The organism is Lysinibacillus sp. 54212, assembly GCF_036662795.1.
Classification (GTDB): Bacteria; Bacillota; Bacilli; order Bacillales_A; family Planococcaceae; genus Lysinibacillus_B.
On sequence record NZ_JBAFWZ010000027.1, the window covers coordinates 1 to 44,103 of the forward strand.

Genomic DNA, 44,103 nt, shown 5'->3' on the forward strand with positions numbered 1-44,103 from the left:
CCTTTGGTGCGGATAGCCGCCGCTTTTGTTCGGATACGACTTCCTTTTGTGCGGATAGTCTCCGCTTTTGTTCGGATACAACCTCCTTTTGTGCGGATAGTCTCCGCTTTTGTTCGGATACACCCCTCTTTGGTGCGGATACGACCTCCTTTTGTGCGGATAGTCTCCGTTTTTGTTCGGATACACCCCTCTTTGGTTCGGATACGACCTCCTTTTGTGCGGATAGCCGCTTCTTTTGTTCGAATAGAATCTACTTTTACCGAGAATGAACTGCATTATATTTTTAAAGATCAAAAAAAATAAAAGCACGTTTACTCATAAGCTGAGATTACGCGCTTTTTGCTAAATGGGATTTATATTGATATTAATTGCCTCCGTCTCTACCATATTTAGCTACTTTGTTTGAACCAACTTAATTTAGTACACTATTACTTACTCCACCCTCAACTTGATATAGCGAGATAGAATCATTTGTGGAATCGAATCCGATACTCTCTTCCATTACAGTAATAATTTCCGAAAAGTCGTCGATTGTAATATTCCATAGGAGTAGCCATTCAAATAATGCTTCTTTTCTTCTAGTTACTGAAAGTTTATTGTACCTTGTCATATTGAACCCTGCTATTTCTGCATTTTGTTCGAAAATGGATTGAAATAATGACAGTGATTTATTCATACTAATATAATATTCTTCTATAGTTTCTGTTTCAACATGTGCTGAATCTACTTTTTGCCAGTAGGATTCCGCTGCCATATCAATCTCTTCTAGCGCTTGTTCTGCGGAAATTGGGATGCCGTCACCTGACCAATCAAGCTGATAAAACACTAGAGAACCTGTATTCGTTAGGATTCTACCGATATTTTTGCATATATTATTAAAGTTACAAATAAATAATGGTGGATGTGTGTCATCAGGTATGACCATAATTTCTACTTTCGTATCACGGTTTAATTGAGTTTCTGTTGCTTGATCAGTTAGCTTCAACATAGTGATCGGAAAATTTGAATTCACAGAAACACCTGCTCGGCTTATTTCCAACTTTGCAATAAAACTCGTAAATAAAACCATACTCAGCTCAGGCATCGGGATGCTTGGCAGATGAAATAGGGATGCTGTTCGACTAGTCTCACCTCTCTCTACAACGAGCTCCCCCTTTACCTCTAGTCTTTTCGTAACAAACCTTGTTGCAGCTTTACTTGTTAACGTAATACTGCCTATCACAATCAAGTTTTTAAGCTCTACATTGTCTGCGTTGACAATAATATTGCCCAAGTAAATTGTGTTACCACCATCAAGTGTCACCAATGTCCCTGCTTCACTAGAAGTATTCAGCTCGATTACAGTAATGTTTGTAATCTCGCCCCTAACGACATTTGCGTGAAGGGTTGCACCTGCTAAAGCCATGGCGTTCGCTTCGTTCAAGATTGCTTTTACATTCTCACCTATCTTATATTTACTGTCAGCCGTTTTAACTACTCTACTTTCAATCCCCTCCACAACAATTGTAAGCTCTGCGGGTGTCAAATAAACAAGTTCCATACTTTCTCCTCCAATGATACTTTTTAGTAGATTTAAACCTATAATACTGCTTAAAGGTTAAAACTAAGTTAAATAGATTAAATATTTCTAAAATAATTTTTGAATAGAGAAGAAATATTTACATTTAATAAGGAAGTTATTGATCGTGGCGCTTTTGTGCGGATGGCTGCTTCTTTTGTTCGGATGGATCCCGCTTTGGTTCGGATACGACCGGCTTTGATTCGGAGAGTGGGTTCCATTTTTGGGCGGATGGCACTCCTTTTGTTGGAATGCCACTCACTAATTATGCGGATAAGGTTGCCTTTTATTCCAATAGCTTTTATCTACAGATGATAGCATCTTTTTTCATGTACTAGACAGGTTTGGTTTTGTAGCAGCTCAGTTTAGGAAATGGCAACCTATACTTTACTTAGATACTTTTCGAAAATAGTGATAAATTTTATGAAGTTTTTTCTCTTGGGACCCCTTTTGCTTTTCCATATCGCCGAATTCAAAAAACTTTATATTTTTTATGCCGATGAATTGGAAAACGGCCTTTTTCATTAATGCTTTATGGCTATTATTTAATAGGAAAAGTGGATAATGTGTTGGACCCTTCATCGTAGAGATACAAACCACCGATTTTTCTTTTAGTAGCCCCTCGGAAAACCATTTCCCCTTGTCTCGATAGGCAAAATTCGATGCTAACACTTGATCAAAATATCCTAGTAGCATGGCTGGTGGTCTTCCCCACCAAATCGGATATACGAATATAATTTTATCTGCCCATTTCAATTGCTCTCGATATTTTTCGAAGGTTGGATCGGTATGCATATCTCTCCGACGCTTTTGTTCATTGAACTCCAGAACTGGATTAAAGCCCTCCTCATATAAATCCAACAGCTTAATATCTTCAATAACCGGGTTTTCTTCACTTCCTTTTAAAACCCTTTCCAAAAATGCATAATTCAAGCTTTGATGATTCGGATGAGTGTAGACGATTAATACTTTCATAGTATCCCTCCAATTAGTTGTCGTTTGATAACTAAATAATACAACTCTCCTTAATTGTTTGTCAAATGATAACTAATTTGTTATGTTTAGAGGGAGGAGGGACTACTGTATGGATAAAAATAACCTTTTTCAACAATTTGTTTCTTTTTCAGCCGCTGTATACGATGTGACACATGCTATAAAAAAACAAACGATGCCAAAGCATATAACCCCAGTTCAATATAATATTCTAGAATATATTTTTGTAAGTCCGCCTGTAACAGCCAGTGATATTTGCGACTGCTTACATATGTCGATGCCAAATATAAGTCGAGAATTAAAGAAGCTACAGGACAAACAATATATCGAAAAACGAATATCGCCAGCTGATCGGAGAAAACAAACGATTCATCTAACTACTGAGGGGCAAGCCATTATGCAATCGACGTTTGAACGCATCGAAGTTCTTTTTCAACAGCGAATAGGCAACGCTTCTGAAGAGGAATTGAGAAATATGAGGCAAGCAATACAGCTTCTACAAAGTAAATTATTTTATTAAAAGACCCTGCACAAGTTTTGTGCAGGGTTTAGTGTTGTTTTTGTTCGGATGGGACTCTTTTGTTCGGATATGACCACCTTTTGTGCGGATAGCTGCTCCTTTTGTGCGGATAGCCGTCTCTTTTGTTCGCTTACCGACACCTTTTGTGCGAATGGGACCCTTTTGTTCGGATACGACCACCTTTTGTGCGGATGGCCGACTCTTTTGTTCGCTTACGATCAGCTTTTGTTCGGATAGGACCCTTTTGTTCGGATGGCTACCCCTTTTGTGTGGTTACGCGATCTTTTAAAAATACTAGCCGAAATTTTGAAAATACTAGCCACTTTTTTAAAAATACTAGCCGATTTTTTTGAAATACTAGCCACTTTTTGAAATTTACTCGCCAATCTGAACAATCACTGCAAAAATACTAACTATATGTACTTACGGGCACTCTTTTGTTCGCATACGTAGTCCTTTTGTGCGGATAGAAACTGCTTTTGTTCGAACGGGACCTGCTTTTGCTCCGATAGCCGCTGTTTCTGTGCGGATGGGGCTGGCTTTTGTGCAATAACTACTCCTTTTGTTCGGATACGACCACCTTTTGTGCGGATAGCCGACTCTTTTGTTCGGATAGCCCCCCCTTTTGTGCGCATGGCCGTCTATTTTGTTCGCATACGACCACCTTTTGTGCGGATAGCCGTCCCTTTTGTTCGCTTACGGTCTGCTTTAGTGCGGATGGCCGACTCTTTTGTTCGGATACGACCACCTTTTTACTCGCATACGAACAGCTTTTGTGCGGATAGCCCACCTTTTACTCGCATACGAACATCTTTTAAATAAATACGCCATCCTTTTATTAGGATGGCGTGCTTGTTTTATTTCCTTACATCTGTTGGGTACATGGCTTTATATAGAAGCTCTTGTTTTTTTGACAGTTTATTATATGCTACTTGCCATTTTTTGAGTGCAGAATCATCATCTTCGGCTGGAATGGCTTTATATAGCTCCTGAACATCTGCTACTAATTTCAGATCGCTCTCTGCTTCTGTTAATTTAGAATAATTTTTTACTAGGTACTTTTCGTTATTGCTTAGTTCATTATAGGCTGTACGAATATCGGTTACCTTCGTTTGGAGTTGGTCCGTATAAACGCCATCCAAAAGAAGTAGGTTAATGGATTCAATGATTTTTAACACCGTTTCGTTTGGAGTTTGTTGGTCCGTTTCTGCTTGGATGATTTTTTGACGAACTTCCTCACTTACTAAACTCATTTGTTTTGCTGTAAGCCTTCCAAAGGCAGTAACGATTGACGCCGGATTTTTTTCGAATGTTTTTTCGTATTGCTTTAAAAATGACTCTACTCTTCTTACATCTGAATTCGCTGCAATTAAAATAGTTCCGTTAGTAATAAATTTCCGGTCATTTCCATTTAATTTATAATATCGAGTAATTAGGTCTTTAATGCTGTCGATATTAGCGATATATAATCCATTTGAAACGATTGCACCAATCTCTGCATTTAATTTTGATAAATCAGGTGCCACCGTGTCTGCAATCGCTAGTAAACTTTCAAATTGGGCCTTTGCTAAATACTGTTGATTGGCTGGTAATTTTGTATAGCTTGTTTGAACAGATTTAATTTTTTGTATTTGCCTTGTGATGTTTTTCTCTTCCTTTGCAGCCTGAATTCTTTTATGGAAGGCGGTTACCGCTCTAACATCTTGACTCGCCGCTTGTAACACATAATAGTTAGTCACATATTTACGTGCAGAACCCGAAAGTTTTTTATACGTCGCATTTGCCTCATTAATGGCTGCTTCAAATTGGGCAAATGTATATTTTTTTACGTTAGCTAGTGCTGCAATATCTTCTTTTAATGCTACTGCTTGCGCTTTATCCCCTGGTACTTTGCCGTTTTCAACAATCGTTACTTTGGGACTGTTCTCTAAAAATTCATCAGCGTTATAAATGAGCGATTGCTGCAAGCTTGTCAGTCTATTGTATACCGTAAATGCACTTTTGTAGCTTGATACTAATTGACTTTCCTTAGTACTACTTGTTTTAGCAAGCGCATTATATTTGTTGATTTGTTTAATTACATTTTCAGATGCTTTTAAATCTCTCTGTAGGGTTGTGATGCCAGCATAGTCGACAATTTTAGCTGCTGAATTTTTAGTTAACGTTTTATAATCTGCAATAATTCGTTTAATATTTTCTGCATATTCGTCCCATGTAGCCTCTGTCGGTTTGACATTATAACTATCTTTCCCTAGATACGCTGCGATTTCCGCATTCAGCTCATCAATTTGCTTTTGTTCTGCAAGTTCTGCAGCAAGTAGCCTAGATACATACGTAGACGGAACTAATTGCATTTGCTTGTAAGTTAATCTTCCATAAGAATTTCGAATAGATGCTGCCAATGTCACTTGCTTATTTGGAGAAAGATTCGGCAATAATTTGTCGAACATTTTAATAAATCGATTTACTACCGTAATATCTTGATTTGCTCCCCTTAAAATTAATTGATTTTGTACAATTGATTGATAATCCCTAGGAAGCTTTGCAATATCTGCCTCTATTGCTTGAACGGCCGTCTTCAATGACTCAATATTTTCAGGCGTGTATTGAGGTAAAGAATGATCATAATTTAATAATGCGATAATCGCTTCATTTATACGTCGAACTTCTAAAATATAGCCGATATCCCCCGGCTTATCCATAGCCAATTTTATACTGTTATACAAGTTTTCATCGATATCTAGGCTTCGCTGTAAGAAATCTAGCTTGTCATAGGCTGCTTCAAGCTCTTTTAAATATCTTGCTAAGTTTTGTTCCGTAACTTCACCGATTTTGTTCATTTTATCTTCGATTGCTGTGATCGCTGCTACATCTGCAATCGCGCGTTCTAGTACAGAATAATTAGTAACATTCGCCTTAGCGCCCGGTGTTAACGCCTTATATCGATTTTCTAAGTCTGTAACATTCGCTTTGAATGTCATTAAATCTGTTACATTATAGACGAAATGCTTTCCTTGCTTTTTCCGTAAGGCATCAATATCTGTAGATAAAGTTTCTGAAGGCTCTTTAGAAATCGTTAATAATTCAGAAAAACTAGATTCGACCTCTGCTGTTCCAACACTCGCCTTTACTTTGACCATAATTGCTTTTATATTGTGCTCTAGCGCATCTTCTGGAATTTCATAAGAGGCATCCGTTGCACCACTAATAATCGAGAATGCTTCTCCTTCTTTATAATACCATTGATAACTATAAGCAATTTGACTACTTTGGAGCTTGGCACCATTTTTATCCGTCACACTTGGCGCACTAACTTTTACCGTTTCACCCGGTGCTGCAACCGTTCCTGACGTAAAATCTATAAAAGTAGGTGCTTTAATTTCTAGCGATAGAGTATTAACTTCAACTGTTTCACTTTTATATGTATCACCCGTTGTCGATGTTGCTTCAACAGAGATTGCTTTTCCGGCGGCAGTCACTGGCAGTGTATAAGTGGAAGCCGTTGCCCCAGATATCGGTTTTTTTATTGTTGTTTTTTTGTCATCTTCAGTTTCAGCCGTTTCGATAAAGTACCATTGATATTCTTTAATAATAGTATCCGCTGGTATATTTGCGATGGATGCTCGAACAGTTTCATTGACTGCTGGCGTTCCTACTATTATAACGGTGGATTGTTCTACCGCTTCCGTTACTGTTGGTAATATAAAGGCTACTGGAATAGCCGCTGCAGTGAAAAGGTATTTTTTATTCAATGTCTTTTCAATCCCCCTATTTTGGTATCTTTGGTTATATCGGTATAATTCACCTAATTTCTTTCGATTCCCGTTAAACTATACTTTTTACCTAATAGCACTATATCTTTAGGGATTTTTGTGAGGATGGGTGGACTTTTGGGTGGATAGAGTGGATGGGGGGGAGGGGGGCTTTTTTGAGATGAGGGAGGCTTTTGTGCGGATGGGGTTGGCTTTTGTGCGGATAGGACCTGCTTTTGTGCGGATAGGATCGGCTTTTGTTCGGATACGGCCTGCTTTTGTGCGGATAGGGCTGGCTTTTGTGCGGATGACTTCCTTTTGTTGGATGGGACTGGCTTTTGTTCGGATAGCTGCTCCTTTTGTTCGGATGGAGCTGGCTTTTGTGCGGATGGTTACTTCTTTTGTTCGGATGGAGTTGGCTTTTGTCCGGATGGCCACTCTTTTATTCGGATGACTCCCCCTTTTGTTCGGATACGCGATCTATTAAAAATACTAGCCGAAATTTTGAAAATACTAGCCACTTTTTGAAAAATACTAGCCGATTTTTTTGAAATACTAGTCACTTTTTGAAATTTACTCGCCAATCTGAACAATCACTGCAAAACTACTAACTATATGTACTTACGGGCACTCTTTTGTGTGGATGGGGCTGGCTTTTGTGCGGATGACTACTCCTTTTGTGCGGATAGGACCCTTTTGTTCGGATACGACCGGCTTTTGTTCGGATACGGCCGGCTTTTGTTCGGATACGGCCGGCTTTTGTTCGGATACGGCCGGCTTTTGTGCGGATGACTTCCTTTTGTGCGGATAGCCGACTCTTTTGTTCGAATACGACCACCTTTTGTGTGGATGGCTACTCCTTTTGTTCGAATACGACCACCTTTTGTGCGGATGGGACTCTTTGACCGGATGCACACTCCTTTTCTCAAATACGCTCCTCATTTCAGTCATAACTACATTCCAAAAAGCACTCCCTTGAATGTTGATAGAAATGACCTATCTCTAAATTTGCTAGGGGTTCGGTACAATTCTATTAGGAAAAGACAAATTTACTATCTTTCTATAAACCCAACTTTTTCCCAATAAAATATGCTATATTCGGTATAGATTTATAGAATTGGAGTGAAATAATTGATTAAGAAAATAGGTTTTATCGGTGTGATGCTCATACTATTTCAACTAACCTTCCGTGCACCTTTTGGGCATGCTACGGTCTTTGAGAATCAAACTTCTAAAACTCAAACGACTGTCTCTCCTGGTGTTACATATATTCAAGAAAAATATCAATCAAGTAATGTTAGAGAAGTTGTGAATATGCTAGATGTGAATTTAAATAGTACATATACAAGCTTAGAACTCGGTGTTCCGAATCCAATTAATTCATTAAAAACAACGACAGCATTAGCGAAGGCGAATAACTATGCTGGGCATCGTGTCGTGGGGGCAACGAATGCTTCCTTCTTCTTTGGAACAGGCTATCCTGCGAATCTACTTGCACAAAACAATGAGATTATGAATTATGGAGTACTTGGTGAAAAAAATGACAGCCCGACACAGCAGCCGGTTGCTTTTGGTATTTCGAAATCGGGTAAAGCGATTGCTGATTATTATAAAGCAGACCTTTCCTTTACGGTCGATGGTACAAAGTATGCAGTGGACCGCATTAATTCAGATCGAGGCACAAATAAAGTGGTGCTGTACACATCGGATAAAGCAAGAACGGGAACAAATGAGTGGGGCGTTGAAATTATTGTAACGGGTGCTTCTCAAAATACTAAAACGTTACATTTTGGTGATAGTATTACTGGAACAGTATCGGCTGTAACACAGTATGGCCAACAGGGTAATTCAGCCATTCCGGGGGATGGATTTGTTATTTCTATTCAAAATAAAGATTTGGCAACAAAGCTTAGCAAAATTCAGCCGGACACTCCAATACAAATCGACCTTGGTATAGATTCAAAATGGATGGACGCAGAGTTTATTTTAGCTGCGGGACCTTTACTCGTAAAGGATGGCAAAGTGAATATTTCGATGCCGACCAATTCGGGATTTGTTACAACTCGAAGTGACCGTACTGCAGTGGCGGTCGATGCAACAGGTACGCGTGTATTCCTAGTGACGGTCGATGGACGACAAAGTGGCTATAGCAACGGCACAAATTTAAAGGATTTAGCTTCTCTTTTAATTTCAAAAGGGGCAAGTGCAGCGATTAACTTAGATGGCGGAGGTTCAACAACGATGGCGGTTCGTCAGGTTGGTGGGTATGAGCCATTATTAGTGAATCGCCCTTCAGGTGGTGCAGAGCGACGAGTGTCGGCTATACTGCAGGTGATCAATTCGGCACCGGCAGGCAAAGTAAAGGCGATGGCAATTTCGGGTGTGCCGGCTGAAACAGTGGCAAATACCTCTTATGGCTTAAAAATTTCAAAAGCTTATGATGAATATTTAAATCCAATCTCAATTAATCCCGCCAATGTTACATGGAAGGTTGAGGGTGGAATAGGTAAAATTGAAGGTTCAACCTTTACTGCTACGACAGCAGGAAGCGGAAAAATTATCGGTACATATGATGGTCTTAGTACAGCAATTCCAGTGAAGGTGAAAAATCCTCTATCCGGTGCAGTTCTACTAGATTCATTCGATAGTGCTAGCCTATGGAAAGCGGAGGGGGCAAAGGCGAAAGTATCGATTGCCAATGCCTCGTCCTCTGAGCCATTCCGACAAGGTAAGTCTTCTTTAAAGTTAAGCTATGACTTTACAACAACAGACACAGGTACAAAGGCCGCTTATGCAGTAGCGAAAACACCTATTGCCATTTCGGGTCTTCCGAAAGAAATCGGCGTTTGGGTAAACGACAAATCGAGCAAGCATTGGTTACGTGGCATCATTGTTGATGGAGCAGGAAAAAAGCACACGATTGATTTTACAGCTCAGGGTGGCATGAACTGGACAGGCTGGAAGTACGTTACGGCAAAAGTGCCGACAACAGCCACTTTACCAATTAAATTTGAACGGATTTATATTACAGAACCGACTGCCTCACTTCAAAATAAAGGGATTGTTTACTTTGATAAATTACAGGCAGTGTATAGTGATAATTACGTAGAACCGATTTATACAGATGTGAAAGCTGGGCACTGGGCGTATTCGGCCATTATTGCTTTAAATGACAAAAATTTAATTAAAGGTTATCCGAATGGCACATATATGCCGGATAGTTCGATTACACGAGCAGAGGCAGCATCGATTATCGCCCGAGCACTTAATTTAAAAAACACAAAAAATCCACCATTTACCGACGTTCCAAGCTCGCATTTTGCGTATAATGCCATTGCAGCAGTAGCAGAGCATGGAATCATTACTGGTCGTGAGAAAAACAAATTTAGTCCAGAGGGCAAGCTAACACGTGCTGAAATGGCGTCGATTCTAACACGTGCCTATAATTTATCAGGCACAAGCACATTGCCATTTACGGATGTACCTTCTAGTCACTGGGCATACGGCGCTATCCAAAAACTGTATGCTAACAAACTAGCTGGTGGGTATCCGGACAATACATTTAGACCAAATAATCAAATTTCCCGCGCGGAATTTGCTTCGCTTTTAAATAAAGTATTAAAGGATTAATAGAAAGAGGGGGCCGTCTGTATAACTACAGAACGTGCTCGCTCTTTTGCTTTCTACATATTAAAGCTGTGCCCTTAATTCCTCTAAAAACTCTTGGGTTAGACCAGTGTAGCGAATAATCTTTTCGATAGGCTCCTGATCAAGCAACATACTTTTCGCTATTGCGATTTTGCCTTCTTCGCGCACTTTATGATGCATGTAGCGTGCTTGGCTTCTTCGTCGATGATGGCTTTTAGGCGGAAGTGGTACGCCATGATTGTGTCGGGGGTTTGGCTAAGGTTTTCCCAGGCTGTGAATGCTTCTTGTAGGTTGTCGCCTTTCATTGCTAACGCCTCCAATTCTTTGTATATTTCATCATAAACTCTTTGTTTTCTCTCATCTACCATTCCAAGGAGTAATAACCAACGAACTAAAATATCTTCTTGGGGATTGAGTTCGTCTCCTACCAGGCTCTAATAAATTTTTTCATCTCAATAAAATGGATTTCGAATACATCGCTGTCCTTTGATAATCGTGTCATCGTCATATATATGATATGTGCTGTGATAGGCATCTCTTTCTGTCCATAAGGTAAAGTCACAAATATTAATTGTGATCGTTGGTAAGAGAGTATGATAGCTTTTGCAGTTGATCTGTAAATAAACGCGACCAGTCCAATAATGTACGCTTCATCATGTCGTTTTGATTGGATAGTTGCATTTCTATATTAATAGGTTCACCTGACCCAGTTTGTACAACGATGTCCAATCGAGATTGCTTATCATCAAGAAATTCGCCACCCATTTCCCGGTTAACAAATATCACTTCCTGAATCGTATCACGACCTGTCCGATGAAGAATCGCATTTAAAAAGACAATTGTAATCTTTTTATTTCTTTCACTGCCAAACAATTGCTCTAAAGCATAGTCGACTTTTAAATCTATGAGCTTGTGCAACGGAATACGCTTTAATACTCGCTTATTCATCGATTTCACCCCATATAGTATTTTTAGTAAACTATGACTTATGCCGAATCGTACTGATGTTACTCCTTATTATACAGAACATACATTCCCTTGTGAACAATAAAAAACGAGCCTTCTGTAACGCTACAGTATGAGCTCGTTCTTCACGATTAACAGCATAATTCATTACCAAACAGCTGCTTGAATGGGGCTATCTTTAAACCCAATAACTTATTAAATCCCATAAAATAAACTAGTAATACCAACTAACAAACGAGCTCAACCTAAGTTGGGCTCGCTCTTTGTTGCTAATTTTTAGTACCACTTTTGAATTTTAGCTTTTCATTATCCACTTATAACATCACTTCAACTTCTGCAGCAGCGCCTCGCCGCTATAGTCACCATGCACCGTAATACGCTTTAGCTCGTATTCTTTACTATAATGGGCATTCACGCCTTTTTTCACAGTCACGCCTAGTTTGATGCCGAGCTCCTTTGCCACATCAATCACAGTCGGATTATAGTCACCATAAGGATACGAGAGGATGACCGATTCATAGCCTGTCTTTTCCTTAATCGTCTCCACTGATTTCCTTAAGTCGTTCGTAATACGAGCACGATATTCCGCATCCGTCTCCCACTTGCCATTGAGGTTTAACGGCGTAGCTAGTAGGCTTAATGGTTTGCCGTTCTTTCCAGATACCTTTCGATGCAAGTCCCATGTATGTGATTGGACTGTGATAAGATCGCCCATTTCCGCTATCTCTTCCCACGAGAGCTTCGGAATTTCATTCGGATATCCCTGCTCGCCGTTATGCCCAATTCGGCTTGTAATAAGGAAAATCGTCGCCTGCATGTTCAGCTTTTTCAACACAGGATAGGCATTCGTGTAATTATCCCGATAGCCATCATCGAACGTAATGAGAATAGGATTTTCCGGAAGCTTACCGTTGTTATAATAGAAGTTATAAAGATCGAAAGGCGTAATCGTCGTATAGCCAGCGCCTTTAATCGCCCGCATCTGCTTCTCAAAATTCGCAGGCTGTGTATTTACCGCTGAATTCGCCTTGTGATTAACAGAATGATACATAAGAATCGGAATGACATCCCTAGAACGAATCGTTACTGTTCGGTCCTTTCCGTTCCACCCTACCTTTGCATGAAAATACTCAGCAAAAAGGCGAACGGGCACCATCGTTTTCCCTTTATGTAGAAACACATCATAGTCAACGATCGTATCTCCTACCGAAATCTTATTCGTCTTTAGATTGACGAAGATATTCTGACCACTCTTACGATCAGCAATCGTTACAACCCACGATTCTTGATCCCATACTATCTCCTTATTTAGCGCCTCACCAATGCTTGTTAACGGAACGTATGTGTAACCATTTTTAACAATGGCAGATTTCTCAAGCTTTACCTCTGCCCCATCGACGATCACTTTTATCGGCTTTTCCTTAGCAAACGCATCTTGTGGAAATAGCCATGCACTCATGGAAATAAACAGTACAATATATAAAATTCTTTTCAAATCCAACAGCTGCTTTCTTTATTATCACCTACAAATAGAGATAAATATGTATTTTAACCATATTTTATCACATTACTAATAGTGATAGAATGACAAATTACACCGTTAATATGCCCGTTACTACAAGGATCATACATAACGAAAAGCCTGTCGAAGAATTTCCCCGGCAGACTTTTACATCAAAAGATTCTATATTTCATTTTATCTCAAAACTTCGCGCGATACATGCAATCAATTTCAAGATAAATCCTACCAACAAAAAACCCTAAAAGAGCGATTTTTACATCAGTCTTTTAGGGTTCTATTAAGAGATTTCTAGATTCGTAACGTCGCTAATTACTTAGAAACTGTTACTGTAATTGTAGCGCCTGCTTTTAATGTGTTGCCTTTTAGATCTTCTAAAAGTGCACCTTCAACTGTTTTCATTGTTACAGTTGTTGCAGCTTTAAGAGCAGCTGTTGCTGTTGCATCAAGAGTTAATACGTATTTACCTACGTTAGCTCCAGTACCTTCAACTAATGTAGCCGTAGTAACCGTTGTTGCTACAGTCGCACCATCGATGAAGAATTCTAAATCAGCCGCAGCTAATGATGCTACATCTAAAGCTTCAGAAGCAGTTAATACGATTGTACCGTCAGCTGTGTATAGCGTTGCAGCTGTTAATTCTGGCGCTACTTTATCAGTTAATGTAACTGCAGTAGTAACGATTGTAGATACTGCATTCCCTACAGCATCTTTAATGCCAGTAATTGTTAATGGTTTTGCATCAATATCCTTTGGTACGCCTGCATATGGAATTGCAATTGTAACCGTTACAGGTGCGTTTACTTCAGAACCATCTACTGAATTCGTCGTAATTACCGTACCAGCTGGTAATGCTTTACCATCTAACGTGTAGTTTGATTGATCTTGAATAGAATCAAAGTTTAATTTGCTAGCTGCATCTGTAACAGTGTATTGTACTTTGAATACTTTGTTTACGTCATCTGGAGTTACAGTTGCTACACCAGTTGAACCTTCAGTTACAGTGATTTCTGGAGCAGTTTTGTCTGCTTCAGCTGTTGTTGCAGATACAGTTAATGTTGTAGCGTACGCTTCTACTTCGTTTTGCGCGTTAGACGTATCTTTCGCGATACCAGCATCAAAGCTTACTTTGTAAGTACCTTCAGATAATGCAACTGTTGGTTTTACAGTTAATGTTTTACCTTCGTTGCTTAATGTGAATGCTGCATCGCTATCAGTTAACGTTGTAGCAGCACCAACATAGCCAGTTGAAGGGTTTGTAAGTGCATATGCAATTTCTTTAGTAGCAATTGTTACTGCTTCAGAGAATTCGAATACGAATGCACCGTCTTTATATTGAGAAGAGACAACAGTCGGTTTTACTGTGTCTTTTGCAAATGTAACAGCCGTTTTGTATTCTGTGTTCGTTACGTTACCGAATGCATCAGTTGCTTCATCAGCTGGTAAGTAAAGATCTGCAGTTGATTTACCATCCTTGAATGTTAAAGCTGAAGTATCAAATGTATATGTTACAACTTTGCCATCTTCAGAGATTTCTGAGCCGCTTGCTGTTGCAACTTTATTACCTGCTACAGATAAATATGCGCCATCTTTAACTGAAGCTACAGCCTCATCGTAAGTTACAGCTACTTTGTTATCATCCTTAGCTTCAACAGCAACGATTTTTGGAGCAACTGTATCACCAACTGCAGTTACAGTTGTTTCTAATGGGTTTGGCGTAGTGAAGTTACCAGCTACGTCTTTTACATTTGTTAATTTGATTGTTGCAGTTTCACCAGCTTTTAATGGTGTTGTTGGTGTTACTTCTACAGTATCACCATTAACTACTGCATTCGCAGCTACACCGTTAACGTAAACGATTGGCATACCAGCTAGCTTTTCGTCAAATTTAACAAGAATTTTAGCTGCTGCTTCTTTACCTGTTGCAGAAGTTGATACTAGAGTTGGCGCTACAGTATCTTTGTAAGTAATCGTAGATACATATTTAGCTGTTTTTACTTCAGCATCTGCTTTAGTAGTGATTGCATTAACTGTTAATACAGCTTCTTTTACATCGATTGCTACATTCGTAGTTAATGTTAACGTTTTACCATCTTCTGATAATTCTTGACCAGTGAAAGTAACACCATCTAATGTTACTGCATCAGCAGCTTCTGCCTCTGCTTCAACTACTGCTGTGTTAAATGTTACAACAACAGTTGTGCCGTTTACAGCTGTTACAGATTTAACTGTAGCTTCTCCAACAGGTGCTGTTACTTCTGCTACTGCCTCTTTTACAGCTTCTACTTTCGCTTGTACAGCAGTAATTGCAGCTTGTACTTTAGCAGCCTCTTCAGCAGTGATTGCTTCTAATTTTTCTGCTACTTCTAAAGCAGCTTGTGTTGCTTCGATTGCCGCTTCTGCTTCTAATGCAGCTTTGTTTGCCGCTTCAGCTGTTTCTTTTGTAATTGATTTTACTTCTGGAAGTGCTTTTTCAGCAGCTACTAATTCAGCTTGTGCTGCTTCAAGTGCTTCTAAAGCTTCTTCAGCAGTGATGCCGAATGCTACGTCAGATTTAGTAAGCATTACTGCTAATTCTTGACGAGTGATATCGCCTGTTGGGTTGATTTTACCGTTAGCGCCTTTGATTACATCCGCTTCAACTAGTGCAGCTAAGTGTTTCGTTGCATAGCCAGCGATAGAAGCTTTGTCAGTGAATTGATCAAGAACTGATACGTCAGCATTTGCTACATCTAAGCCGTAGATTTTTGCAAGGATGATCGCTGCGTCTTGACGAGATAATTTACCGTTTGGATTGAAGTTACCATCGCCTAAACCGTTAACGATACCAGCTTCTGCCGCTGCGCCAACTTCCTCGAAGAACCATTGACCCACTTTTACGTCAGTGAATGATTTATCATACTCTGTTTTAGAATTATCTAAACCTAGTACTTTAACTGCGATTGTTGCAGCCTCTGCACGTGTGAAAGTACCTGTTGGGTTGAAGTTGTCATCGCTCCCTTTCATGAAGCCTGCATCAGTTACATATTGTACTGATTCTTGTGCCCATGAAGCGATTTGTGCTTCGTCGTTATATGCAGCTGATACAGGTACGATTGCCGATGCTACTAATGCAGCTGTTGCTGATGCTGCGAAAAATTTACGATTATTGTTTTTCTTTGCCATGTTAAATGTTCCTCCTAGATTGCTCCATTTGTGATTTGTAGTTCCTACGTATAAACGCAGCTATAAATCTCTTGGATAGCCTCTCAATTCACTAGGACTTAACTAACCTAATATAGTATAAAGATACTATACTATTAATTAGTAATTTCTATAAGGAGAAATCCCTTATGTCCTAGAGCATAGGCTATACCTTGAGCGATTAGTTATAGATTTATATACTATTTTCAATAAGTTTCAAGATTAGGTATGTATTGCACTTACTAAAAATACTAATTAATAAATCTACTGCCATTATAGCATAAGTTTTGTTAATTATTTGATAATAGTTATAATCCTTTAGAATGATTTTTAACTATGAAAAAACTATCATATTTTTTACATTCATTATTCTATATACCAATATTTATTGTATAATCCAACGATTGTGTAATATTAAATTTCTTTCTATTATGTATTCTAAAACTATACTATCATTAGATTTCCACCATTTATCAGTTAGTAGTATATTTGATAGGGGTTCTTGTGAAAAATACGAAGTTATTATTCTATTCATAAAATTCGGTGCAACGACTACCTGAATTATACATTTATATTAATTCCATAACAACAATTAATTACCAAAGTAATTGTAGTTGAGGGTGTTTTTTCCTACTAAACACAAAAATACCTATTCTCGTTTGCAAATAGGCTTATGTTGTCATAATCATTATGATGTCATCGTACTTTTTACGATTTTACAAGGAACTTGCTCCATTATCCTTACTACTCATTCAGCTTTTGAACCTTGTTTGTTGTAGCATCGTCTCCACCCTATCTATCCCCCCACAATTCCAGCTCCCTATAACCTCCGAAAATGAAACCCATCATTATGTAAGCATAATAAAGTAGAAACATGGCGATCTCATTTCCTCCGCTCCTCCCAAAATGTTATAATTACGGTTGAATTTATTTTTTTCTTACGATTGGAGATGTATCCTTTTGCTGTTTCCTTCTTTCGTCTTCATTTTTTTATTTTTACCAATCGTATTTGTGACGTATTTTTTGCTTGGTAAATTGAAAAACAAGAAGATTGCAACGCTATTTTTAGTGGCTACTTCGTTATATTTTTATAGCTATTTTGAAATCAAGTTCCTCTATTTAATATGTGGCTCTATGCTGGTGAACTTTACGGTTGGTCGGGTGCTGCTAAAGGTGAGCCGGTTCAGACGGTCCATTTTAACGATTGGGATTTTATTTAATATAGCTGTTCTCGGTTATTTTAAATATGCTGACTTTTTCATCGAAAACTATAACCTGATTTTCGATCAAAATATGAGCCTGCTCTATTTAGCACTACCGCTCGGGATTAGTTTTATTACGTTCCAGCAGATCGCTTACTTAGTTGATATTTATCGTGGCGACATTACAGAGTTGAGAGTTTCTTCCTATTTAATATTCAGTACGTTCTTCCCGCAGCTTATTACGGGGCCGATCGTTAATCATAAAGATGTTATTACAGAATATGAGGATCCTAAAAATAAACGGATCCATGCTGAAAATGTCTCGAAGGGCTTGTTTATATTTTTAATCGGTCTTGTGAAGAAGGTCGTCATTGCGGATACCTTTGCGCTATGGGTGACAGACGGGTTTAATACATATGAAAGCTTAACGTTTGCAGAGGCGTGGTTTGTCGTCCTTGCATATACGATTCAACTGTATTTTGACTTTAGTGGTTACTGTGATATGGCGATTGGCTTGGCACTCTTGTTCAATATCCGTATTCCAGATAACTTTAATTCGCCGTACAAGGCACGCAATATTTCAGATTTCTGGCGCAGATGGCATATGACGTTAAACCGCTTCCTAACGCGCTACGTCTACTTCCCACTTGGCGGTAGCCGTAAAGGAGAGCTCATTACAGCGTTTAATATCATTCTCGTGTTCTTTATTAGTGGATTTTGGCACGGGGCAGGCTGGACCTTTATTATTTGGGGCTGCTTACACGGCGTAGCGTCGGTAATTTTCCGGCTGTTTAAAAAGCATACGAATATTCCCATGCCGTATGTGCTGTCGTGGTTTATTACGTTCGCGTTTATCGTACTAGCTCGTGTGTATTTCCGCTCGGATACAGTGTCACAGGCTCACCATATGTTCGGGACCCTGTTCTCGCCAGACTTAACGAGCGTGAAGCAATTTATAGCGGAGCCGTCTGCTATTTTTGTACAGGCAGCAGATATATTCGTATTCGACACAGCGCTGAATACACCATTTATCCTGATCGGGCTATTGGCGATTACACTATTTATCGTGTTATTTATGAAAAACTCGATACAGCTGCTTGCCGAATTCCGATTTACGTGGCGCACGATCGTGTTTATCCAGGTGTTAGCGATTATTCTGTTAACAACGTTATTCTTTATTCAAAAAAGCAGCGAATTTATTTACTTTAACTTCTAAGGAGGGAGTAGCTTGAAACCACGTGTTTGGCTTGTAAAGTTAGCGCTTGTCTCCATCGTCGTTCTTGGGATTCCCTTCGGCGGGGTGATGGCCTTTAACTACTATATTGATCCGCTATGGAATTTTACACATAGCAATGAATATAATGATTTTCAAAATGGCTTTAACGAGCGCATCCAAAAAACAAACTGGCTTAATGCGCGCGAGGGGGAGCTCGATTTTGATAGCCTCCTGATCGGGACTAGCCGTACAACGTATATTAATGCATCGAACTTTGAGGAAAAGGTGCTCAATTACGGCTTAAGTGAGCTGCACGTCAAGGAGTACCGTGATTATATCAATTATGCACAGCAAAAGAATGGAAAGCCGTTCGATAAAATTTATATGGAGCTCACGATTCGCTCATTCGATTTATGGGTAAAGCCCGCATTTTCTGAGGCACAAACGTTTTTCGAGGATTCAGAGGCACCGTTCCAGCGTGTCACAAGCTTATTCTCTTATGATACCTACCAGCGAGCAAAATTCAATTACGACATTTCACGCGCGAATTACACAGACATTTACCGTGCATATGACCGGGAGCTGGAGGTATTTACGGACGTTGGGCAGGAGGATATCGCCGCCCGTGTGGTGAAGCTAAAGGAGCAGCTAAAGGCACGAGATGATTATAACCCGCAATGGGCTGCCTATGACGAGGACTATAAAGCCCGTCTAACAAATATTCGAAATGATTTTCCGAATACAGAATTTATCGTATTCACCGACTTAGCCATTGCAGAACGGTTAAAATTAACGATCGAGCATCCACAGCATACCGAAAACTATAAACGCTATATTCGTCATATTGTCGAGGTATTTGGCAAGGTGTATTCATTCCACGGATACAACGACGTCACGATGGACTGGGCTAATTTCTTTGATGTGTACCACTTCTACCCACACATCGGCGACCGTGTAGCACAAGACCTACAAAACGGCGTCAACACAGAAATCCTCACAATCGTGACAGAGGAGAATATCGAGGAATATTTTAAGAGCTTGGGGATTTAGTTTGGAGATTAAAGAGAGGAGACAATGCTGATCTGATGGTATTGTCTCCTCTTCTTTCATCTCATCCCAAAGCATAAAGGTACAAATATTAATGATCATTTCAGAATATTCACCTCTCACTTCTTGATCTACAAACAGCACTTCCCTTACCTATATCTCAACCCACACGTTGAACTTGATCCTTTGATAAACATTTTGATTTTCAGTCAAGAAATTAATTCTGTCTACACACTCATGAGCAATAAAGATAAAAATAGACCGAGATTTGATTATCTCGATCTATCTTGATTACAGCCCTCTAAACGGCCTCTCTGTTCATTTTAATTTCCTTGTTGAACATTCTACCGAATCATTTAATAACTCGAAGGGACAAATGTTTTCGTTTCTAGCGTCCATGTTTTGTCGTCAATTACAAGATTACCAATCTTTAAATAATACGCATAGTACGATACTAAATCATTAATCCCAATTTCTAACGTTTTACCGTCTTTTGATTGACCTAGTAAGTGAAGGGTACCTCCGCTTACCCAAATATCTGAAAACCAAACAATATTCACACGTTGATCTTCCACTATTCGACACAGTGCTTTACCTAAAATTGTGTATAAAGCATATTTCGGTTAGTAGAATCACTCCTTAATTTCCTTCAGTTTTTCTACTATTTCTTCGAATGTCTTAAGATTACCTTTAGCATTATCAATTTCTAGTTTTAATTCAATTATTTCATTTTCACAAGCTTTAAAATCATCAAGAACAACTCTTTTCGACGGATCGTAATTTAATCTATTGTACAGTTCGTATAAAATTTTCAAACTTTCTATTTTCACCTCTAAAACTATCTCTTTTTCATCAAGATTATTTTGATGCATTTCCATCATTGAATTGTAATGTTGACTTTCAAAATAAATTGCCTTATCTCTCATAAAAAACACCAGCCCTTCAACATTAATGAACCTCTTTTCTTTGATTACGTAAGTTTCACTCTTTAGATTAAATGATCTTTACTCAACTAAATCAGGATAAGATTATCAACACATATTATTAGTTCAGTATTTAAGAGAACTCTCGAAAGGACGATCGATCTAAAAAGTTATTCTTTTACTGCTCTATCACAGTTACGGTTTTATCCTTATATCCAGTTACTTCGATGGTTTCACGTATAAAAATAACATATGGAGGTTAAAGTTAAGTTAAATTTTCCAAAAAAATAACGCTAGCTTATACTGCGTTCACTCAACAACATGGAACTGTCTGGATCGAGTAGGAGGCTATCCATTATTTGGTTAGCCGACCTCTCAAATCACTCGTACGTTCGGTTCCATATACGGAGGTTAGAAATTTTTGTTAGGATTTATAATTGGTTCGAGGGTTTTAGTTTCAATTTCGTCTCAATATTTATTTGGCATTGCACGATTAACAATGGGGTTATTTGATGAACGCCAACATCCTTTACGTCATTCCTTTTGGTGCGGGAATAGATTCCTCGGCTTTATTCAATTTTACTACAGCTCCAAGCGATTCAAATGTACCTCAAAGCAGAGCGAGTTGGACAACCGTTTTTGACAACAGCTTTATCACTATAAGTCTGCTTTACATCATTACTATAGCTTGTATACCAGATGCAGCACTCGAATCGATTACGTTAGCGAAAGAGATCAATAACGAAATTAGCATCGCTGCAAGATTAAATTTCTTCACCAAAACACACAAAATACTTATTTGTATTATACTTATTTTTACGGAATCTAACATAATTCAATATTCAATCAGGAGGAAACATGAGAGTTTTTTTACATGTAACTAATGAACGAGGCTATTTATTTAATGAGAGTTATTCGATGATTTCACTACCAGAATTTGTAACATCTCCAGACCTTATGATATTACTGAAAGATCGCTATGATGAGAAGACAATGAATAATATTGATTTACTATTAACAATTACAAATGAAGATTTACAACAGTTGGTGGATAATGCGCTTTTAAAATGGCGCCGGGCACCAGATTACTTAAAAAATGAAATAGGAATTGTTATTTCTACAGCTACGGTTAAGAAGGAGTTTTAATTAAAAATAGCCCTTAATTTTTTCTATAAGGGCTCTAAATTCCTCTATGTAGATTCTTATTTTTCTGATTTCACTCCATGATGTTTAGCTCCTATCAAAACCTTAAATTAAGAGTGCAATGAAATTCTTGGTTTAATCGTTTCATTCGAATCGCCTTTATTTTCCTTTGCAGCTGATGAATTTGACGCAAATGTTGATACCGCTATTAACGATAATGCTAGAGTAAAAGTAACAACTTTTTTATTGATTTTTTTCATCCTATTACCTCCCTTCCGATAACAGAATAATATAAATTTTGAGAATAATCAATATTACAAATTTGACTTTAATAATACTTATATTAATCAAGCTTCTGGAAACTTGCAGTGATAATGTTTTCTCTAGGCTCTATAAGCCTGCCTCTCTCTTTCATTAACTTTCATATAGTGATTAAGAACAACAATAAAAGACACTACCACAAAAGAGTAATGTCTAGAAAATTTTAACAAAATCGAAAGACTTAAATAAATTCCTTCTCAAGAATGAGCTGTTCGTTCTAAGGGTTCCGTTCGATTGATCTAAATGGTCCAGTAATTTATCTTCACAACCCTTCGATTCAACTCGATATTCCTTGATACTGCAAGAGTCTCTCCTCTCTGTGATTGTTTTCATCATACGTATTTTTTACGATAAATCCAGTTATCATAATAAGACAAAAAAACTGAACTTTATGTTATTTGAACTACCATTGATACATCCATCACCCTCACTTCTACCTATAAAATAGCATTTCTTGATACAATGCATTGCTTGTACATTTTTGTTTTCAAAAGTTAATAGTTGCTCAACAAAATCAAACTGTTGCTCAAAAAGAAAAGAACGCCCGAATGGACGCTCTTCAAAAAGTTATTCCTTACTGCACGACTACTGTTACGGTAGTATCTGGATATCCTGTTGCTTTTATTGTCCACTCGTAAACTCTCCCACCAGGATAATATCCCACATTAGGAATAGAGATTTCCCCTGCGACATTTCGAACAAGATATGCCGTCCAATCAGCAGACTGTCCCGAACTTCCCGCTACTACTATAGCACTAGTGATAGATGCTCTCCATTGCGGATCATCTACGAACGTGAATTTAACATAAGTCCATTTCGCAACAATGCCATTGCTACTTGAACCAATAACTATTGGAATCGGCCCATTGCTATTCTCGCCTTATACCATATCTCTATTTCTAAGTTTTATAACGAGCCTACACCGCACAGGCGACTTTCATCGCATACGGCGTGCCATCAGCGATACTTCAAAACTTATTTCCCTTTCATAAAGTTAACATGCGAAGGTTAAAGTTAAGTTAAATACTGAAATTTCTTCAATAAAATAACGCTAGCTTATACTGCGGTTACTCAATAAAATAAAACTGATGTGTAAAAGGAAAGGACGCCTTAACGGACTTTCTCTTCATAGTTATTCATTTTACAACAACTGTTACAGTAACATCTTCGTAGCCTGATGCTTTAATCGTCCATACATGTGTCCCGTACACTAAGTATGAACCATTCATATATACCATTTTCCCAACTGTTTTTTGAAAATTAGAAATATAATTTTTTACTGTAGAATTTAAGTTGATAGTAGAAGTGATGCTAGTAATGGCATTTCTCCAATCTGGATCATCTGTAAATGTAAACTCCACAGGACTATCATATGAAACGGGGGAAGCTGCATGTATAACTGGTGCTACTTTCAAGCCATTGCTATTCTCGTCTTATACCTTATCTCTATCTCGGCTTTATAACGAGCCTTCACCGAGCAGGCGGCTTTCACCGCACACGGCGATCCGTCAGTGAATCTATCTTTAATTGTACTTATTTCCCTAAAAATTCATTATATTATCCGGAAGTAATATTCAATTGAATTTTCTTAATTTATTTCTACCATTACATCCTGGTAACCATCCGCTTTAATCAAGAATTTATGTGTTCCCGGTGCAAGAGTAATTCCTGTCAAATCTAGTGTTACTTGACCGGCTGCATTTTTATTAATTCGAGATGGATGAATCGATGCAGAATTCCCATTTTGATAGACGCCTGTTATTTTACTTCGCCAATCCGCATTATCGGAAAAATTGAATATCACTGTTGTCGGGTTCAGAATTTGTCCAGTTATGGTTGGCGGCGCTAATGGAGCAGCCACATTTATTGTTACTGTAACATCCTCGTACCCGTCTGCTTTAATGACAAACCGATGTGTTCCTGGTGCAAGGGCTGCACCTGTAAAGTCTAATGTCACTTGACCGGCTACATTCCTTTTAATTCTTGATGAATGAATCGAAACGGAATTACCATTTTGATAGACGCCTGTTATTTTACTTCGCCAGTCAGCATTATCCGTGAAGTTGAAAGTGACTGCGAAGGCACTAATTGACTGCACTGTTATGGTTGGCGGTGCTAATGGAGCAGCTACAGTCACAGTTAATGTAACATCCTCGTACCCGTTTGCTTTTATGACAAACTGATGTGTACCCGGTGAAAGGGCTGCACCTGTAAAGTCTAATGTCACTTCACCAGCTACATTCCTTTTAATACGTGAAGCATGAATCGAAACGGAATTACCATTTTGATAGACGCCCGTTATTTTACTTCGCCAGTCGGGGTTATCTATAAAGTCTAATTTAATCCCTGTAGCACTAACTGATTGTCCTGTAATTGTTGGTGGTGTTAGTGGTGCAGCAACTGTTACTGTTACAGTTACATCCTCATAACCAACTGCTTTTATTAAAAACTGATGTGCTCCCGGTGTGAGAATAACACCTGTTGTATCTAACATCACCCTTCCAGCTAGCGTAGTATTATATCGTGATGGATGAATCTTAGTACCTTTTGTATAGATACCTTCAATCTTGCTACGCCAGTTCGCATCATCGGTAAAACTGAATATGATATTATCAGAATTTACGATACTACTAATGGTTGGCGCTACTTTTAAATTGCTATTCTCGTCTTATACCTTCTCTATCTCTCAGTTTTATAACGAGCCTTCACCGAGCAGGCGGCTTTCACCGCACACAGCGATCCGCCAGCGAATCTATCTATATTCTTACTTATTTCCCTAAAACCATTATATATTACTATAAAGTAATATCCAACCTTTAAAAAAGAAAAAATCTTGTTTTCTTTTTTAAAATAGTAGTTTCTATTCAAGCATACCATATAATAATAAGTCCACGATAGCGTCTGCTATTTCTTTAGGTTCTTTCTGTTCCGTAAGTAATTTGGAAAAAGTTAATCGTTCAATCATACCTATTAGGCACTCTGCTACTATTTGCGTATCTAAACCCTTACGAAAATAACCAGCATTCACCTCAAAATCGAGATTCTCTTTTATTTGTGATATAAGTTGGATTTTCACCTCATCTGCTCTTGTTGAAATATAAAAGCCAATTCTTGTTAGATTTGGATTTTTAGATAGGAATTCAAGTAAACTCTTTAAGCCGTATGTAATTCTTTCTTTCGCAGTAGAGAACTCAAGATCCGGCTGTAAGCGACTTTTTTTTGCAAATTCTACTATTCTTAAACGAAAAATATCCTCTAATTCCTCAAAAATGGCTTCTTTATTTTTGAAATACAGATAGAAGGAAGGTTGACTTAATGATGCCTTCTTAACAATCGAACTTACTTTTGTCTCATGATATCCACTTTGAGCAAATTCCTCTGCTGCCTTTTCAAGTAATAACGCTCGACTTTCCTCACCGCTAGCCCCTTTAGGTCTACCTCTATCAGCCATGATAAACAACTCCAAATACTAGATTATAAATTTTCTTAGAATTTCCATTAATTATAGCATATCGTATTTAGTAGAAAAAGTGCTTTGGATTATCTTATAAGACGTAGTTTCAAATAAATATAGGTTAGCGAAATCGGATAGTGACAAGTGGACATTCAGACTCACTTAAGTAAAAGCATGCCAGAGATTGTTCTCTGTCAGACTAATCTCATTTAGATCAACTTCCATCTCATCAATTATTTGACACTTGTACCTTTTGAAAACTTATTAAAATGTTAGCTCCAAATCATGCTTCATATCAAGCCAGTATTTCCAGTGTAATCAAAAGTAATATAGTTCTAGCAGTAACCTTATTGATATGCTAATAGACATTACTTGATGGATTCGGACTTGTAATTGCTATATTGCTACTTCTCGAATTAGTATACATCGCTGTTGATCCATTTGAGCCTGATAAAGCAATTTTTAAATTAGCATCTGCGCTAAAGCCAAATCTTCTTTGATGTCGCCCTTCTGTAAAAGGCGCACTTATTTTTAAGTTAGGTATGCAATACTCGTTTTATACACATTCGATTAAAAGACGATTCTAGTCGGAACCTTATCATGTAAGTGCCTTTCACCTCACCCTACGTCGGGCAGCAATTTATTATAAAACTTACCTCTGCAAATAAAATATAAAACCAATGTTTTTATTTAAGTTAAACTCTGCATAATACAACAATAACCTCTGCAGCACTTACTCAACAAAATGAAACTATTACAAAAAAGAGAGCCTCCCAATTAGAAAGCTCTTATAAAAAATTCTTTTATTAAGGTCGTACTTCAACAGTAACAATTGTATCTGGATATCCTGTTGCTTTAATCGTCCATGTCCAGAATCCCAAAGCTGCATAAGATTTCCCTGCTTTACCACTTATTTTCCCCGAAGATATATCTACAAAACCAATAATTTCTTCGTTACTTCCTCCAAGAGATGCTGTATTCAAGATACTCGTAATCTTCGCTCTCCAATCTGGATTATCCACAAACGTAAACTCAATTGGACTATACCGCTTTATAATTTTATTACTATGAAAGGTTTGCCCAATCGTTAAAGGAAGGATCGAGCTATTGCTATTCTCGTCTTATACCTTCTCTATCTCTAGGTTTTATAACGAGCCTACACCGCACAGGCGACTTTCATCGCATACGGCGTGCCGTCAGCGATACTTCAAAACTTATTTCCCATTCACGAATTTAACATGCAAAGGTTAAAGTTAAGTTAAATTTTGAAATTTATACAATAAAAATAACGCTTGCTTATACTGCTGTTACTCACAAAATGAAACTGTTGATAAAAATTATTAATCAGTTATAGTAAATCGGAAGATAGATATACCGTCTTTACCATCATTTGCACTCAACGTAATAGTGACACTACCTGCTGTATATCTATTAACCAACACTTGAGTACCAATATCTCCATTCAAATGAAGATACGGAGCTATTTCTACTTCAACAACTCCTGGATTACTAGATTCGATTGTATAGAATAATCTGTCTCCATCATCATCAATAAACCAGTCTGTTATTACCATGTACATATTATTTTCCCAACCAAAATAAACAGATGATGGTAGATTTTGTATTATTCGTGGTGCTTGATTGCTATTCTCGTCTTATACCTTCTCTATCTCTAGGTTTTATAACGAGCCTACACCGCACAGGCGACTTTCATCGCATACGGCGTGCCGTCAGTGATAGATTTTTATACTTATTTCCCCATTATTAAAAACTTGCTATTCGAGATGCAACTCTCAAAAAACTTTTCAAAAATCAAAACTAAAATACGATAACTCTGTATCTACAAAAAAACATTACAACGTATACGTTCTTATTGAATCTTTTGCCGCCCTGACAACTCCCTTCGCATAAATCACTGCTTGTTTAAGGTATGGGGGCATAATTAAGAATGTTATTTTTGCATTCGTCAATTCGGAATCAAAAAAGGGGATTATCCGAATGAACTTGCGCATCCAAACTCTTAGTTTATAGTGACAGTTACATTCCCTTTTTCAATAACTACACCATTAATATCCATGCCAACATAGCTAATAATAATATATCCTGCATTATTTGCATTCAATTCTCCTGTTAATAAATTAAAAACTCCACCTACTGTTTTATCAATAATATTAAACCTTCTATTTGTAGCTTGTGGATCTAATCCAGTAGGTAGTACGGATTGGTATGGCTTAACTGTACCGTAGTTTGGAATTGTATTTTTTGCATTTCCATATACAGTTATGTTGACTGAATTTGCCCCTCCATTTGTACTTTGATAAGAAATTGTGGTAGTTCCAGCAGCAATTGCTGTAATTTCTCCCGTTAGAGCATCTATAGTGGCAACCCCTGTATGACTTGATGACCAAGTTTTAATTCCGGGTTCTGTGGTTGCTGCTGTTCTTGTAGTCGTTTCCCCTAACTGTAAAACAGTCGAAGCAGTTCCTATACCTGTAATTGGTGCATAAATTGGTAAGCTATTCTCGTTTTATACCTTCTCTATCTCTTCAGTTTTATAACGAGCCTTCACCGAGCAGGCGGCTTTCACCGCACACGGCGATCCGCCAGCGAATCTATCTCTATTCTTACTTATTTCCCTAAAATTATTATATATTACTTATAAGTAATATCCAACCTTTAAAAAAGAAAAACCGCATTTTCTTTTTTTTATAGCTCCTATTCAATCATACCGTATAATAATAAGTTCACGATAGCATCTGCTATTTCTTTTGGTTCCTTTTGTTGGGAAAGTAATTGGGAAAAAGTTAATCGCTCGATCATTCCAATTAGGCACTCTGCAACAATTTGAGTATCTAAATCCTGACGAAAATAGCCAGCATCCACCTCAAAATCGAGATTCTCTTTTATTTGTGCAATAAATTGGATTTTTACTTCATCCGCTCTTGATGAAATATAAAAGCCGATTTTTGTTAAGTTTGGATTCTTAGACAGAAACTCAAGTAAACTCTTTAAACCATAAGTAATTCTTTCTTTCGCGGTCGAGAACTCGAGATCCGGCTGTAAGCGACTTTTTTTGGCAAAGTCTACTATTCTTAAACGAAATATATCCTCTAACTCCTCAAAAATAGCTTCTTTATTTTTGAAATACAGGTAGAAGGAAGGCTGACTTAATGATGCCTTTTTTACAATCGAGCTTACTTTTGTCTCATGATATCCATTTTGCGCAAATTCTTCGGCGGCCTTATCAAGTAATAACGCTCGACTTTCCTCACCGCTAGCTCCTTTAGGTCTACCTCTTTCAGCCATGAAAACATCTCCAAACACTTGGTTATAAATCTTCGTAGAATTTCCATATATTATAGCATATCGTACTTAGTTGAGAAAGCAGTTTGGAGTAATACTAAAGGATGTAGTAAAAACAATAACAAGCTACACGGATCGAATAGTTACAAGTAAACATTCCACCTCACATAAGAAAAAGCCTGTCAGAGATTGTTCTCCGACAGACTCACTTCACTTAGGTTATCTCAACTTCCAATCATGCTTTCGAGCCTTGCCCCTTTGCGAAAACTTATTGGAATGTATAGCGCCAAGTCATCGTTCCTGTCAAGCCATTACTACCCGTGTAATCAAAAGTGATGTCCACATTTCCAGCAGTAACCTTATTGATATTTAAAAAGACATGGCCTGATGGATTTGGTCCTGTAATTGTCGCCGTGGCAATGGAAACATCGCTACTTCTAGGATTGCTATATATCGCTGTTGTCCCATTTGATCCTGGTAAAGCAATTGTTAAATTAACATTTGTGCTAAGGCCAAATGTCCCTTGATGTGCCCCATCTGTAAAAGGCGCACTAATATTTACATTGGGTACGCTATTCTCGTCTTATACCCTCTCTCTGTCTCGGTTTTATAACGAGCCTACACCGCACAGGCGACTTTCATCGCTTACGGCGTGCCGTCAGCGATACTTCAAAACTTATATCCCATTCATGAATTTAACATAGGAAGGTTAAAGTTAAGTTAAATACTGAAATTTATCCAATAAAAATAACGCTAGCTTATACTGCGGTTACTCAACAAAATGAAACTGTTGTGCAAAAGAAAAGAACGCCCAAATGGACGTTCTCCAGAATTATTTGTAATTATTTTTTAACAAAACGAGCCATTAATTCCTTTTGTATAATACATTCTTTAAAACGTCTATTAATGATGTTTTGCATTGGGGCATTATCAACATTTGTAAAAAATATGACATACATATTTTCAGCTATAGTTTTTTGAACAACAGGTGCGAATACTAATAATCCGCCTCCTGCCCTTCGAGTAACAGGTAACTGTTTTACATAAGCATGAGGTAGAATAATCATGTTTTGCGCAACTCTTTCTGCAATACACCAACCTACTAAATCTCCATCATAAAATAAAGCAAAGCTATATTCCTCATCTATCACTCCTAAATTTTGAACAAAAGGGTAGACGTGAGCATCAAACTTATCCTTGATAGTGATTGCTTCTGTAAAAATTTCATTGACCTTTCGATTCCAAGGTACTACTGATAAATTTGGCGGTACTAGCAGTTTTTCTATCCATTCATCTTGCTGTATTCTTTTAAAGTCCATCACATATTTATCAATAATTTGCTTTTGTTCGTCCCAATCCTCATCAACTAGTACTTTAAGAAATTCATCAGCAGCACTATTCATAGTCATCGTTATCTCTACTAAATCAACGCTAATTTTGTCGAAGTAGCTCTGTCCTTCTAAATAGAGCTGTAATAAATACTTTTCGGAGTTCTTTTCATCACGTACAACAAAATGCGTAACTTTAGCTGATTTATTCTTTACATCTACATTTGCAAGAAGAATCCCTTTTGAAACTGTATCTTCAATTAGCCCTATTCCCCAAAAGCTTGGATCCATTAATTCAAAATCCTTGAAATGATTAGGGTTTAAAAATGATGTAAAGAGTAGATAGTTTTCATTAGTAAGTTCTATTACGTCCATTATCTTCCCCCTAAAAAGTTGCCTGTTTAATCACAAACTACTTTTCTTGATTTAAATATTTTCAAATGAATTTGTTACAGGATTAAATACAATATTTTCAAAATTACTGTTTTTATATTGTAAAGTTAAGCTAGCTTTAGTAGCAGAATCAAATGCTGAGACAATAGAATAACTCTGCGAAACAACTGTTTGAATCCCATTACTTGCTTCTATGAAATAATAATATTGTGTACTTCCACTAACAGTAGTATCTACATAGAGTTGTGTACCTGCTGATATATTTTGAGCTACAGTAGTTGCGCCAACTACAGAATTTGTAGTATTTCGCATAACTTTATAAACTAATGCACCATTCGATAGACTATCCGTCCAAGTAATTGTATTTCTTACTCCCCCTGAATAATCAGTGTTCCAATCAACTGTACTTCCTTGAATATTTGTTGCAGGCAATAATAAGCTATTCTCGCCTTATACGCACACTTGCGCCTTATAACGAGCCTTCACCATGCAGGCGGCTTTCACCGCACACGGCGATCCGTCAATGAAACATTCTATTAAAACATATTTCCCACCTCAACTATACTACTCGAAGGTTAAAATTAAGTTAAAAAAAGAGTGAGTTTGCCTTTTTTTTCGAGAAAATGTATGAATACACCGACAAATAATATTGAATCAAAAAAACAGCCATGAGAAAATGATTACAATTTCTTGTAATCATTTCACATGACTGTGATCGTTATTGATTTTTTTTATACTTATTTGGGAAATAAGTTTTAAATTGATTCACTGACTGGGTTTCTTCGCTCCTGCTAGTTTTCCCCTTCTCACATGTTACCATGCAAGTCCAAACGGCTAGCGATCGACACTACTACAAACCCGCAGCCATCTATTTAGCATCACTGGCTCTATCTGCCTCTTCTAAATAGACTTCAAACGTTCCGTTAAGTTGGTCCCTTCTTTTAATGACCTTAGGCTCCCACTATTCTATATGCACATTATCCGTTTAACAGTTCCTAATTGTGCGGATACCGTCATTTAGATTGCACTAAATGCGATTATTTATGAACTCCTAGCATCGCTTTTTCACATAAATAATTGTCACATACAGCCTACATGGATTCGTCATCCTAGCCATAGCCATTTTTTAAAGAGCCCCGCCTTAGGAATTTCACCTAAGTACGACTTCACCTGACTTCGCCCCTTTGTGAGGATAGAATCACGCACTGGACGCAGGAGGATTAGGCTCACGAGCAATTGGAACTGTTGCCCATGCATCAGATCTACCCTGATGATTCCAACCTAACAGTTAGAAAAAGCCTTGTGATTTATTAACTATGAAGTTATAAAGTCACAAGGCCTAATTCCACTCATTTCACTAGTCTACTAGTTTATAGAGTAACGTTTCGTTTAGTTTTATTAAGGAGTCACTTCTTCAACTTTATAAGTTGTACCATTAGTTAAACCTGTAATTTCAGTAGTACCTGATAATGCAACTGCAAGAGCTTGAGCATCTGGCTTTGTAGATTGTTCAGCACTTAATGTACCATTTGCAAGTACTCCATAGAACTTAGTACCTACAGTTACAACATACTTATTACCATCTGTAAGACCTGTAATTTTCTTATCGTCTGCTGTTGCACCCGCTACTGAGCCACTTTCTACTGTTACTGTAGTTGGTGCTGGAGTTGGATCCTCAACTACTTTCACTTTAATTTCTTGAGTAGCGTTACCAACTTTTACTTTTAAAGTAACAGTAGCTGTTTCAACGCCAGATTTTAATGTAACTATAGCTCCAGCTGTACCATTACCTGTAATTGTTACATCAGCAACTTTGTCAGGAACGATTGTTACTGTATCTGCAGCAATTGCTTTAACTTCTTTATTGCCATACTGATCTACAGTTGCAATAGTTACTGCTGCTGGTGTTTCACCAGTAGATTTTAAGTTTGCTACTGTTCCACCTGAAACTAAAGTAGCTTCAGTAATTGCTTTAGCATCTTTATAATCAGAAGCTGCTGCTGCTGCTGTAAAGAAGAATTCTTGAGTTTTTGGAGCATCCGGAGATACAACAAATTTTTGCTCTAAAACTTGACCTGTCGCATTAATTGTTACTTTTAATGTGAATTCAGTATCTACAGGATTTGCTGGTGTATTTGTATCTGTATTTAATAATGTATCAGCAATAATTAATTCACCTGGATTAGCGAAAATAGTTGTTAAATCTGAAGTAGTAATTTTACCACCAGAAATAGTTGCTGTATATTCACTAGCTTCAAGCGCTACTTTACCATTGTTAAGTATACCGTTAACTGTGAATGCTTTAGCAACTCCACCTTCGATTTTACCAATTTCTTGAATTTCATAACCTGTGTACTCTGTACCATCTGTTACTTGAACTTGAACTTCTACAGCAGAATCAATTGTTCCATTTTGAGTATCAAGAACGATTTTTAAAGTTGCTGTACCATTTTTCTTTGCAGTAACAGTATTTCCAGCTACGTCTACTACATCAGAAGTACCCACTAAAGAAACTGTTACAGGAGCTGTAGAACCTTTCATTTCACGACCATATTGGTCTTCAATTACTAAATGATCAACTGCAGTAATTGCTACAGGAGCTTTGTGAGTTGAAAGTACTAATGGATTTTTAAATCCACGAACTACAGTTGCTACAGCTTCTGCTTTTACGTTGATAGTAACAGTAGCTACTTTAAAGCTTGCTGATTGGAATACTAAAGCCTGAGTACCTGCACTACCAAATGTAGTTTTGTAGTAAACTTGCCCATCTTTTACTTCAAGAGCTGACTCAGCTACAGTGATACCACCAACCTTGATACCTTTATTAGCGTCTGCTAATAATTTTTTATCAGTAACTAAATTGCCTTGTTTATCAGTTACAGTTAATGGAATTAGTGTAGGTTCATTAGCTACAGCAATTTCTGGTTGAGATACAGAAATTCCATCTGTTGTAGATGTTTCAGAAACTTGTACAGTATATTTAGCCGATTGCCCATTAGTTGTTGAAATTAATAGGATATCTGTATTACCAGGTTTTAAAATATCAGTGATTTTAATAACTAGTTTATTTTTGTCACCAATTTTTTGTGAAGAAACAGTATTTTGGATTGTAAGATTAGTTGGATTTGTATTTGTGATAACTAATCCAGTTGCTTTTAAAGGATCAGTAATCTCTTTTCCGTACTGATCTTTAAGATCTAAAACGATAAATGCATCAGTTGCTTTAGATTTATCATTTAAAGATACTTCTTCACCTTTTGCATTATAAATACCTGCTACTGCAATTGAAGAAACTGTAGCAACTGTAGATAGTTTTACAGTTTTTGATACTGAAACACCTGTAGCTGTATCCACTAAAACAACAGGAACGATATCTCCTGCTTTTTTACCTTCTACAACAGCACCAGATAATTCAACTACACCTGAAGCTTGAACAGCTTTAATAGTTGTATTGGAAGAATCATTTGTTGTTAAGCTAGTAGTTTTTGTGATATCTGTACCATATTGGTCTTTTACTACATAACTAACAGTTGCTTTAGTACCTGCTGCAAATACGCCAGTTGAGTTCGCAGCAGTATCAACTACAGCTACTTCGTCTAAAATTTCAATTGAAGTTACTTTTTGAGCTTCGATTTTAACATTAGCTGTTAATACTTCTTCTGATAGACCCGAAACATTTACAGTGTAATCAGCTGCCTGGAAGTTTGAAGCACCTGCTAATTGAACTGATGTTTTATCTTCAGACCAAGTTAAAGTTACGTTTTGTTTGAAGCTACCACGTAATAATTCAACTTTTGCTTTAGTTGTATCTTCAACAGCTGTGTTGAATTTAACTTCGATAGTTTTTGCATTTATCGCTGATACTGAGTCGATAGTAACTTCTTCTATTGGAGCTTCACCAAATGTAACGTCTGATTTAGCAAGCATTACAGCTAATTCTTGACGAGTAATATCACCTGTTGGATTAATTTTTCCGTTAGCGCCTTTGATAATATCAGCTTCTACTAATGCAGCTAAGTGCTTAGTTGCATAACCAGCAATAGAGCCTTTATCAGAGAACTGATCAAGTACAGATACATCAGCAGCATCTACGTCTAAGTCATAGATTTTAGCAAGGATGATTGCAGCGTCCTGACGTGATAATTTACCGTTTGGATTGAATTTACCATCGCCTGTACCATTAACGATACCCGCTTCTGCAGCTGCGCTAACTTCCTCGAAGAACCATTGCCCCTCTTTTACGTCAGTGAAAGATTTATCATATTCTGTTTTAGAAGTATCTAAACCTAATACTTTCGTTGCGATTGTTGCAGCCTCTGCACGCGTGAAAGTGCCAGTTGGGTTGAAGTTGCCGTCGTTACCTTGCATGAAACCAGCTTCAGTAACGTAATCTACTGATTCTTTTGCCCATGAAGCGATTTTAGCTTCGTCACCATATGCAGCTGATGCTACAGGTACGATTGCTGATGCTACTAAAGCAGCTGTTGCAGATGCAGCAAAGAATTTACGACCTTTGTTTTTTGCCATTATTAATTTCCTCCTAGCAGTTCTTTAATAATATTTTTAAAGCTATAGTCTTCAAGAATAATATACCATTAACTTTAAAATATTTCCATAGCTTCAAATAATACAAACAAATTAGTAAATAACGTATAAAAAAGCATTACTACTAAACAAGTAAATGAATGCCATTCTATTAGGTTTATTTACTTACCAACCCAATATAACACCTAGTAATGTAAATTTCAAGCAAGTTTTCCATTACAATTTCTTTACATATGAGTTTTAACTCTTAAAAAAACGGAATTTTCGCATGGTTTTTCTTCATATTTAACAAACTCCGACTTTCTTATACTATTCTTATTTTTCATTTATATTACCTTCTTGTAATTATTTTCAACATATTATCCATAAATAAGTAATTATTTATGGGATATTAGTAATAGAACTTTAGTATTAAATCTACTTTAATATCATTTTCGTGTTATTTTGTTTGATTTTTATCAAAAATTCGTAAAATTTAATTTATGGAAAATATTATGAGGTTCTGTAAGGTGAAGGCTGTCTGTTAAAAAACTCTTCTAAATTTCTATCCTATTTTTTCATGTGAATTTTTGTTAAATTAATAGAGAGGAAATTTTAAGGAGGTTGGACTATGATTCGAAAATTATCCACCATCTTTATTATGCTGCTAGCGATGAACATATTCACGATGGGGCTCGCTTTTGCAAAAAGTGATATTGATGGACACTGGGCATATAACCAAATGAACTATTTAATCGAAGAAGGCATTATGCATGGCTATGAGGGCGGTAAGTATAAGCCCGATGGACAGGTGACACGAGCTGAGTTTACGGCGTTTTTAGATCGATCACTTGGGCTAGAAACACCCGCGGACATTTCTTTCCCTGATGTGAAGTCAACTCACTGGTATTACGGCAGTGTAGCGAGGGCTGTACATAGCGGGCTTGTGAAAGGGGATGAAAAAGGCTACTTTAACCCGAATAACAACATCTCGCGCCAGGAAATGGCCTCGATGCTAAAGCGTACGCTAGAGTATTTAAATATTGAAGGAAAAGATATGACGTTTGTGTTTACAGACAGCGATTCAATTGCAAAATGGGCGACTGATGATGTGAATTATGTGTTGTCTGTTGGCATTATGGCAGGTCAGCCGAACAATAAGTTTGCTCCGCTGGCTAATGCCACTCGAGCAGAGGCCGCCGCTGTTCTTTACCGTGTGCTGCATTTTGACCCAGAAACAGCGGGTCCGATTGTGGAAGCGAAGCAAATTATTAAAACGCAATTTGAAGCGGATTATAATACGACTTTAGTGAAGCAAGCGAATCATACACCGAAGCTAGATGGTAGTGCTGTATTTATTGCAAGCGCTCCGATGGTGAATTACTATTTAAACCCACAGCAATTTAAACAAGATAGCCCTGAATTTTATCAGTTTTTAAAGCTATCGAAGGCTGTGAAAAATTTAAATGCGAAGACAATTAATGACAAGGTGCTCGGGGATAAGGGTGTATTAGTTGGAAAGGCCGATTCCTTTATTCGAGCAGGCAATGAATTCGAAATTAATGCTGTGTACTTAATGTCACACGCCCTTCATGAAACAGGCAACGGTAAGAGCCCCTTAGCAAAGGGTATTGAAGTTGGCTTAGATGAAAACGGCAAAGCGACAATGGTCACGACAGAAAATCGTGAAGCGTTAAAGGATATTAAGGTGACATACAATATGTATGGCATCGGCGCAGTGGATGCAGATGCTAATAAATTTGGATCTGAACGCGCGTATAATGAAGGCTGGGTTACAGTAGATAGTGCCATTGTGGGTGGCGCACAATTTGTGAAAGAGAAATATATTGGCAATAAATATGGACAGGATACACTTTATAAAATGAAATGGAATCCTGCCAACCCAACGTACCCACAGTATGCTACACATGTACAATGGGCAGTCATTCAGGCGAAAATAATCCATGAAATTTATGTAAAGATACAGGCTGATAAAACAACGTTATCGGTATTTGATGTGCCAGTGTATAAGAATCAACCAGCACCGATTGCGATGCCAGATATCGTTGACCGTTATGCCGTGGACGATACGTTAAAAGGTAAGAAGGCGAAAGTAGCTGTAGAATATAACATTCCATTAAATGTTCGCTCATACCCAAGTACGTCGGCGCCACTTCTAGGAACGCTGCCGAACGAGACTGAAGTAACAATCCTCGGTGAAAATGGTAAGTGGTTTAAGATTGAAGTGAACGGCATGCAGGGCTGGGTGTCTGGCTTATACCTTCAAATTGAAGGCGTAACACCACCACCTGTCAAAGCATTAAACACAGCGACATTCTCTAACCTAATCGAGCCAGGCGACCACGAAGCTCAGCAACTACTAGAAGAGCTCGAGGAAAGCCTATACTTGCAGGAAGAAAAATAATCGGTTGATCCATTCAGGCGATTCAATAAGAAGAAATAGCATGCTAGAACAACTCTAGCATGCTATTTTTTTGTTTATTGAATCGTTTTTATAAATGAATTTATTAGAAAAGAACATTTTCGGATTGAAGCATTCGCTACAGAGCAATGTTTTGTGCACCGGAAGTGAAGCGGCAGAGCTTCCTTCGGGGGCCATAATCTTATTTTATTTAGAAGGAAGTACTAGTTGTTCGAAGCGAAGGCGGCGAGTGTAGCTGTCGGCATTCGCCTTTCGCTACAGAGCAAAGCTTCCTACGGGAAAAGCGAGATAGTCGAGACCCCGCAGGAGTTTACGACGAGGAGGCTCGACCTCGCCCGTGGAAAGCGTCCGCCGAAGCGGAGAACAACGGCTACGACATGGATCAAGAAGTTCTGGGGCGATACTCTATACAGCGACTACAAGATCAAATATGCTGTTTATTTTCTCGACCCTCAAAAATAAACCCCTCAAAAAATATCTCGATTTTCGCGATTTGTCACTTTTCATATACTACATATTAATAAATATGTGCCAAAACCTCGACAAAAGCAGCCGTATCAACATTCTCACTCGGAAAATGACACATATTGTAAAATAAGTAGTATATCAATCCTGCCAAATGGGCTAAGGTGGGGGTAAAAAACTTTCGTGTCAAAATTTTGTAGCCAAATTTAAACAGTGTGCTAGAAAACGAGCACCCTCAAACGAACCCCGACCCGTCCACAATCGTGGCTAGAATGGCACTCATAGAACAGCCCAAGACGAATTATTTTACAAAAGGTTTCGCCCCGCCCTCCCCCTCTCAAAACAACGGATTTTTCACTGTATTTTTCACTTTTATGGTATGATAGGTTGCAGTAAATTGGTATAAACAGAAAGGTTTGAATAGCATTTATGAGACATGTAACAGTAATGGGCGTCCCCTTTTTACATACGGATCAGCAAGGATTCTCTTCCTTATTAATAAATCGTATCGAAGGAAAGGAAAAAACGTTTGTCATCACGGCGAATCCTGAAATCGTCATGGGGGCCAATGAAAATCCAGAGCTCATGGCGTACATTAAGCAGGCCACATACGTTTGTGCAGACGGTATTGGCGTAGTAAAGGCTGCGAAAATACTAGGTGATGAGCTACCAGGCCGTGTGACGGGCTATGATACAATGATTGCCCTGCTCGAGGCGGGCAACGAAAAGCGCTTCAAAATCTACCTATTAGGGGCGCAAAAGGAAACACTTGATAAAACCGTTGAAAATATCGGCAAAACGTATCCGAATGTAGAGGTTGTCGGCTATCACGATGGCTTCTTCGACTGGAATAGCAGTGACATTCCCGATGAAATTCAATCGCTGCAGCCGGATCTTGTGTTTGTTGCCCTAGGGGTGCCACGACAGGAGAAGTGGATTAGCGAGCATATCGATCGCTTCTCACACGGGGTGTTTATCGGTGTTGGCGGTTCATTCGACGTGATCGCTGGTACGGTGAAACGAGCACCCGTCTTTTGGCAAAAGCTCAATTTAGAGTGGCTATATCGCCTACTAAAGCAGCCAAGTCGTTGGAAGCGTATGCTCGCCCTTCCCCGCTTTGCCCTAAAGGTATTTGCCCTTAAGGCGAAAGGACAAGGAATCAAAAAATGAGCTCATCCACTTTTGTCAAAAGTACATTAATCTTAACGGTTGCTACCCTGCTTTCAAAGGTGCTCGGTAGTATTTTCCGTATTCCGCTGCAAAATATTGCGGGTGATGCGGTGCTTGGGATTTTTGCACTCGTGTACCCTGTTTATATGGTGGCGCTGTATTTATCGGTTGCCGGCATTCCGATTGCAATTTCAAAGCTGATCGCCGAGGCGAATGCGAATAATGAGCCTCATAAGGTGACGCATATTTACCGAACAGCAAGCTTTTTAGCTATCGCCTTTGGTGTTTTAAGCTTTTCGATACTAGTAGGCTTTTCCGTACCGATTTCGGAGGCTTTAGGTGGTCCTTCGACGCGTATTGCTCTGATTGTCGTAGCTGGCACGCTGCTTGTGGCACCATATATGGCAGTGTACCGCGGATTTTTCCAGGGCTATAGCAATATGGGGCCAACTGCTGTATCACAGGTAATTGAGCAGCTTGTTCGTGTTGTCCTAATCCTAGCTGCTGCCTTTGTACTTGTGAAGCTTGATTATTCCGACGAGCTCGTTGCAGGGGGGGTAATGGTCGGCTCCGTTGTCGGGGCGCTCGCTTCCCTTGTTTACCTACGATTAAAGTATCAACGCTTTGACCGGAAAATCACTTCCCGTGAAAAATATACGTGGCATGATTTTTCAACATGGAGCCGAACGATTTTAAAAATCTCTCTTCCGATTGCGATTGGCTCGGTTACGATGGCACTATTTAACTTTGTCGATTCGTTCACAGTTACATACGGGCTACGTAACGCCGGTGTTACAAAGGATGAGATTACGGGGCTATTTGGTATTTATAGTCGCGGGCTAACACTTGTACAAATTGTGACAATTTTTGCCTCTTCGATTATATTACCGCTCGTGCCACTTATTACGGCGAAATTAGCGGAACGAAAATTTGATGAAACTCGTCACATTATCGAACGTACACACCGGATGACACATCTCGTATCCTGGCCGGCCGCTATTGGCTTATTCTCCCTAACGATTCCTGTAAATATTGCGCTATTTACGAACACTGACGGAAGCTTAATGCTGGCAGTGATTAATCTTAGTGCCGTCTTTACCTCCCTGACGATTTTAGGGACAGGGGTACTACAAGGATTAAACGCCGCGCGCATCGGGGCTTACATTATTGTCTGTGGTGTAGGGCTGAAGATTGTGGCAAATATTCTATTGATTGAACAGTTTGGTCTAGACGGGGCAGCCTACTCGACCCTACTCGTGTATGCTGTATTATTTATCGTGAATTCTGTTTTTATTTATCGCAGAATTTCCTACACGATTGTTGGGGCGGACACAGTAAAAATGATCTTGTCTGCCCTAGTAATGGGCGCTGTTATCGGTGTACCAACACTTTATTTGGGTGTGACAGAGTGGTCGCGAATTGCCTCTATGGGCTATGTCGTACTTAGCATGGCTGTTGGTGGTGCGATTTACTTTACCCTACTTCTGTTATCTAAAGCGATTAGTAAAGAGGATTTACAAAGTCTCCCGATTATCGGTAAAAGACTAGAGAGGAAATTTAATTTTATGTTTAAGCAAAAATGGCTATGGGGCATCATCATTTTGCTGCTTGTGGTCTCTTCCCCAGGACTGATTAATCGATGGCAGGCAGAAAAAGCAAACGATGAATATGAAATGATTATCCCTTATGAGGAAATTTGGGAAGTAGCAAGGAGCAGTGAGCAAACTGTAGATGAGCTGCTTTCAACGTTACAGGATAGTGGCCTTCGTAAGGTAAGCGTTGAGCCGTTAACGTTTGAAAATTTAGAGGAGCGTAACCTCATCACAATTTACGAGGAACACGAAATTGCAGATTTACTGCGCTTTACTTCGAATAAAGACGAGATCGACCCAAATAAAAGTGGCTACTATATGTCGATTGTAGAACAAGAGGATTCACTTTTACCTGCCCTCTTTACAGAGCAAGTCGGCTTAGAGGAAGTCTCGATTGCAGGCGAGCCGTTTTACTTTTTATCGAATGGAGACAAGCTATTTGATTTAGAAACACCTATTGGCTACGATACACAAGCCATTGAAACACTTGAGGAGCACGGTTTACAGCATGTCCTACGAGTTGAAAATGCCGAGCTCGAGGAAGTTAATAATCGAATCTATAAGCAGTTACTCGAGCTAAAGGGTGAAGAGGCTGTTGGCTTGCTTGGCTCTGGCGAGGAGGCTTTCGGCTTCGGACAAGAGGCTCGGGGCGTGTGGATCGAATCGCTACGAGATGCTGGTTACTTCTTCTATACAATCGAAGGCAACCGAATGAAGGGCGAATATGAGAACGCCAAGCAAGCAAATTATGAAACTGTTCGTCTTCTGAGCATTAATAAAAACCGCGAGACAAACTTAACGCTCGAAACAAGTATCGACCGTACGATTCGAGCGGTAAAGGAACGAAATATTCGCTCCATTTTCTATCATCTAAAAACAACGGGTGATACGGAAGAAAATATTAAAGAGGCAACGAGCTATTTAACGCTTGTGCAGGAGAGAATGCCAGCCCATTATAAGGCCGGTTCCGCGCAAGTATTCGATGATGTAACGGTTCCTTCTTGGGTAACGGCGCTTATTCTGTTAGCTGGAGTTATTTTTGTGTATGCGGTATTTGAGCTTGTAAAATGGCAGCCACTTCGCATTGCAGCAGCCCTGTTTATGGCAGCACTCTCACTCGCTTACTTTGCGCTAGATCGCGTGCTATTCCTACAGGCATTTGCACTCATTATTTCAGTGCTGACACCCATTTATGCAGTCGTGAAGGCGGCACATGGCTCTACACGCATTCGCGATATCGCCATGCAATACGTGAAGGCAGTAGGAATTAGCTTGGTTGGTATTACGATTATTATTGGACTGTTAAATGGTAACGGCTTTATTACAGGCTTCGAAATGTTCCGTGGCGTGAAGCTTGTCTATATTATTCCGATTTTCGGACTCTTTATTTTCGCCCTACTGGAGATGAACGACCTTTCGAAGGTTGGGTTAAAGAAATCCCTAACAAAATCCGTCACGCTGTTAAATAAAGACGTGAAATATTGGCATATTGTCCTGTTGGTGGTTGTAGCGGCATTTGGTTTATTCTATATTAGCCGTACCGGAAATTCCGGCTCTGTTAGTTCATTCGAGCTAGCCTTTAGACAATGGCTAGAGGAAACGCTATATGTACGCCCTCGAACGAAGGAATTCTTAATCGGCTTCCCATTCTTTGTGCTAGCCCTTTATGTGATGGGCATCTGCCGTAGATGGGGCAGCGTGCTACTCGTTGTTGGTGTCATCGGCTTCTTATCGATCGTGAACACATTTACACATTTACACATTCCAGTCGACGTTTCCCTATTACGTACAGCGTATAGTGTCGTTCTTGGCTTTATCATCGGTTTAGTATTTATTGCCGTGTTTAAAGTTGGCATGGCGCTTTGGAAAAAAGCTAAAGTGAGGTGGTTATAATGCGCATCGTACTATCAGGCTATTATGGCTTTGATAATGTCGGTGACGAGGCGATTCTACTTTCGATTATTTCAGCACTCCGCAAATGGCAACCCGACGTAGCCATCACCGTGCTATCGAACAACCCCGCCTCCACAGCGAAAACGTATAACGTGGAGGCAGTGAATCGCTGGAAAATGAAGGAGGTAAGCGACGCCATTAAAGAAGCTGACGGCTTAATTAGTGGCGGCGGCAGCCTCATGCAGGACAGCACCGGCATGAAATCGATCCCGTATTATGCAGGCATAATACGGATCGCCAAATGGCATAAAAAGCCGGTATTTGTATACTCACAAGGCATGGGTCCAATCAATCACCCACTCAATAAGTGGATCGTCAAAAATACGTTCAACAAGGCCGTAGCCCAAATTACCGTGCGCGACGAGGATTCGCGTGAGCTACTCGAGCACATCGGCGTGACGAACGGGATTACGGTTGTGCCCGACCCAGTAATCGGCCTCGATCATAGCGGATTTTCGAGTGAATGGCTTGAACGACAGGGGCTTACGGCTGTTGAAGGGGCTACTGGCGGGCTTGTGGAGACTGGGGCTGGTGAGCTGAGTGAACCTCGTGAGGCGGATGAGATGCTTGAGGGAGCTGGGGCTGGCTCTGGGGCTGGCGATGGGGCTGGCGATGGAGCTGGGGGGCCCGTTGAACCTCGTGAGGCAACTGAAATGCTTGAAGGAGCTGGGGCTGGCGTGGGCGCTGAGGATGCAAACCTTAACGAGGGGAAAGCGAATCATAAATCCTATATCGCCGTTAGTGTGCGCGATTGGCCTAGCACTGTCGACTTCAAGAAAAAAATCGCAGACAGTCTACAATTACTCGTACAACACGGCGAAAACATCATCCTAGTACCCATGCACGGCGAACACGATGAAAAAACATCGTACGAAATCGCCTCGCTCATGGCGACTACTGGCGGAGGTGCTGCTGGTGACGGTACGGATGCGAACAGTGCGAACAGTGCTTCTGGCGACGGTACGGGTGCGAACAGTGTGAACAGTGCTTCTGGCTCGATACTAGTTTCACCGGGCAACATGGCGCTGGAAGAAAAAATCGCTGTAATCGGTCAATCAAAGCTACTGATCGGCATGCGCCTGCACTCACTCATTTTTGCAGCAACCTATCACACACCGTTTGTCGCCATTTCATACGACCCGAAAATCGATGCCTTTGCCAACATCGCAAAGCAACCAATTATCGGTCACGTCGAAACGGACAACTGGAACGGATCACAGCTATTCGAAAAAGCTGTCAGCATCTTATCAAATCTAGCCTCCAGCCAAGCTGAACTCACAGCAATCGTCGGCGGCATCAAAGAAGAAGCAGCCGCAACTGCCAAGCGCGCGTTGGACGTTTTTAATAGGTAAGGTGTGAGAATTTGTGATACGGAGTGAGCGGATTTCTGGATAAGTCTAAATTCGAATATATTAGAAGATTTTTGGTACGAAGCTAGCGGGATTTTAAACCCTTTTCTAGATAAGTCTAGAAGCGTATATATCATG

39 protein-coding genes and 3 pseudogenes are annotated in these 44,103 nt (G+C 39.0%); 13 read left to right on the forward strand and 29 right to left on the reverse strand.

What is annotated here, in order from left to right; translation table 11 throughout:
- The 4 genes from V4T18_RS15325 to V4T18_RS15340 all read right to left on the reverse strand — a co-directional run.
- Positions 1–276: hypothetical protein (locus V4T18_RS15325; RefSeq protein ID WP_332650844.1), on the reverse strand; the 276-nt coding region annotated here is incomplete at its 3' end.
- 136 nt (positions 277–412) lie between these two features.
- A complete protein-coding gene (locus tag V4T18_RS15330) occupies positions 413–1,540 on the reverse strand; it encodes a hypothetical protein (RefSeq protein ID WP_332650846.1) in 1,128 nt (375 codons plus the stop codon).
- Between the two features lie 136 nt (positions 1,541–1,676).
- On the reverse strand, positions 1,677–1,820 hold the full coding sequence (locus V4T18_RS15335) for a hypothetical protein (RefSeq protein ID WP_332650849.1): 144 nt from the start codon (positions 1,818–1,820) through the stop codon (positions 1,677–1,679).
- Between the two features lie 125 nt (positions 1,821–1,945).
- Positions 1,946–2,533: an NAD(P)H-dependent oxidoreductase gene (locus V4T18_RS15340; RefSeq protein WP_332650852.1), complete on the reverse strand. Its 588-nt coding sequence runs from the start codon at positions 2,531–2,533 to the stop codon at positions 1,946–1,948.
- Positions 2,534–2,642: 109 nt separating this feature from the next.
- On the opposite strand from V4T18_RS15340, the gene V4T18_RS15345 reads away from it, so the two are divergent.
- Positions 2,643–3,071: a MarR family winged helix-turn-helix transcriptional regulator gene (locus tag V4T18_RS15345; protein ID WP_332650853.1), complete on the forward strand. Its 429-nt coding sequence runs from the start codon at positions 2,643–2,645 to the stop codon at positions 3,069–3,071.
- On the opposite strand, the gene V4T18_RS15350 is transcribed toward V4T18_RS15345, so the two are convergent.
- From V4T18_RS15350 to V4T18_RS15385, 8 genes are all read right to left on the reverse strand, one after another.
- Positions 3,060–3,251 carry a hypothetical protein gene (locus V4T18_RS15350; RefSeq protein ID WP_332650855.1) on the reverse strand — a complete coding sequence of 64 codons (192 nt, stop codon included), beginning with the start codon at positions 3,249–3,251 and terminating at the stop codon, positions 3,060–3,062. The genes V4T18_RS15345 and V4T18_RS15350 overlap by 12 nt on opposite strands.
- Before the next feature lie 38 nt (positions 3,252–3,289).
- Entirely contained in the window at positions 3,290–3,436 is a 147-nt protein-coding gene (locus tag V4T18_RS15355; protein ID WP_332650857.1) for a hypothetical protein, read from the reverse strand.
- Positions 3,437–3,484: 48 nt separating this feature from the next.
- Entirely contained in the window at positions 3,485–3,706 is a 222-nt protein-coding gene (locus tag V4T18_RS15360) for a hypothetical protein (protein ID WP_332650859.1), read from the reverse strand.
- 73 nt (positions 3,707–3,779) lie between these two features.
- A complete protein-coding gene (locus tag V4T18_RS15365) occupies positions 3,780–3,902 on the reverse strand; it encodes a hypothetical protein (protein WP_332650861.1) in 123 nt (40 codons plus the stop codon).
- Between the two features lie 26 nt (positions 3,903–3,928).
- A complete protein-coding gene (locus tag V4T18_RS15370) occupies positions 3,929–6,823 on the reverse strand; it encodes a hypothetical protein (protein WP_332650863.1) in 2,895 nt (964 codons plus the stop codon).
- Between the two features lie 108 nt (positions 6,824–6,931).
- Positions 6,932–7,261, reverse strand: a complete 330-nt coding sequence (locus V4T18_RS15375) for a hypothetical protein (RefSeq protein WP_332650865.1) — start codon at positions 7,259–7,261, stop codon at positions 6,932–6,934.
- Entirely contained in the window at positions 7,216–7,386 is a 171-nt protein-coding gene (locus V4T18_RS15380) for a hypothetical protein (RefSeq protein WP_332650867.1), read from the reverse strand. The genes V4T18_RS15375 and V4T18_RS15380 overlap by 46 nt, the downstream gene beginning before the upstream one ends.
- A gap of 105 nt (positions 7,387–7,491) precedes the next feature.
- Positions 7,492–7,752, reverse strand: coding sequence for a hypothetical protein (locus V4T18_RS15385; RefSeq protein WP_332650868.1), 261 nt, complete (start codon positions 7,750–7,752; stop codon positions 7,492–7,494).
- Between the two features lie 202 nt (positions 7,753–7,954).
- Here V4T18_RS15385 and V4T18_RS15390 point away from each other — a divergent pair, with 202 nt between their 5' ends.
- Entirely contained in the window at positions 7,955–10,453 is a 2,499-nt protein-coding gene (locus V4T18_RS15390) for an S-layer homology domain-containing protein (RefSeq protein WP_332650870.1), read from the forward strand.
- Positions 10,454–10,513: 60 nt separating this feature from the next.
- Here V4T18_RS15390 and V4T18_RS15395 read toward each other — a convergent pair whose 3' ends face one another.
- From V4T18_RS15395 to V4T18_RS15410, 4 genes are all read right to left on the reverse strand, one after another.
- Positions 10,514–10,651, reverse strand: coding sequence for a hypothetical protein (locus tag V4T18_RS15395; RefSeq protein ID WP_332650871.1), 138 nt, complete (start codon positions 10,649–10,651; stop codon positions 10,514–10,516).
- Between the two features lie 387 nt (positions 10,652–11,038).
- Positions 11,039–11,419, reverse strand: coding sequence for an Rpn family recombination-promoting nuclease/putative transposase (locus tag V4T18_RS15400; protein WP_332650872.1), 381 nt, complete (start codon positions 11,417–11,419; stop codon positions 11,039–11,041).
- 340 nt (positions 11,420–11,759) lie between these two features.
- Positions 11,760–12,896, reverse strand: a complete 1,137-nt coding sequence (locus tag V4T18_RS15405; RefSeq protein WP_332650874.1) for a polysaccharide deacetylase family protein — start codon at positions 12,894–12,896, stop codon at positions 11,760–11,762.
- A gap of 372 nt (positions 12,897–13,268) precedes the next feature.
- The gene (locus tag V4T18_RS15410; protein ID WP_332650875.1) at positions 13,269–16,121 is read right to left on the reverse strand and encodes an S-layer homology domain-containing protein; all 2,853 of its coding nucleotides are present in this window, start codon (positions 16,119–16,121) and stop codon (positions 13,269–13,271) included.
- Between the two features lie 978 nt (positions 16,122–17,099).
- Between V4T18_RS15410 and V4T18_RS15415 the strand changes: the two genes are divergently transcribed.
- Positions 17,100–18,557 (forward strand): MBOAT family O-acyltransferase, encoded by a 1,458-nt coding sequence (locus tag V4T18_RS15415; protein ID WP_332650876.1) that lies wholly within the window; start codon positions 17,100–17,102, stop codon positions 18,555–18,557.
- A 12-nt stretch (positions 18,558–18,569) separates the two neighbouring features.
- A complete protein-coding gene (locus V4T18_RS15420) occupies positions 18,570–19,607 on the forward strand; it encodes a hypothetical protein (protein WP_332650878.1) in 1,038 nt (345 codons plus the stop codon).
- A 353-nt stretch (positions 19,608–19,960) separates the two neighbouring features.
- Here V4T18_RS15420 and V4T18_RS15425 read toward each other — a convergent pair whose 3' ends face one another.
- Together V4T18_RS15425 and V4T18_RS15430 are read right to left on the reverse strand one after the other, a co-directional pair.
- Positions 19,961–20,164, reverse strand: coding sequence for a hypothetical protein (locus tag V4T18_RS15425; RefSeq protein WP_332650879.1), 204 nt, complete (start codon positions 20,162–20,164; stop codon positions 19,961–19,963).
- 72 nt (positions 20,165–20,236) lie between these two features.
- Positions 20,237–20,530, reverse strand: coding sequence for a hypothetical protein (locus V4T18_RS15430; RefSeq protein WP_332650881.1), 294 nt, complete (start codon positions 20,528–20,530; stop codon positions 20,237–20,239).
- Positions 20,531–21,385: 855 nt separating this feature from the next.
- Here V4T18_RS15430 and V4T18_RS15435 point away from each other — a divergent pair.
- Positions 21,386–21,673: a hypothetical protein gene (locus tag V4T18_RS15435; RefSeq protein ID WP_332650883.1), complete on the forward strand. Its 288-nt coding sequence runs from the start codon at positions 21,386–21,388 to the stop codon at positions 21,671–21,673.
- A gap of 107 nt (positions 21,674–21,780) precedes the next feature.
- Here V4T18_RS15435 and V4T18_RS15440 read toward each other — a convergent pair whose 3' ends face one another.
- From V4T18_RS15440 to V4T18_RS15470, 8 genes are all read right to left on the reverse strand, one after another.
- Positions 21,781–21,930 carry a hypothetical protein gene (locus V4T18_RS15440; RefSeq protein ID WP_332650884.1) on the reverse strand — a complete coding sequence of 50 codons (150 nt, stop codon included), beginning with the start codon at positions 21,928–21,930 and terminating at the stop codon, positions 21,781–21,783.
- A gap of 635 nt (positions 21,931–22,565) precedes the next feature.
- Positions 22,566–22,850 (reverse strand): hemoblobin-interacting domain-containing protein, encoded by a 285-nt coding sequence (locus tag V4T18_RS18360; RefSeq protein WP_442916951.1) that lies wholly within the window; start codon positions 22,848–22,850, stop codon positions 22,566–22,568.
- Positions 22,851–23,127: 277 nt separating this feature from the next.
- Positions 23,128–23,406 carry a hemoblobin-interacting domain-containing protein gene (locus tag V4T18_RS15445; protein ID WP_332650886.1) on the reverse strand — a complete coding sequence of 93 codons (279 nt, stop codon included), beginning with the start codon at positions 23,404–23,406 and terminating at the stop codon, positions 23,128–23,130.
- Positions 23,407–23,579: 173 nt separating this feature from the next.
- Complete coding sequence (locus tag V4T18_RS15450) at positions 23,580–24,626, reverse strand: hemoblobin-interacting domain-containing protein (RefSeq protein ID WP_332650906.1); 1,047 nt, start codon at positions 24,624–24,626, stop codon at positions 23,580–23,582.
- 225 nt (positions 24,627–24,851) lie between these two features.
- On the reverse strand, positions 24,852–25,442 hold the full coding sequence (locus tag V4T18_RS15455; RefSeq protein ID WP_332650887.1) for a TetR/AcrR family transcriptional regulator: 591 nt from the start codon (positions 25,440–25,442) through the stop codon (positions 24,852–24,854).
- A gap of 809 nt (positions 25,443–26,251) precedes the next feature.
- Entirely contained in the window at positions 26,252–26,545 is a 294-nt protein-coding gene (locus V4T18_RS18365) for a hemoblobin-interacting domain-containing protein (RefSeq protein ID WP_442916952.1), read from the reverse strand.
- 240 nt (positions 26,546–26,785) lie between these two features.
- The gene (locus V4T18_RS15465; protein WP_332650889.1) at positions 26,786–27,019 is read right to left on the reverse strand and encodes a hypothetical protein; all 234 of its coding nucleotides are present in this window, start codon (positions 27,017–27,019) and stop codon (positions 26,786–26,788) included.
- A 1,141-nt stretch (positions 27,020–28,160) separates the two neighbouring features.
- A complete protein-coding gene (locus V4T18_RS15470) occupies positions 28,161–28,751 on the reverse strand; it encodes a TetR/AcrR family transcriptional regulator (protein ID WP_332650891.1) in 591 nt (196 codons plus the stop codon).
- Between the two features lie 332 nt (positions 28,752–29,083).
- On the opposite strand from V4T18_RS15470, the gene V4T18_RS15475 reads away from it, so the two are divergent.
- On the forward strand, positions 29,084–29,275 hold the full coding sequence (locus V4T18_RS15475; RefSeq protein ID WP_332650893.1) for a hypothetical protein: 192 nt from the start codon (positions 29,084–29,086) through the stop codon (positions 29,273–29,275).
- 315 nt (positions 29,276–29,590) lie between these two features.
- Here the strand turns inward: V4T18_RS15475 and V4T18_RS15480 are convergent, their stop codons facing one another.
- From V4T18_RS15480 to V4T18_RS15490, 3 genes are all read right to left on the reverse strand, one after another.
- Positions 29,591–30,451: a hypothetical protein gene (locus tag V4T18_RS15480; protein ID WP_332650895.1), complete on the reverse strand. Its 861-nt coding sequence runs from the start codon at positions 30,449–30,451 to the stop codon at positions 29,591–29,593.
- Between the two features lie 51 nt (positions 30,452–30,502).
- Entirely contained in the window at positions 30,503–30,901 is a 399-nt protein-coding gene (locus V4T18_RS15485) for a hypothetical protein (protein WP_332650897.1), read from the reverse strand.
- Between the two features lie 966 nt (positions 30,902–31,867).
- The gene (locus V4T18_RS15490; RefSeq protein ID WP_332650899.1) at positions 31,868–34,996 is read right to left on the reverse strand and encodes an S-layer homology domain-containing protein; all 3,129 of its coding nucleotides are present in this window, start codon (positions 34,994–34,996) and stop codon (positions 31,868–31,870) included.
- Between the two features lie 628 nt (positions 34,997–35,624).
- Here V4T18_RS15490 and V4T18_RS15495 point away from each other — a divergent pair.
- From V4T18_RS15495 to V4T18_RS18375, 7 genes and pseudogenes are all read left to right on the forward strand, one after another.
- Positions 35,625–37,418 (forward strand): S-layer homology domain-containing protein, encoded by a 1,794-nt coding sequence (locus tag V4T18_RS15495; RefSeq protein WP_332650900.1) that lies wholly within the window; start codon positions 35,625–35,627, stop codon positions 37,416–37,418.
- Positions 37,419–37,643: 225 nt separating this feature from the next.
- Positions 37,644–37,898: a hypothetical protein gene (locus V4T18_RS15500; RefSeq protein WP_332650901.1), complete on the forward strand. Its 255-nt coding sequence runs from the start codon at positions 37,644–37,646 to the stop codon at positions 37,896–37,898.
- A gap of 432 nt (positions 37,899–38,330) precedes the next feature.
- The gene (locus V4T18_RS15505) at positions 38,331–39,071 is read left to right on the forward strand and encodes a WecB/TagA/CpsF family glycosyltransferase (protein WP_332650902.1); all 741 of its coding nucleotides are present in this window, start codon (positions 38,331–38,333) and stop codon (positions 39,069–39,071) included.
- Positions 39,068–40,615: pseudogene (locus tag V4T18_RS15510) on the forward strand (putative polysaccharide biosynthesis protein); the annotation flags it as partial. The gene V4T18_RS15505 and the pseudogene V4T18_RS15510, both read left to right, overlap by 4 nt.
- Before the next feature lie 132 nt (positions 40,616–40,747).
- A pseudogene (locus tag V4T18_RS15515) lies at positions 40,748–42,556 on the forward strand (DUF5693 family protein); the annotation flags it as partial.
- Positions 42,556–43,107 (forward strand): annotated as a pseudogene (locus V4T18_RS18370) (polysaccharide pyruvyl transferase family protein); the annotation flags it as partial. The pseudogenes V4T18_RS15515 and V4T18_RS18370, both read left to right, overlap by 1 nt.
- A gap of 162 nt (positions 43,108–43,269) precedes the next feature.
- On the forward strand, positions 43,270–43,968 hold the full coding sequence (locus V4T18_RS18375) for a polysaccharide pyruvyl transferase family protein (protein ID WP_442916953.1): 699 nt from the start codon (positions 43,270–43,272) through the stop codon (positions 43,966–43,968).
- Positions 43,969–44,103 lie beyond the last annotated feature (135 nt).

Bases quoted from the DNA above. Each gene is read 5' to 3' on its own strand.
- V4T18_RS15330 (WP_332650846.1), bottom strand. From the start codon at position 1,540: ATGGAACTTGTTTATTTGACACCCGCAGAGCTTACAATTGTTGTGGAG.
- V4T18_RS15340 (WP_332650852.1), bottom strand. From the start codon at position 2,533: ATGAAAGTATTAATCGTCTACACTCATCCGAATCATCAAAGCTTGAAT.
- V4T18_RS15345 (WP_332650853.1), top strand. From the start codon at position 2,643: ATGGATAAAAATAACCTTTTTCAACAATTTGTTTCTTTTTCAGCCGCT.
- V4T18_RS15360 (WP_332650859.1), bottom strand. From the start codon at position 3,706: ATGCGCACAAAAGGGGGGGCTATCCGAACAAAAGAGTCGGCTATCCGC.
- V4T18_RS15365 (WP_332650861.1), bottom strand. From the start codon at position 3,902: ATGGCGTATTTATTTAAAAGATGTTCGTATGCGAGTAAAAGGTGGGCT.
- V4T18_RS15395 (WP_332650871.1), bottom strand. From the start codon at position 10,651: ATGCATCATAAAGTGCGCGAAGAAGGCAAAATCGCAATAGCGAAAAGT.
- V4T18_RS15400 (WP_332650872.1), bottom strand. From the start codon at position 11,419: ATGAATAAGCGAGTATTAAAGCGTATTCCGTTGCACAAGCTCATAGAT.
- V4T18_RS15405 (WP_332650874.1), bottom strand. From the start codon at position 12,896: ATGAGTGCATGGCTATTTCCACAAGATGCGTTTGCTAAGGAAAAGCCG.
- V4T18_RS15410 (WP_332650875.1), bottom strand. From the start codon at position 16,121: ATGGCAAAGAAAAACAATAATCGTAAATTTTTCGCAGCATCAGCAACA.
- V4T18_RS15430 (WP_332650881.1), bottom strand. From the start codon at position 20,530: ATGAGAGATAAGGCAATTTATTTTGAAAGTCAACATTACAATTCAATG.
- V4T18_RS15435 (WP_332650883.1), top strand. From the start codon at position 21,386: ATGAGAGTTTTTTTACATGTAACTAATGAACGAGGCTATTTATTTAAT.
- V4T18_RS15440 (WP_332650884.1), bottom strand. From the start codon at position 21,930: ATGAAAAAAATCAATAAAAAAGTTGTTACTTTTACTCTAGCATTATCG.
- V4T18_RS15455 (WP_332650887.1), bottom strand. From the start codon at position 25,442: ATGGCTGATAGAGGTAGACCTAAAGGGGCTAGCGGTGAGGAAAGTCGA.
- V4T18_RS15465 (WP_332650889.1), bottom strand. From the start codon at position 27,019: ATGGTAATAACAGACTGGTTTATTGATGATGATGGAGACAGATTATTC.
- V4T18_RS15470 (WP_332650891.1), bottom strand. From the start codon at position 28,751: ATGGCTGAAAGAGGTAGACCTAAAGGAGCTAGCGGTGAGGAAAGTCGA.
- V4T18_RS15475 (WP_332650893.1), top strand. From the start codon at position 29,084: ATGTCCACATTTCCAGCAGTAACCTTATTGATATTTAAAAAGACATGG.
- V4T18_RS15480 (WP_332650895.1), bottom strand. From the start codon at position 30,451: ATGGACGTAATAGAACTTACTAATGAAAACTATCTACTCTTTACATCA.
- V4T18_RS15490 (WP_332650899.1), bottom strand. From the start codon at position 34,996: ATGGCAAAAAACAAAGGTCGTAAATTCTTTGCTGCATCTGCAACAGCT.
- V4T18_RS15495 (WP_332650900.1), top strand. From the start codon at position 35,625: ATGATTCGAAAATTATCCACCATCTTTATTATGCTGCTAGCGATGAAC.
- V4T18_RS15505 (WP_332650902.1), top strand. From the start codon at position 38,331: ATGAGACATGTAACAGTAATGGGCGTCCCCTTTTTACATACGGATCAG.
- V4T18_RS18375 (WP_442916953.1), top strand. From the start codon at position 43,270: ATGCTTGAAGGAGCTGGGGCTGGCGTGGGCGCTGAGGATGCAAACCTT.